We start from the raw sequence: 57,671 nt of genomic DNA, 5'->3' as shown, positions 1-57,671 counted from the left end.
TCTGCTACGGGTCCTTGTGAACGGATGATCTAGGAAGGGTATCGCAAGGTATGGTTCGTGCCGCGCTTAAAAATCCTTTCGCCGTTATCGCCATCAGCCTCATCGTCATCATTGTCGGCGTCGTGTCCTACCAGAAGATGGTCGTGGACATCTTCCCGGAGATCAACATGCCGGTCGTGGCTGTCGCCACGTTTTACAAAGGCATGGGGCCGTCGGAGGTGGAGGGCGCCATCACGTTGCGACTGGAGCAAGCCTTTCTTCAGGCCTCCTATATCGATCACATCGAGTCCCGTTCCTTGCCCGGTGTCAGTCTCATCAAGATCTATTTCCATTCCTCCTATGACGTGAACGCGGGGCTGGCCGAAATTACGAGCCTGACCTATGCGAATCTCCGTTTTCTGCCTCAAGGCATCTTTCCCCCGATTATCATCAAGTTCGGGGCGGCGAGTCTGCCCATCGCGCTGCAGACGACTGCCAGCGAAACGATGACGGAGAAGGAGGTGCGTGATCTCGCATACTTTAATATCCGGCCGCAGCTCGGCAATGTGCCGGGCGTCGCGTTCCCGACCACGTTCGGAGGAACGGTCCGCCAAGTCACGGTGTTTCTCGATCCTGAGCGCATGCTGGCTCGCAGCATTTCCACGCACGAGATTGTGAATGCGGTGAACATGCAGAGCGTCCTTCTCCCGGCCGGCGACGTCAAAATCGGCGACTTCGATTACAACGTGTATACGAACAGCATGATCAAGGTCGTAGATCAGATGAACGACATCCCGCTTAAGGTCGTGAACGGGGTGCCGGTATACCTGCGAGACGTCGGAAAAGCTGTCGACTCGACAATGATTCAGACCAACGTGGTGAGGATCAATGGTAATCGGGCCGTCTATCTTCCCATTCTGAAGCAGGCTGGAGCTAACACCATCGCGGTCGTCGATGGCATAAAGGACGCGCTCACGAAGCTGATCGGCATTCCCAAGGAACTGTCGGTCAAGTTGCTCTTCGATCAGTCACTCTATATCCGGCAGGCAATCCATACGCTGGAACATGAAGGTCTTCTGGGAGGGGGACTTGCCTGTCTGATGGTCCTGCTGTTTCTCGGCAGTCTGCGTTATACGCTGATCATCGCCATGGCGATTCCTTTGTCCGTCACATCAGCCTTCATCGGGCTGTACTTCACCGGTCATTCGGTCAACATCATGACACTGGGGGGACTTGCATTGGCGGTTGGCCGGCTCGTGGATGACGCGATTGTGGTCGTGGAAAACACCCACCGGCACATGGACATGGGCAAGTCGGCGAAGGACGCGGCCGGCGATGCCGTCACCGAAGTCGCACTTCCGATGCTGGTGATCACCATCACCGTGTTTCTCGTCTTTCTACCGATCGCCTTTTTCACCGGGATTATCAAATTCCTGTTTGTGCCGCTGGCCCTCACCGTCGCCTACGCGATGATGGCGTCCTATGTGGTGGCGCTCACCGTCGCTCCCGTCTCAATCGCCTGGCTCTTCCGGAAGGGAGGGCATGGTGTACCAGGGCATCCGGCACCGCCTCAAAGCGGGCTTGTCGCCTGGTGGAATCGGATCAATCTCTTCGATCCATTTGTCGAGCGGTACATTGTTGCGCTGCGCTGGTGTCTCGGCCACAAGGTTGTCGTGATCATTACGGTCACCGCTATCTTCGTCGGCTCTCTGTTTATGGCGCCACGGCTGGCAACAGAGTTTTTCCCAAAGGTGGACGCAGGTTCCTTTATCTTGAACGTCTCAGCACCGGAAGGCACGAGAATCGAGAAAACAGAGGCAATTGTTGCCAAAATCGAAGGCCTGGTTCGAGAGGCCATACCCGCCGCGGAACTGGATCAGGTCGTCTCGAATATCGGCCTGCCGCAGGGATGGATGGTGCTTTACACGCCGGTGAATGGTCCGCATCAGGCCTATGTGCTCGTGAGCTTGACGCGTGACCATGAGATGCATACCGATGACATTATCGGGAAGTTGCGCCAGACTCTTCATCGGGAATTTCCGGGGCTGAAGTTCTCCTTCCAGACCGGGGGGATCGTCAGCGATGTGATCAATTCCGGGCTGCCTGCACCAATCGATATTAAAGTAAGCGGTCCCAAGATGGGAGATCTTGCGGCGACGGCCAACAAGATCCGGGACCTTGTGGCAGAGATTCACGGGACTGCAGATGTCCAGGTTCGACAGGGGATGGACTATCCAGAGATTCATCTCGATATCAATCGAGACAAAGCCTCGTATGTCGGGTTGAATGAGTATCAGATCGTGACGGACTTGGTCACGGGGTTGTCTTCAAACGTCACATTGAACCCGGGCTATTGGATTGATCCCCGGACCAATAACGCCTATTTTGTTGTGACCCAATTCCCCGAGCAGATCCTGCTGGAGTTCGAAGATTTTCTGAACATGCCTCTTGTGGGAACGCACGTGGAGCAGCCGATGTCGGTCAGTACGGGAGGCAGCACGCTCAGGGGCAGTTCATTGGTGCTCGGGCAGACCCCCTTTCCTGAACGGCCCCGCTTACCCGGTGTGACAGCGACCGGGGGAAGCCCTGTCCTGCTGCGAGATCTGGTGGATGTCGTACGAAAAGTCGGCCCCGAGACCGTCGATCACTTCAACCTCCAACGGACGATGGACGTGCTCGTCAGTGTGCCAGGCAACGATCTAGGCCGCGTAGCGGGACAAATCGAACAGGCTGTCGGGAAACTCGACATCCCGAAGGATGTGGTGGTGAGTTTCAAAGGGGAAGTCGACAGCATGAGAGCTGCGATATCGGGTTTCGCAGGGACCCTGCCGCTGGCGATGGTGCTAATCTATTTGGTGATGGTCGGGCTGTTTCGGTCATGGCTCGACCCCTTTGTCGTCATGTTTGCGGTCCCGCTGGGGTTTATCGGTGTCATCTGGATGCTGCTGGTGACGCATACTTCGCTCAATGTGGAATCGTTGATCGGTACTCTGATGATGATCGGGATAGTCGTGTCCAACAGCGTGTTGCTGGTGGACTTCGCCAACAACAGGCTGCGCGAGGGCATGCCGATCGAGGAGGCCGTGGTGGAGGCGGGGCGACTCCGTATCAGGCCCATCATCATGACGTCGCTGGCCACCGTCATCGGACTGGCCCCGATGGCGCTTGGCATCGGGGAGGGGAGCGAGAGCAACATGCCGCTTGCCCGCGCCGTGATCGGAGGTCTGACGGTATCGACGACCATGACGCTGCTCTTTATTCCGGTTCTGCACGCACTTGCTCGTCGGCGATCAGCCACCAGCCCGGCTGAAACTGAAGGAGCGGTTCACTGAGCAGAGGAGTCGTGGGCCTGTCGCCTACGTTCGTTGAGGGAGTGTCCTGAGGGGATATGAGACATACATCACGCCTCAAAATCGTTCTGATGGTTGCAACAGGACTCTTCCTCCTTGCGGCGGTCTTGATGATCATCCAGGGCCAGCAACCGACGGTGTCAGCACCCGAGACAACCCAGGAGGCAGGCCAGGCGCCTGAAGGTGTTTCTCGGGTCCAAGTATTGAAAGTGCAGCGGCGCGACATTCGCCAGACCTTGACGCTTCCGGCGAACATTTCTCCCTGGTATCAAGCGACGCTGTACGGGAAGGTCTCCGGCTACGTGAAATGGATCGGAGTCGACAAAGGTGATGTCGTCCAGAAAGGCCAACTGCTGGCAGTGATGGATGCACCCGAGATCGAAGATCAATACAAACAGGCCGACGCTGATTACCAGATCAAGAAAGTGACGTATGAGCGGTACTTGAGCGTCTGGCAGGATAATCACGACATGATCGCCAAGCAGGATGTCGATGTGGCCAAAGCCGCGGCTGAATCCGCCAAGCATCAGCGAGACAGTCGCCGGACCTTGTTGGATTACACCAAGGTCTATGCGCCATTTTCAGGGGTGATTACGGCTCGGTTTGCCGATCCTGGCGCGCTCATCCAGGCCGCGACCGGGTCAGCGACTCAAGCGGCGCCGCTTTTTACGATCATGGATATGGACAGCGTCCGGATCTATGTGAATGCCCCGCAGGAAGCTGCACGGCTGGCCAGACCAGGACTTCCCGTGACGGTCACCGCACGTGAATGGTCTGAGGAATTAGCGGCTTCGATCACTCGGACCACCGAAGCCTTGGATCCCTCCACCAGAACATTGTTGGTCGAAATCGATGTGCCCAATAAAGACCATCGGCTCCAGCCCGGGATGTTCATCAACGTGTCGCTCCATCTGCAGCAGCATCCGAACGCGCTGGCCATTCCTCCCGCCGCGATCGCTCCGAGCAAAAACGGACAGGAAAAAGCGGTGTTTGTGGTCGATGCCGGCAAAGCCAAACGTGTCCCTATTAAAACGGGCATTGATGACGGTCTTTGGGTCGAGGTCGTGGACGGTTTGACCGGCGAGGAGGAAGTCGTCGTCGTTGGCAAGAGCGGGTTGACTGATGGCCAAGCGGTGCAATCGTCTGATTACAACCTTCCAAACGGAAAAGCAGCCAGGCAGAAAATGTAATGTGCCGACTCGGAAAGGGCGCGGTTCAGAAACTTTCCTGATGCGAGCAGTTATGCACACGTTACTCACGAGAATCATCGTCCTGGCACTCGTTGTGGGCAGTCCTCATCTTGGGGTCGCTCAGGCAGGAGCACAGTCGTCACAGGCGAAACCAACGGTCTCTCGTGCTGTGGAGAAACCTGCAAGCTCTCTGCTGACGCTCACTGAAGCCATCAGAACCGGCCTTGCCAACCACCCCTTGCTCGAGCGTTCGCGCTATAGCGCGCTCATTGCCAAGGCTCTGACCCGTCAAACTCAGGGCGAGCGATATCCCTGGCTGGAAGCTTCTATCGCGGGAAGCAGTGGTTCTTTACGAATTATTACCACTGACGGCAAAACGATTCATGATCGCGGCGGACATGGACTCGATCCTGGCGGCGCCCTTCCAAAGCATAACCAGAACATGCTGACCGGTGGGTTCCTGCTCAATCAATTGATCTCAGATTTCGGTTATACCGCTCACCGCATTCTTGCGACCGAAGCCAATGAAGCAGCCAGCGATAAAGAGATTTTGACGAATAAAGCCTTCGTCATCCTCAACGTCCAACGAGCCTACCTCAACACTTTGCTTCAGCAGAGTCTGGTGACGATCGCAACCGAGACGGTCAAGCAGCGGCAAGCCGTCCGTGATCAGGTGCAGGCGCTCTACAAACATCAACTCAAATCGAAAGTCGATTTGGACTTGGTGCTGGTGGAAGTCGCGAACGCCGAGCTCTCGCTGATTAAAGCGAAGAATGATCTCAAACAGTCGTTTGCAACGTTGAATAATGCGATGGGGAGCGATGGGCAGGACCAGTATGAACTGGAACCGATTCGTATTCAGGTGACTCCCAGCGAATCTGTCGAAACCTTGGTCACCACAGGGCTCAACGACCGGCCCGAGTTACTCGGCAATCGAGACCGTCTGGTTGCCAGCGAAGAGCTGCTCCGGGCAGTCAAGGCGTTGAATTATGGTTCCCTTACTGCGGTGGGCTCAGTTGGCATCACGCAATACGGCGATGTGCATGATGCCGGCATTCCTTCCGATGCTGTGGCCCCATTTTGGGGGTTTGGCATCACGATTAAGTTTCCTCTGTTCACAGGATTCCGGATTCAGAGTCAGATCAAGGAAGCCGGCCATCGCAAAGGAGAAACGGACGAAGAGCTCCAGGCCCTCGCCAACGAAATCATCTTGCAGATTGTCCGGGCCTATCTCACGCGAACTACAAATGCCGAACAAATCGCACTCGAGCAGGAGCGAGTGACCTTTTCGAAAGAAGCGTTGCTGCTGGCGCAGGAGCGCTACCGCCTCGGTTTGAGCCCGATCGTGGAGGTCGTGCGCGCGACGGCGGTGTTGTTCGAGTCGGAATCTCGCTTGGCGGAATCCCGGTATATCTACAAAATCAGTGAGTCAGTCGTCTCCTATGCCACAGGACAAGAGTATAAACGCTTTTAGCTGCTTGGCGTCTCTGCTGGTTTTTATTGCTTGCAGTGGGACAACCTCGCTTGCCGCAGAGACGAGATCCTCCAGCCCGCTCCCGGCGAATGGCGCCCCGCTGACTTGGGAGCGGGCCATACAGTTGGCAATCGAGAAACAACCGCTCATCAAAGTGGCGGAACATGAGGCCCTGGAATCCCAGGCCCTGGTCAAGCAGATCGAATCAGCCAATTATCCGCAGGTGACCGGCATTTACTCAAGTTCCGGAGGCAACACCAGGGTCCTGGCCAACCTCGGGATATCAGGCTCCCTGCCAAAACCTACCAACTATCTCACGACTCCGGGTATTCGCGTAGACCTGCTGATTACGGACTTCGGGCAGACGGCGCATCGCATTCTCTCTCAGAAATCGCTCGCAGCCTCCGCCGAACAAGCCGTGATGACGGCCAAAGCGCTCACCATCCTGAATGTGGAGCAGGCCTATCTCAACTGTCTGAAGCAGCAACGACTCGTGGACATCGCGCGCGAGGTGATGAACGAACGCGAACTCATCCGTCAGCAGACAGAGGCGTTTTACCGACGGGACTTGCGATCCAAGTTGGATCTGGATTTTGCATCAGTCGAAGCCAATCGGGCAGAGGTGGTGCTGATCAAGGCCCAAAATAATCTGGTGTTGGCATTTTCTGCACTGAATACCGCGATGGGCTTTCAGGGGCGGGGGGACTATCTGTTGGACCAGCCGGTCCGTCCGGCGACGCCAAATGTCAGTCCTGAAACATTGGTCCAGGAAGCGCTGAATCAGCGACCGGAATTACTCGGAAGCAAAGATCGGATCCAGGCGGCGGAGGAAGCGCTGCAGGCAGCCAGGGCCCTTCGCTTCGGGTCGGTGACCGGGATCGGCACCGCGGGCTATACCTGGTGGGGCCGAGAGGAGAACCCCGCCGGAAATGGAGTCGTCAATCCGGGCGCCCAACTGGGGTGGTATGGGCTCGGTGTGACCAGCGCCGTTCCCCTCTATACAGGAGGCCGTATCGAAGGCCAAATCGAGGAGGCCGATGCGCGGAGGGGCGAGACCCAAGCCGCCACGCGATCAATCGCGAACGATATCGTGCTGCAAGTCGCGCAAGCCTATCTCGGCCGGCTGACTGCCGAACAACAAATCAAGGTATCGGAGGAGAAGGTCGCGCATGCACGTGAAGCATTGACGCTCGCACGCGAGCGATACAAGGCCGGCCTGGGCTCTATTCTCGATGTGACCACCGCGACGACCGATCTGTTGAGCGCCGAGGTCGGCCTCGCTGAAGCGCTGTACGACTTTCGAGCCAGCGAAGCCGCCCTCGCCTATGCGACCGGAGCCGAATATGCACGGTACTGAATCTCCACGAGGACAGATCGTACGCCAGCTCACTGTAAGTGTCTTGTACGCCTCGATCGTTCTTCCCGTGTTCGGCGGACCCTGTTGGTCAGCTGACCGTGCGTCTGAGGGACCCCCGCCGCCGCTCGTGCGCCCGCCATCGCCGGATGTCCCTCAATCGAAAGGCGCGTTTCTCGGCTACGAGTCCGCGATCCGGATCGGCCTTGAACATCATCCGCTGCTACGCCGCTCAAAGGAGACGGCGCTTGCCGCGGAGGCGGTCACGGATCAGGCTGAGTCTCGCTACTATCCGGAGTTGAATGCCTATGCGATTCAGACAGGAGGAACCGTTCGTCCGCTCAGCGCGTTCAACGTGGGTGGCGCGCAGAACAAGCCCACCTCCTATGTGGAAAGCGCGGGATTCCGAGCGGACCAGTTGATTTACGATTTTGGTCAAACCGCGCACAAAGTGCTGGCGGAGCGGGCCGGCCAGGAGGCCGCGCAAAAGGATATCCAGACACACAAGGCGACGGTCATTCTGAAGGTTCAGCAAGCCTACATCCACTGCTTGCGCCAAAAGCGGTTTATCGAAATTGCAGAAGAAACCGTGCGGGAGCGGGGCGTCCTGCGTGATCAAATCGCGATTTTGTATAAGCGGAACTTGAAGTCCAAATTGGACCTCGATTTCATATCGGTCGAGCTCAAGAACGCCGAGATTCAGTTGTTGCAAGCCAAGAACGAACTCCGTGCCGCGTTCGCAGGACTGAATCACGCCATGGGCGTCCGCGGTTCGGAGGACTACACCTTGCAGGACCTTCCCGCCGCCGAAGCCTCATTGAGCACACTGGAGACATTGATCACCCAGGCGCTGGAGGACCGTCCGGAACTGCTCGGCACGGCTGATCGGATCAAACAGGCGGATGAACGGCTCAGCTCCGCCCAGGCGGTCAACCTTCCGACCATTGTCGCCCAAGGCATGTCCGGCGTCATCCACTTCAGTGATGCCCCGCTGAACCAATATGCCGGTGCACAGCCCGGGCAGACCAATCTCTGGTGGGGAGCGGGAGCCATAGTCTCCGTGCCCATATTTACCGGGTTTCTAATCGAAAACCGTGTTGCTGAAGCGCGGCAACAAAAATACAAGGCTGAACAAAGAAAGGTCGATCTGGCGAACAGAATTGCGCTGGAAGTGACGGATGCGTACCTAAGCCTGCAAACGGCCCGGCAACAGCTCATCGTGGAGGAGAAGGAAGTGGAGTCAGCGCGAAGCGCGCTGACCTTGGCCAAGGATCGATATCGGCTTGGGCTGGCGTCAATCATCGACGTTACGACAGCGACGACAGCGTTGTTGGTCGCGGAGGTGCGCCTTGCCGAGACGCGGTATGCGGTGCAAGCCGGTTCTACCGTCGTCGCCTATGCCACGGGTCAGGCGTACCAACGCTATTGATGTACCTATAATGGGCGGCTGTCTGGCAATAGGTCGACGAGTGGTTACTCCAGCGCAACGATGCGGGGACAATTTGAAGCCGACAGGGGAACGGTGGCGGGCTTTTTGTCTTACCAAGATGAGTTCCAAGCAAGTGTTCGCCGCCTGCCAAGTCGTTGGGGGGGATGAGATGGGCGCCAAGATTACGCGGCGGATCGCCCCGCAGCGAAAACCCGGTCTCCATCGACAGCGGAATTTTACAATGGTAATGACTCCGGAGACGCGCACCGGCGCCAGTTCGCTGACGTGTACCGAGCAATCCGAAGCAATAGATACGTCGGTTGTATAAACGGCATCGGCAGTGTATCGATCAAATGGGGCGGAGCATGTGGTTTCCGATCAACCGGCGTGCACTGAGGATCAAACCGTTCTGCCCTGAAGGGTATGCCTAACTGTTATGGCGAATGTACTGGAGAAAGACTGACGTGTCTCAGAAGCTGGTTGCACGGCGACCGAGCTTAGTTAAGCTGGACCTTGAAGTTTATATTCGATATTAATTGAATGCCGATCACTTTTCTGGCGGGTCAATTCAGCCTCTCCGGGAGAAATGGACCGGTCGAGGATTAAACGAGTCAAACCGGTATGAGTTGCACTGGCGGTGGCCCAAGCGCTGGGTCGAGCCGTTTATATTCCGATCGCACAGCCGAAACCGGAAATACGACCAAGCCCTCATTCCGATAACCTGCTAAATTCCATTCATAGACAGGCTCCTTGAGGATCCGCTTTTTTTGATCTAGAGTACTGTTCCGGGATGTGTCTGCAGAACAATTATTTCCAGGGGGAGGGCTTCTTTGGCATTCTCTTTACTTCCAAAGAGTAGAGAGAGGACTTCCTCTGACAAAAAGGGCAAATATTGAGATCAGAACCGACACGAAATCCATGAGTTTACATAATCAACCTTATCAGACGTTAATAGAATTTAGAACCTATGAGCTTTGAACTGCTTGGCCGCGTCCAAAAGGAATTTTCGATTACCAGCCACGCCCTCTATGAGACCGTTCTGGCAATCTCGGAGCGTGTGAATCGCAAGGTGCAAATCATGCGGCTTCACTGGCAGGCTACCACTCTTCTTGCCCGCATCGACGAAGTCACCAACACGTTGGGCCAGCAGATTGCGGCATCAGTTGCGCCTCGATCCCCTGACCCCGGGGTGGCGGACAGCGCCCTGACGGATCTCGACACGTCGGTCAGCCGGTCTCACCAGCGCGTGCAGGAGCTCAAACGCGAGCTGCTCGGTATCGATGCCGAGATCCGTCAGCTTAAACTGGAAACGATCCATGACGACTTGCTGCGCCTTCAGCAAGACTTGAGTATGCGATCCGCCGGCATCGAACGTGTCACCATCCTGCGTGGAGCCGCGGCGGTCGGCCGCAAAATCAGCGACGTGCCGCGTTCTTCGTCGATTCATGTCGCCACGGTGATGCGCGGACCGTTTCTGCTGGCTCCTGATAAAGATCTGGTATTCCGCACCGGGGATATCGTGGTCTTGCTCGGTGGGCAGACCGAACTCGATCCTCTGACCAACTGGTTTACCAGCCACCGCCGCACGAAGGCCATGGCGCCTCAATCCGCCTAGGCAGTAGTCGCCATGACTCTTCTTCCGGTACAATAAACCCATGGTGAATACGCTTAGGCTTCTCACAGCATTAGTCGTGTTGTGGAGTCTCCCCTTCTCCGTCTCGGCCGAAACCGGAAGCGGTGCCGCCCTGACAGACTCGCCGGGTATCCGCATGCTGGAAGAGATTCAGACGGTCATTACCGATTTGGCCGAACATGCCAAGCCGTCGGTCGTCAATCTGTTTCCGATTCCCGGAGGCGGACGGCCGCGTGACTCCGGAGCCGATCGTTCCCCCAATACTTCCGGCTCCGGTTCCGGGCTGATCGTGGACAGCGAGGGCTACATCGTCACGAACAACCATGTGGTGGGCGACGCGACGGAAGTCGAAGTGCGGTTGTCGGACAAGACCAAGCTGATCGCCCAGGTCATCGGCAAAGATCCGGATACGGATCTCGCAGTCCTCAAGGTGACCGCCGACCGGCCGCTGCCCAGCGCGCGTTTTGGCGATTCGAGTACGGTCCGCGTGGGCCAATGGGTGCTCGCCGTCGGGAATCCGTTCGGGCTCGATCGCACCGTCACACTTGGAGTCGTCAGCGGCATCGGCCGCGAGAACATCAATCTGTCGCGCTATGAAAACTTTATCCAAACCGACGCGTCGATCAATCCGGGTAACTCCGGCGGTCCCCTCTTCAATCTCCGCGGCGAAGTCATCGGGATTAATACGGCGATCATCAACTTCGCTCAAGGCATCGGCTTCGCCATTCCCTCGAACATGGCCAAGCAGGTGATTCAACAGCTCACTTCGCGCGGCAAAGTCGTCCGCGGGTGGCTCGGCGTCGGCATTCAGCCGCTGACGCCGGAACTGGCAAAGAAATTCGGCGTGAATGAAGGCGAAGGGGTGCTGGTCAATGAAGTATTCGAGAAGGATCCGGCCGCGGAAGCCGGCATCAAGCCGGGCGATATTATCCTGACCATCGATGGAAATGTCGTGGACTCTCCCAACAAGCTGTCGCGCTTAATCGGGGTCTTGCCACCAGGCGCCACCGCCAGGATTGAAGTCGTGCGCGACCTGAAACATCTGGTCCTCGCGGTCCCTTTAAGTGAACGGCGGGACAGCCCCGTCGTCGCCTCGCTTCCTCAGTCACGGACGGAGGTCAAGCTCGGGCTGGATCTGCAGGATTTGACCGCCGGCCTGGCCGAGAAATTCAAGCTCCGGGAAACACGCGGCGTGCTGATCACCAGGGTGGACGCCGGCAGCCTGGCCCATGCCGAAGGTCTCCGCGAGGGCGATCTGATCAAGGAAGTGAACCGGGCCGACGTGGCAAGCGTCGGCGAATTCACCTCGGCTATTTCAAAAGTCCGGCGCGGTGACACGGTGTTGCTCCGTGTTCTCCGGGAAAACCGCGCGTTCTACGTGGTCCTCAAATCCTCGGACTGATCGCTCGCGCTAATGGGCCGCGGCCAGCTGCTTCTCGGCCTTATGCGCCTCGATGATTTTCCCTGCTAACCCGCCGGGCACTTCCTCATACCCGGACAATTCCATGACGTAGCTGCCCCGCCCTCCGGTCATGGCGTTCAGGACCGACGCGTACGTGAGCAGTTCGGCCAGCGGCACCTGCGCCTTGATTTGCTCCGCATGATCGTCGGCGGTCACGGTCAGAATGCGTCCCCGCCGCGCGTTCAGATCTCCCATGACCGTCCCCACCGTATCCGCCGGGACGTCGATATCCAGGCGCATCATCGGCTCCAGTAAAACGGGATGCGCCGACTCCAGGGCTTTCTTGAACGCCATCGACCCGGCGATTTTGAAGGACAGCTCCGAAGAATCCACCGGGTGATGGGATCCGTCGTAGACGGCTACTTCGACGTCGACGACCGGAAACCCCGTCATACCGCCGGCCTGCATCGCCTCCACGACGCCCTTCTCCACGGCGGGAATGAAATTCCTCGGAATCGCCCCGCCAACGACCCGGTTCTCGAATCGGAATCCCTCGCCGCGGCCGAGCGGAGCCAGTTCGAGCCAGCAGTCTCCGTATTGACCATGCCCGCCGGTCTGCTTCTTATATTTCCCCTGGGCCTCGGCCTTGGTCCGGATCGATTCGCGATAGGGCACCTTCGGGGCATGGAGGATCACATCCACGCCAAATTTTCTGTGCAGCTTCTCCAACGCCAGATCAATGTGGAGTTGTCCCATTCCGCTCAACACCAGCTCTTTCGTTTCGGTGTTGCGGACGTATTCCAGCGTGGGATCTTCCTCGATGAGCTTATGAAGGCCGAGGCTGACCTTGTCGATTTCCGCGTGGGACTTGGGCTCGATTGCGAACGACAGCACGGGGCGGGGCAGATTCAAGCCGGGATAACAGATCGGATCCTGTTCCTGGCACAAGGTGTCGCCGGTCTGCGTATCCTTCAATTTTCCGATCGCAATGATGTCCCCTGCTTGTGCCGACGGAACGGCGGTATGGTGTTTCCCCAACACGGTATAAAAGTGACCCAGTTTTTCACGGACATGCCTGGTCGCATTGAGCGCCATGGCATCGGCCTGAATCGTGCCGGACAAGATCCGGCAGTAGGAAAGCCTTCCGACAAACGGATCGATCAGCGTCTTGAATACATGGGCCGAAAACGGCTCCGTGATCAGACCGCGACGCTCCACGGTCGTTCGGTTATCAGGATTCGTGCCTTTCAGGGGTGATGCCGAGAGCCGCTCTGCCGGCGAGGGGAGAAGGAATTGAATCGCCTGCAGCAACGGGCTGATGCCCACATGGTGAAGGGCGGAGCCTCCGAGTACCGGCATCACCTGTCGCGCCAGCACGGCTTGGCGCAAACCGGCGATCAATTCCTCTTTTCCCAGATCGGTTGAAGCCAGGTAGGACTCGAGCAACCGTTCATTCGTCTCCGCGACGGCTTCCAATAACTGCGTTCTTGCGTTGCTGGCCGCCGGGCGCAATGACTCCGGAATTGGTCTTCGCTCCACTTTCGGCGATGCAGGACCTGAGTAGATCGCGACTCCCTCCAGCAAGTCGATCACTCCGTCAATTTCAGGTCCCGCCTGTGTAGGCAGTACCAGGGGAACGGGGTTGCAGTTCAGTTGCGCGCGATACGTATTCACGGTGTCTAGAAAGGAAGCGCCCGGCCTATCCAACCCGTTGACAAACGCCAGACAGGGAAGTCCAAGCTCTGTGACGCGCGACCAGGCCCGTGCCAGTTCCGTCCGCACGCCCTCCTCGCCGTTCAGGACCAGGATGACGGCATCACTGGCTCGTAACGCGGCAAGGATGTCTCCCATGAGACTGAGTGCCCCGGGAGGATCAAGGAGGTTGATGCCGACGGGAGGGACTACGCAGTGCAACAGGCTGGTGCTCAGTGAACTCCGATGGCGCTGTTCTTCCGGTTCAAAATCGGATGTCGTGGTGCCGTGAGAAACTGATCCGAGAACGGGAATCGCGCCGGCGGCAAACAGAAGGGCTTCGCTGAGAGACGTTTTCCCTGCTCCGAGGTTTGAGACCAGCGCGACATTTCTGACGGACTCGATGCGAGTGTCTTCCATGGCTGCCTCCTCTCTTCGCGGTGAGTGACTTCAACAGGGTTCCTTTATTTCATGGGCATTCCTTTGCCGTCAGCTCCCGAGTCGCCACGGTGAGGCCTCGCGCCCTAGTCATGCGAGCCATCCCTCGTCGGCAAAACTGATATAGCGTCCATCGCCCACGATCATGTGATCCAGGACGCGAATTCCGAGGACTTCCCCCGCAGCGACCAGTCGCTCGGTCAGACGCCGATCCTCCGCGCTGGGCGTCGGATCCCCGCTTGGATGGTTGTGAAGAAAGATGACGCCGGCGGCGGATTCACGAATCGCCATGGCGAACACTTCTCGCGGATGGACAATGCTCAAGGTCAAACTCCCCTCGGATACGGTGGATTCCCTAATTACCGTATTCTTGGCGTCCAGCAGCACCACCTTGAACAGTTCATGCTTTAAATCCCGTAGCGTGGGATGGAAGTGGCGAAAGAGATCAGCGCTGGACGACAGCTTGGTCCCTGTCGACAAAGGGACGGCCATTGCCCGTTTGCCGAGTTCAAGCGCGGCCTTGAGTTGGGCCGCCTTGGCCGGCCCGATGCCGGGAATGGTGCACAACTCTTCTATTCCGCTCCGGGCCAGTGCGGCCAGGCTTCCCAGGTGGTGCAGGATTTCCATGGCCACCTGGACGGCCGAGGAGTCGCGGCGACCGGTTCGTAGGAGAATGGCCAATAGTTGGGCATCGGAAAGCACCTCCGAGCCCTTGCTCAGCAGACGCTCACGCGGCCGTTCGGTTTCAGGCCAGTGGGCAATGCCTTTCCCCCGCTCCCGCCCCGTCATAAATTCCCCTTCAATGACAAAAATATGACACTTCGAACGCTTTTGTCCAAGCCGGTTCGGCGCTTTTTATCCCCTGGAGACAAATACGTAACCGATAACCCATTGAAATGTCGAAAACTGACAATTTGGTGCAGCTCTTGCTTAATTCCGCCTGCAGCAATACACGCCGTCACCTGGGAGGAATTCATGGAATGTCCAAAGTGCAAAGGCCTGATGATGCTGGAGCGGTTCTCAGACTTCTTCCTCATTTTCTACGCCTGGAAATGCATCAACTGCGGCGCGATCATTGATCGCACGATCTCCAGCAATCGGAGAAAGAGCCTGGCCGCCCGGGATGCGCAGCCGGTTGCCGCGCGCTAAGGTCGATACGTGGAGTTGATCATGACCCGATCGTGATCCGGTCGCGCAAGCAGACCGCCGGTCCGGTCGGGTTCGGTGCAACCCCGGGTTTGGTGTAGCCCATGGCCTCTGTGTGCACGGGAATTATAGCGAGCCCCTGATTTCGGGTCAAAGTGCGCCCGCACGCTCCGTCCTGCTCTCTTCCATGACGATACGTCATGGCGCTTCGTCTCGACGCGACCTCGTTCGCCTCAAGCTTGCTTGACCCCTTCAAAAACGCTGTGTTAGAGTCACCCGCCTTGATGATGCAACACATCTGAGATCATGCGTGTTATTGCTGGAACCCACCGGGGACGACGCCTTCGGGGTCCGCAGGGAACTGCACTCCGTCCTACCTCTGACCGAGTTCGGGAAGCACTGTTCTCCATTCTTGGCAACCGGCTTCCTGACAGTCGAGTGTTGGATTTGTACGCAGGGACCGGGGCCATCGGTATCGAGGCGTTGAGCCGAGGCTCGGCACAGGTCACATTCGTCGAATCACGCGCCGCATCGTTGACGCTCTTGAAGCAGAATATCTCGGATTGCCAGATGGGCAGCCACGTGACCATACAAGCGCGAACCGTTCAGCAGTTTCTTTCTCGTCCCGAGCTTTGGACCGGGCCCTACGATATTGTGTTCGCCGATCCTCCCTATGATGCGACGTATGAGCTCGAGGGCATCTTCAAGAACGTCCCCCCGGCGTTGACCGCGCCGGATGCCTGGCTGGTCGTGGAGCATGCGTCAAAGATGGTGCTGCCGCAGCGACTCGGTCTCGGCTCGTTCATTCGACGCTATGCTTACGGGGACACGGCCTTATCCATCTTTACGTATCCCGCCGAGGAGCCGGCATGAAAATCGGCATTTATCCCGGCACCTTCGACCCGATTACGCACGGCCATACCGATATCATCACCCGGAGCCTCCGGGTGTTCGATAAAGTGGTAGTAGCCGTGGCTCCGAATCCGGCCAAACATCCGTTGTTCAATCTGGCCGAGCGGCTGGAAATGGTCAGGCTGGTGATGAAAGATTTGACGCAGGTCGAAGTCACCGCGTTCGAAGGCTTGCTGGTCGATTACGTCGAACGTTCAGGAGCCCATGCCATTATTCGCGGTCTGCGGGCCATCTCAGACTTCGAACATGAGTTTCAGATGGCCTTAATCAACCGGAAGCTGGCCAAGAAAGTCGAAACCGTCTTTCTGATGCCGAGTGAAGAATATTCGTACCTGTCCTCAACCATCATCAAGGATGTTGCGCAGCATGGGGGATCGCTGACCGAATTTCTCCATCCTGAAGTCGCCCGACGTCTCCAAGAGCGAATCCGGAGTCTGAAAACATGAAACTCGCTGCACGTGTGAGTCGCATTACTCCCTCCCCGACCCTGGCCATGACGGCTACCGCCAAAGCCATGGCGGCGCAAGGCATTGATGTCGTCGATTTTTCATCGGGGGAGCCTGATTTTGACACGCCGGAACCCGTCAAGGCCGCTGCCGAAGCCGCGATCCGGGCCGGTTTCACGAAATACACCCCGTCCTCCGGCATCGATGAGCTTCGCCAGGCCATTATCGACAAGCTGCAGACCGAACTCGGACTCCGGTACGAGAAGCCGCAAATCCTGGTGTCCTGCGGCGCCAAGCATTCGCTCTACAACCTGGCCGAAGCCCTCCTGGAAGCGGGCGATGAGATTATCATTCCGACCCCCTACTGGGTGTCGTATGCCGACCAGGCGCTGCTCAATGACGCCACGCCGGTCTTACTCCCGACCAGGGAAGACCAGGGCTATGCCATCAATCCGGACGAGCTTCAGCGGCTCGTGACCCCGCGCACCAAAGCGATTATCGTCAATAGTCCCTGCAATCCGACCGGCGCGACCTACGACAGACGCACCCTCGAAGGCATTGCCGAGATCGCGGTGAAGCACAAGATCTTGATCATCTCCGATGAGATCTACGAAAAAGTCCTCTATGACGGAGCCCGGCATTTGAGCATCGCCACCTTGAGTCCTGAAGTCGCGGCCCAAACCGTCATCATCAACGGGGTCTCCAAAGCCTACGCCATGACGGGCTGGCGGATTGGCTATGCGGCCGGCCCGAAAGATCTCCTGACGGCCATGGCCAACATTCAGAGTCAAAGTACCTCCAATCCCTGTTCTATTTCCCAGAAAGCCGCGGTTGCGGCCTTGCGAGTCGGCAACCCGTTTACGGTGAAGATGGTCGAGGAGTTCGACCGTAGACGGAAGGTAATGGTGGAGCGGCTGAATGGCATACCCGGCATCAGTTGCCGGTTGCCCGGAGGAGCGTTTTACGCGTTCCCGAACATTCGCGGCGTCCTCGGGCGGCGCGGACCAGGCGGCGTCCTCGATTCGCCGACCGCGCTGGCGAACCATCTGCTGAAGGACGCACATGTCGCCGTCGTTCCGGGAGAGCCATTTGGGAGCGCCGAGCATATCCGCCTGTCCTACGCCACCAGCATGGAGGCGATTATTAAAGGACTAGACCGGATTGCGACGGCGGTGGGGAAACTGACGCCCTGATCAGCGTCTTGACTCACATGAATTCGAGGTTATCAATTAAAGCACTGAACCATCATTGTTGGAGGATGTCCGGTGCCGATTTACGAATATCGCTGTGAAGATTGCTCGTATACGTTTGAGTTGAAACAGAGCATCAAGGATGAGGCTGTCGCCAGTTGTTCGAAGTGCGGCAAGTCCGTCAGCCGGATCATTTCGGCTCCCGCCATCATGTTCAAGGGAAGCGGCTGGTATATTACGGACTACTCCGACAAGATGAAGCCGCCCTCAGGAGAAGCCTCAAAACCCTCACCGACGTCCACGACGACGGCACAAACCGGGTCGTCAGGTGCGCCCTCCACTCCTTCGGCCCCGGCGACGACCGCCGCTCCCGCCTCCTCGTCATCAGGCAGCAGCACGTCCTCTCCGGCAGGCACGAATTCCTCTTCGTCCGGCTCGAGCTAGACCGTACCGGCTCTACATACGTTTGAGCGGCGCTTTTTTCTTCGCCGTCGACTTGGGCGCAGACTTGGCGGCCGGTTTCGCGGCAGCTTTTGCCGGAACCTTTGGCGCCGCGGCTTTCACCGCTTTGGCCCGAAGGACCCCCACCTCATGCTGCAGGCTGGAAATCATCCCGGTTTTTTCCCGGTTCATTCTGTCCAGCTCATCCACACGCGCCTGCAAGTCCTGCTTCGACCTTGCGAGATCATTCAGCTGACTCTGGAGTTGAGTTTTCTCCATATTGCTCGTCTGGACTTCAGAACGGAGCTGCTCGATTTCCGCTTGAAGCGCCGGTGGCCAGTAGTCACAGCCCGACAAAGCCAGTCCCGTGACCACGAGCAGGCTGAATAGCGCCGGGCGATAGAGTCGAATCATCATAGAACGCCTCCTTACCAACAGTATGTCGTCGATGTATAGCACATTTACCTCGTCCGAAGGCGAAATCCTCGCGCTTCGAGTATACGCTGAATCCTGATTCGATCGATCACGCCTTCCCGCAGAAGTTCCAGGCCATCACACACGCTGACAATCGAGGACGGCGCTCCGCCGGGAGTCGCGCCGGCATCAAGAATCAGGGTCACCTCGTTGCCGAGAGACCGGTTCACTTCGGCCGCCGTGCACAGCGCTGGTGCGCCGGAGCGATTGGCGCTGGTCCCGGTCAACGGGCCGACCTGCTGCAGGAGATCAGCCAATGGTTCGCAGGACGTCAGCCGGACTCCGATAGTCCCGGTTCCCGCCGTCACATTGTCAGGCAGTCGCGTGTCGGCCGGAAACACGATGGTGAGAGGGCCCGGCCAGAAGGCATCCATCAACGCCTGCGCGGCCGGGGGAACGCGGGCCACCAGTCCGTGGAGTTGTGCCGGCTCGCCGATCACAAGGAGAAACGGCTTGTCCTCCGGACGACCCTTGATCGCAATGAGTCGGTCGACGGCCGCCTGGTCGAAGGGGTTCACCCCGAGTCCGTAATACGTTTCCGTCGGAATAGCCACGATACCGCCCGCATGCATGACCTGCCTGACGGAGGCGTAGGATGCGCGGCGGTCTGTTCCCGGAAAAGGCTCGATAACAGCCATGAAGCCTGCGAAACGGGTGGATGCGCTAAGCCCGCGGTCCCACGGCTCGGTGCGCGATGTCCGTCCGGAAGTGGCAGCCTTCGAAGGAAAGAGTCTTCACCCGCCGATAGGCTTCCTGCTGCGCCTCGGCAATGCTCTTTCCATAGCCGGTGACACCCAATACCCGGCCGCCGGCCGTCACAATATCGTGTCCGTTGCGGACCGTGCCCGCGTGAAATACGGTGGCCGACGGCGTCCCTTCGGAAAGCCCGCGGATGACCTTCCCGTTCTCATAGGCGCCGGGGTAGCCGCCGGAGGTCATCACCACGCACACGGCGTAGTCGTCATGCCATTCGACGGTACATTGATCCAGCCGGTGTTCCACCACCGCTTCGATGACGTCGATCAAATCGGACTTCAAGAGGGGCAGCACCACCTGGGTTTCAGGATCACCCATACGGGCATTGAACTCCAAGACGTACGGCGTGCCCTTCACCACCATCAAACCGGCATAGAGGACGCCTTGAAAGGGACAGCCCATGCGCGACATCGCTACGACGATCGGCTGCAGCACCTCGCGGGTGACCTGCACCCGAAGGGCGGAGGTGCCTAAGGGCGCGGGACAGTAGGCCCCCATTCCGCCGGTGTTGAGTCCCGTGTCCCCGTCTCCCACCCGTTTATGGTCCTGAGCCGGGAGCATCGGCACGACGGTCTTGCCGTCCGTGAAGGCCATGATCGTCAATTCTTCCCCATCGAGAAATTGCTCGACAAGGACGCGCTCTCCGGCATGGCCGAACACCGACTTCTCCATGGAGTCGATAATCGCCTCTCTCGCCTGCTCGCGAGTGGTCGCGATAATCACGCCCTTGCCCTGAGCCAGCCCGTCGGCCTTGATCACGACCGGCAGCTCATGTTGATCGACGTAGGCCAACGCGGCGTCCATCTTCTCGAAGCTCTGGGAACGGGCCGTGGGGATCTTCGCGGTCGCCATGACGTCTTTGGAAAAAATCTTGCTCGCTTCCAGACGCGCGGCATTCTTCGTCGGCCCGAAAATCTTCAGCTTGGCCTTGCGAAACTCATCGGCGATGCCCAGCGCCAGCGGAGCTTCGGGCCCCACCACGGTCAAATCGATCTGCTCCTTGATCACGAACTCCTTGAGGGCGGCGATATCGTCGGCCTTGATCGGCAGGCATGCGGCAAGCGATTCCATTCCCGCGTTTCCAGGGGCGCAAAACAATTGGGGTTTGCGCGGGCTTTGCGCGAGTTTCCACACGATCGCATGCTCGCGCCCACCGCTGCCGACAACAAGAATCTTCACGGAAAAACCTTTCGTGATAAGTGACGGGTGATGTCTGATGCGTTGAAAGAGAGCGGAAACGGGCAGACCAGGATCAAAGTAACGGACGTACCTTGCTCGCCGGACTGATCACTCATCACACGTCACTGTTTGCCCGTATTCTCAATGCCTGAAGTGCCGCATCGCGGTCATAATCATCGCGAGCCCGTGCTCGTCCGCCGCCTTGATGATCTCCGCATCGCGGATCGACCCGCCCGGCTGAATGACCGCCGTAATGCCGGCCTGCGCCGCCGCATCCAACCCGTCGCGGAACGGGAAGAAGGCATCCGACGCCATGACGCATCCTTTCACCGGCATCTGCGCTTTCATCGCCGCAAGCTTGACCGAATCGACACGGCTCATCTGGCCCGCTCCGATCCCGACCGTCTGGCCCGGCTTCGCGTAAATGATCGCGTTCGATTTGACGTGCTTGCAGACCTTCCAGGCAAAGGCACAGGCCGCGTATTCCTCATCCGTCGGCTTCCGGGCCGTCGGGACTTGCAAGGCGCGAAGGTCCGTGAGCACGCCCAGATCGCGGTCCTGCACGATCAGACCGCCGACCAGTTTCTTCAGATCGTATCCGACCTGTTTCACCTTGGTGAGCGGGCCGACATCCAGGAGACGCAGGTCTTTCTTGCGCTTCAATTCGGCCAGCGCATCCTCGGCAAACCCCGGAGCGATGACGACTTCGACAAAGGTCGAGGTGATTTCCTTGGCGGCCGGCAAATCCACAATCCGGTTAAACGCGATCACGCCGCCGAACGCCGACACCGGATCGGTTTCGCGCGCTTTGACATAGGCCTCCACCGGCGTCGCGCCCAGCGCCACGCCGCAGGGATTGTTGTGCTTGATGATCGCGACCGCACATTCCTCGTACTCCTTCGCCAATTCAAGCGCCGAATTCGCGTCGAGGAAGTTGTTGTACGACATCGCCTTGCCATGCAGGATCTTCCCGCGCGACACCGACGGCTCATCGGAACTCAGCTCGCGATAGAAGGCGCCCTGCTGGTGCGGATTCTCGCCGTACCGCAGGGTCTCCGCCAGCTCGAATTGCATCGAGAGGAGCTTGGGAAACTTGACCTCTCCGCCCTGCACCTGCTTCTCCAGATAGGCGGCGATCAGACTGTCATAGCGGCCGGTGTGCTGAAACACTTTCATCGCCAATTCGCGCCGCAACGATGCCGGCACGTCGCCGCTCCTGAGCGCATCGAGGGCCCGGCCATAGTCCGCCGGATCGACGACCACCACGACATCTTCATGGTTCTTGGCGGCCGAGCGCAGCATGGAGGGGCCGCCGATATCGATGTTTTCGATGGCTTCTTCAAACGGACAATCCGGCTTGGCAATCGTGGCTTCGAACGGATAAAGATTCACGACGACCACATCGATCGGACCGATCCCGTGCTGCTGCATCTGCGCCACATGCGCGGGCACCGAGCGGCGGCCCAACAACCCGCCATGCACTTTCGGATGCAGCGTCTTCACCCGTCCATCGAGGATTTCCGGCGACCCGGTATAGGCCGCCACATCGGTCACCTTCACCCCGGCCTCGCGCAACGCCTTGGCTGTTCCACCGGTCGAAAGAATTTCCGCGCCCAGGGCTTCGAGACCCTTCGCCATCTCCACCACCCCGGTCTTATCTGAAACGCTGATCAGCGCCCGCTTGATGCTGGCCATGAGTCACTCCTTAGAGTCATACATAGTGAGTAGGTCACGTCTCGGAAGGCGGGGTGAAGAATAGCAAATGGCTCCAGATAAGTGCAAGAACAGGCAATCGCACGCTGGCATGATCCGGCTGACTTTTCAGGGCAGGTGGTTATGGCCGTGCCTGAATCTGCGGTTGATACAGATACTTCTGGAACCCCGCGAAGACCTTGCCGATCTCTTCGGGCTTTCCCAGGTCGGCCACGGCATCGGCGATGGCATTGTGGTACTTGAGCTTGAGCAATGGCGACAGCTTGTCTTGTGCTAGTTCCTCCACCCCGACTTTCACGTATTGCGCCAGCACGAAATCGAGAAAGGTCTGCTGCTTGCTATTGAAGTGACTCACGATGTCAGCCTTCGCCCTCACGGCTCGCTCTTGCCTGGTCAGAGTTGGGAGCGCATAGGCTACATGAGCGAGCACGTCGAACAGGTCGCTGTTCTCCGCATCGATAATGCGCTGCATCTCCGCCATCTGCTCAGCGCCGAACCCTTTTTCGGCAAGTCCTTGTAGTAGCTTGGTGCGTGTATCGGGACTGCTCCAGAGCGCGCGAAGTTCTGCTTCATCCTTGAAGAACTCCGGCAGTTTCCCAAAGAGCATTTCCAGGAACTGTTGCGCGGACATGGGGGTACCGTCCGGGTGCCAGAACGTCGTGACCATCATGTGTTGAATGGTGCGGGCTTTCCCATCGGCCAATTTCACCTTAATTCTCTTCTTCCTCACATACTCGTTAATCTCTTCACGCGTCCCATCGACAGGTGGAGGCGACGGTGGAACCGTCTTGCCCTCCGCTTTCGGCTCCGGCTCGATTGGCTCCCCATCCCACTCAGGATCGCTGAAGTGGTGGTGCGCCTTCACGAAATCATAGATCGTGAAATAGTCCTTGCCGTCATAGAGCCTGGTCCCCCGTCCGATGATCTGCTTGAACTCGATCATCGAATTGATCGGGCGCATCAGGACGATGTTGCGTATGTTTCGGGCATCCACACCGGTCGAAAGCTTCTGCGAGGTCGTGAGAATCGTCGGAATCGTTTTCTCGTTGTCTTGGAAATCGCGGAGGCGCTGCTCGCCCAGCTCGCCGTCGTTGGCCGTCACCCGCTGACAGTAGTTGGGGTCCGTGCTCGTCTTCAGCTGGTTGATGAGGTCGCGCACGGCCAGCGCGTGATCCTGAGTGGCACAGAACACCAGCGTCTTCTCGTTCAGGTTGATCTGGCCCATGAAGATGTCCACACGCTTCTTCTCGCGTTCTTTGATCTCGATGATCTTGTTGAAGTCGCTCTCCGTATAGCGTTTCTTCGCCTCAATCTCGCCTTCCACGAGCGTATCGTCCGGCGTATAGACGTACTCGTCGAGGGTCGTGGAGATCTGCTTGACCTTGAACGGCGTCAGGAAGCCGTCGTTGATACCGTCCTTAAGGGAGTAGATATAGACCGGCTCGCCAAAGTAGGCGTAGGTGTCCACGTTGTCTTTGCGCTTGGGCGTGGCGGTCAGGCCAAGCTGCACAGCGGGGGCGAAGTACTCAAGGATGCCACGCCAGTTGCTTTCATCGTTCGCACCGCCCCGATGGCACTCGTCGATGACGATGAAATCGAAAAAGTCCGGTGGGTATTCACCAAAGTAGGGCGAGGGCTTGCCGTCCTTTGGCGGCCCGCTCATAAAAGTCTGAAAGATGGTGAAGAACAGGCTGCCGTTCTCCGGCACCTTGCCCTTCTTGCGGATGTCGTCCGGCTCGATGCGCACTAGGGCATCTTCAGGAAATGCGGAGAAGGCGTTGTAGGCCTGATTAGCGAGAATGTTCCGGTCGGCCAGGAACAGGATGCGGGGACGCCGTGACGGCTCGCGGCTCAGGTTCCAGCGGCTGTGGAACAGCTTCCAGGCAATCTGAAACGCGATGAAGGTCTTGCCGGTGCCAGTCGCGAGCGTGAGGAGGATGCGCGGCTTGCCCTCCGCCATGGCCTGCATCACCCGCTCAACGGCAATGTCCTGATAGTAGCGGCTGGGATGAGACCCGCCCTTGTCCTCAAACGGGACCGCGGAAAAGCGGTCGCGCCAATCGTTCTGTTTGGTGAAGGTCAGGTTCCAGAGTTCGTCCGGGCTGGGATAGTCCGGCACCTCGCCTTCCCTGCCGGTCTCCATGTCGATGCGGTAGAGGCCCTGCCCGTTGGTAGCATAGGTGAAGCGGATGGCCAGCTTCTCCGCGTAGTTCTTGGCCTGCCCCACCCCTTCGGTCAGCTCCTCATCCCAGGCCTTGGCCTCAATCACGGCCAGCTTGCGGTTCCGATAGACCAGCACATAGTCGGCGATGAGCGGCTTGCTACGCCGCCCGAGGCCTTCGATCCGGCCCAGCGTGATGGGATACTCGCGCAGAATGCGGCTCCCATCGACCACACCCCAACCAGCCGCTTTCAGGGCGGGATCAATGTGCTCGGCTCTAGTTTCGGCTTCGTTCATAAACCTTCTAAAACGCTTTATGGGATCATGTCTCTGCTTGCGCTTCTTGGAGTTGCTTTAATGTCCGTCCAGAAGGGTCCTTCCAATCTGTACGGCCATTAGATGATCGGCCAAGCACAACCGCTGAGGCGAGTGAAGGAGAACTGAAGGTATAGTCTTGTGTGAACCTCAGTGCATTCCCGTCTGAAACCAGGACACCTCTCGATAACAAATCCGCACGTAACTTGATTACGCCAGGAAAGTGCTCTTTCAGCGATTGGACTTCATCATGGGCTGCATAAGAGCCTTGTCGAACAACAAATCCCTGCGGCGTATCATTGCCAGTAGCTGTAACGCCACGCCCTTGGCATGTCAGAATAAAGCCGTTAGCCTTGATTGGGGTTAAAGACGTTTGCTCAAAGGCTGTAATGCCAAGCACCGGAAGTATGCCAAGGATGTTATGAAGAAACACCTCCATGTCAGCGCGATCTGCCTCGGACAGGGTTGGCTCCGCTGGTTTGTTGCCGTTATCGAGAGGTATCCGATTCGCTCTCATCGCACGTTGAACCAACTGTGCCTCAAGGTACTGGACATGGGCTTTATTCAAATGCGCTGGAGCAACGAAGAATACTGCGCTGGTCCAAAAGTCTTTCCTCGCGTAGTGATCCTCAAGCCTCGGACGTACGGGGTCACCTTCGCCGATGTAGAGCATCTCTCCATCTCCATCCGTACGAGGTCCCAATAGGAGATACACCCCTGTCTGCTGGAACTCTGGACGGTTGCGAACTGTGGGGTAGAGTGCACGGGGAAAGACAACTGCCTTTCCAATCCAGTTTGATCGCTCGACCAGACGTAAACCGTCGGGGTCTCCGTCGGCGACGAAGATGCGCAAAGAAAATGGTACTGTGCTGTTCATAATCGCTTTCCTACAGTGCTCCGCTAAAAGCCTGATGCAGCAGCGACTTCTTCAACTCGTCCAGCGCGGCGAGCTTTTGCTGATAGATGGATTCGAGGCGTTGAGTTTCTTCTGAAAGGGAGTCAATCGTGGCCACAACTCTCTGTTGATGGCCGCGCGAAGGGACAGGAATCATCACCCTCTTTAGTTCGTCTGAGTCTATCTTGAGTGTTCCGTGAGCCGCGCTACTCAAGACGTTGTCGCTTGAATTGATTCTGTCTCGTAGCGCGAAAAGGAGATACCGAGGGATCAGGTCTGGCTCAGGATGGATTGCTCTAATGTCTTGATTGAATGCACAGGGAACCATTAGCTCGGCGATTTGAGCACCATGTACCAGGCCCATACCGCGTACAAGAATTAGGAGCGCTCCTGCTGGCGCCATGCGTGTTGAGGACTCGTCAACTGCGGATCGCGAAATGTGTAACAGCGAATCGGACAGTTGGGTTGATTTCATATCACGTCCAGAAACCCAAGGTATCTTACCGCTCCAATAGCTGCGCTTACTTTTTGACGGGGTACCACCACTGCTAAAAGTGCATACTTGGTCTAGTCGTTTCTCTCCCCACCCCTTGCCGCGCTGGGTGAAGACGGATTGGAGGTGGCTTTCGAAAAGGGCGCGGGCGTTGTGGAGGTTCTTTTCGGCGTTGGCTGTGGCGGTGGCGATGCCCTCAAACGCTTCGTCGAGGATGCCGACGATCCGTTGCTGCTCGGGAAGCGGGGGGGTAGGAATTATCAACTCCCTCAAGTCTTTGTAATAGATCGCCGCAACATTGGTTGTGCCGCTTTTAAGCTCGTTTAGTTTTTCAGCAACCTCCTTGGATGAAAAAGCGTATAAAACAAATTTAGATTCAATACCATCCTTGAATCTGATTCGCATGATGTTGTTGTTGAATAGCACGATGTCATCAGAAACTGATTCATACAGACAGCTTTTGCCAACCAACTCGACACTATTCCTTGTATTGAAAAGAAAATCGCCATCCTTGAGTGCTAATTTACGAACCTCTTCATCGGTGGCATCAACGGAGGTGAAATTTGAGAAATCAAACCGGTTGTCGCGCGTGATGTTGTTCATCTTTACGTAAGGCCATGCTCTGTCTTTGCCTTGTTCTCGACTGCTTTTTGTTAAGCCAATCACGTTGGATTCGACAAGATCATCAAGCCGCTTATCCACCCACCCGTTCTTCATAGCAACGCTCTGATGTTGCCCAGCACTTCCGCACTCTCGGCGTCCAGCGCGGCGATTTCGTCCATGATCTCTTGCGGGCTGCGATGCGTCACCACCTCGCCACCGTTCGGGTTCTTCACGGAGAGGTCGAAGGTCGTCTGGTCGATGTTCTTCGCTTCCACGCTCCAACTCTTCGGCGAGTCGGCGAAGGCCTTTTGGAACTTCACGAACTCTTTAAGATCGTCATCGTTCAGCGGATTAGTCTTGCCGAGGTTACGGCCCGGGTCGAGCTGGTAGAACCAGACCTTTCTCGTCGGCGCACCCTTCTCGAAGAACAGCACCACAGTCTTCACGCCTGCGCCCTGGAAGGTGCCGCCGGGACAGTCGAGTACGGTGTGCAGATTGCAACTTTCCAGCAGCAGCCTTCTCAGGCTCACGGAGGCGTTGTCGGTATTGGAGAGAAACGTATTCTTGATGACCACACCACCGCGCGCGCCCGCCTTGAGCATCTTGATAAAGTGCTGGAGAAAGAGAAACGCCGTCTCGCCGGTGCGGATAGGGAAGTTCTGCTGCACTTCCTTCCGCTCCTTGCCGCCGAATGGTGGATTGGCCAACACCACATCGTAACGGTCCTTCTCCTGAATGTCGGCCAGGTTTTCGGTCAGCGTATTGGTGTGGATGATGTTCGGTGCCTCGATACCGTGCAGGATCATGTTCATGATCGCCATGACGTAGGCGAGCGACTTCTTTTCCTTCCCGTAGAAGGTGCGGGTCTGGAGTGTGGTGAGGTCTTTCGTCGTGAGATTACCCTTGGACTTCAAGTAGTCGAATGCCTCGCACAAGAACCCTGCTGAGCCGCAGGCCCCATCGTAGATCTTCTCGCCGAGCTTCGGCTTGACCACCTGCACCATGGCGCGAATGAGCGGGCGGGGGGGTGTAATACTCGCCGCCGTTGCGCCCGGCGTTGCCCATGTTCTTGATCTTGGCTTCGTAGAGGTGCGACAGCTCGTGCTTCTCGGTCTGGGAGCGGAAGCGCAGTTCGTCGATGTGGTCAATGATCTCGCGCAGGTTGTAGCCGCTCTGGATCTTGTTCTTAATCTCGCCGAAGATCTCCCCGATCTTGTACTCGATGGTGTTCGGCCCGCTGGCCTTCTGCTTGAAGCTGTGCAGGTAGGGAAAGAGCTTCAGGTTGACGAAATCGCGCAGATCGTCGCCGGTCAGGGCCTTATTGTGGTCGAGCTTGCCGTCTTTCCCCTTGGGCGCGGCCCAGCTCTCCCAACGGTAGTCTTTGTCGAGAATGAAACTGTATTTCTTGCCCTCCAGCTTGGCTTCGTCGGCCTTATCCTGCTCTAGTCCATCGAGATACTTGAGGAACAACAGCCACGAAGTCTGCTCGGTATAGTCCAGCTCGGTGGTGCACCCGGCCTCTTTTCTGAGTACGTCGTCGATGTTCTTGAACGCCTGCTCAAACATGCGGACCGCCTCCAGGTCGTGTCATCGTGCGAGGGCAATTAGCGAGAGAAGATATCTGGTTAACATGAGGAAATCACCAGGGTTTCCGCTGGCACATCCTTCGTTGCCGGGAAGAACCAGCCAGCTGATAATTCGCTCACGACAGTCCCCTGCTCTGAAAGCCTGCACCTACGCAAAGAGTTCCCGATCGCGAATCTTTCTCGCATCCGTATAGTCTTCGTCCCACCAGGGTTTTTCCCCCGGCTTGCGCGGAGGCCTCGCCAATGCCAGCTTCTTCCTGGCCTTCTCCGCCTCCTGCTGGGCCACTCTGAAATGATAGTGGTCGAAGATGCGGAGGGCCTCGATCATATAGGACACGGCGATTCGTCGGTCGCGGATCAGGAGCAGGTTTTCTCCGTTCTTGGTATCGGCTGTTGAGGAAAAGTTGTAGGAACCAAGATACACGCGAGCGGTCGGCTTGTCGAAATCGATCACCACGAATTTGTGGTGCATGCGGACGCCACCGCCGCCTGTGGGCTCCGCCTTAAACGGCTCAGGAACGTGCTCCGTCAGCTCGGCAGGCCTCACCGGCGCGACGTTGCCGTCGGGTTTCTGCAACGCGAGGCCGCCGACTTTCCGGTCGGAAATCCCGTAGACGAACACCTCCTTCTTATTGGTGACTTTCTTGATGGCCTCCAAGATGGGTCCCGGTGTCTGGTAGAGGAAGGCCAGCGAATAAAACAGGCTCGATGAGGTCTTCTCCCCGATGTCTTTGGCGATCGCGGCCAACAGCGCATTGTTGGAGGCGTGCGGGGAAAATCCTATCCTGGCGTTGATGCCGCTCAATCCGAGACCGGTCAATTTTGCGGAGGCTGTCTTGCCGAACGTGGCGGGGCTTCCAGAGGCCCAATAGTTGTCGAACGCCTCAAGGAAGGTCTTGACGGGTTTCTTGCCCCGCAGGACCAGGGCATTGTTCGATTGCACGTAGAACCCGCGCCAGGAGAAATTCGTCGAGCCGCAGACGACCGCCTGTACGATCGGGCCGTCGATCACGATGGTCTTGTTGTGTTGAAGTTGGCCCATGTGTTGCCGCTTGACGTTCGCGGCGCCGGCAGAAGCCTTCAACCGCGTCTCCGCCTGTGTCTCGGCCGATTGCGGGTCCCCGTGATCGCCCTCGTCATCAATAATGATTGTGAGCCGGGAACCCAGCGCCACTAAGCGCGAAAGCACTTCCGGCTCATTGAGATCATAGGCGACGACGCGAACCTGGGATTTTTTGTCGGCAACCGCTTGATCGAGCACCTCAAGAATGGCACTCCGTGCCTCGAAGCCCATCCAGGCCAGCGCGTCCTTGGTCAGGGGATGGGTCGGAGTGAATGTCAGCCCTTTGTCGGCGCTGGACGGCAACAGCTTGGAGATGGATCCTTTGGATTCGTAGCGGTCCACGAAAGCCTGAGATGAGACAAAGCCGCGTGTGAACGTGACGTTGAGCTGTCCCGGGTATGTTTCACGCCGGAGTTCGATCGCGGCCTTCTGGGACTCACCGTAGCTCAACTCGTTCTGGTCGTTCATGAAGACGGGCGTCACTTTATAGAGGAACTCGCCGGGAAGCTCCGCGTTACGCGGGAAATGCACCCACCGAAACTTTTGGATCGGCGACAGTCGTGTCGACAATTGCCTGGGATCGACGTTGCCGGCGGCATCGGGAAAACTCAGGCGGTTTTTCAGGGAAAAGAACTTACTGCCGGCGGGCTCCTTGTACTCGATGGCAAAGCCGACGAAATCCGCCGGCGGCGTGCCCTTCTTCCAATTCATCGCGAGAAGGGTCATGCCGTCACCGCGATACAGCGTGAGCGTGAAGAGCGCGGCGGCGTTCCCGCCGCTGACCTGAAATTCACCGGCCATGGCAACCTCCTCAGGATGTGAGCGCCTGGTACCGAGTCTACCTTCCCAGAGCGGCAGCCAGGCGATCGAGTGGCGCGGATTCTCCGCTGATCGGCGAAGTCCGTCAAGCCCGTACGGAGGGCGGTTCTCCTCGCGTTGACTTCCCCTTCCCCGCCCTCCTAGAATCCGACCATGGCTTCGTCCTTCGTCCATCTCCATCTGCACACCCAATTCAGCCTGCTCGACGGCGCGAATCAGATCGAACCGCTCGTGCAACAGGTGAAATCGTTCAATCAACCGGCCGTGGCCATGACCGACCACGGCAACATGTTCGGCGCGATTGAGTTTTATCGAAAGGCCAAAGACGCCGGGGTAAAGCCGATCATCGGCTGTGAAGCCTATATGGCGTTGGGCAGCCGCCATGCGAAGAAGGACAGCGGACTGGCCCATAACGATTACTATCACCTGATTCTCCTGGCTCGAAATCTGACGGGGTATCAGAATCTGGTCAAGATCGTCAGTAAAGGATATCTTGAAGGGTTCTATTATAAGCCTCGGATAGATAAGGAACTTCTCAAGGAGCACCACGAAGGGATCATTGCCCTATCAGGCTGTTTGAGCGGCGAGATTCCCTACCTGATCGGCCAGAAGGATATGGATGGCGCGATGGCGGTCGCGGGGGAGTTCCGGGAAATCTTCGGCAAAGACCACTTCTATCTCGAAGTGCAAGCCAACGGGCTCGACCATCAGCGGATCGCCAATGCCGGACTGATCGAGATCCACAAGAAGCTCGGGATCCCGATGGCCGGCACGAACGACTGCCACTATCTCAAGAAGGAAGATTCCCGCCCGCACGAACTGATGCTCTGCCTCCAGACCGGCAAGACGATCAGCGATCCGAACCGGATGAAGTTCGACACCGATCAGCTCTATGTGAAATCGACCGAGGAAATCGCCCCGGCCTTCGCCGAATTTCCCGGCGCCGTGAGCAATACCTGCAAGATCGCCGACGACTGCGACCTTCAGCTTGCACTGAACAAAACCTATCTGCCCCAATACAAGGTGCCGGAGGGCTATACCCGTGAATCGTATGTCGAGGAACTGGCGATTGCGGGTTTGAAGGCGCGCCTCAAAGAGCGCCCCAGCCAGATTCCCTCCGCTTCCTATGAGCTGCGTTTGCGCGAAGAGCTGACGGTGATCTGCTCCATGGGATTTGCCGGGTACTTTCTGATTGTGTGGGACATCATCCGGTTTGCCCGTTCGCGCGGGATTCCTGTTGGACCGGGCCGCGGCTCGGCCGCCGGGAGCCTGGTGGCCTATGCGTTGCGCATCACCGACCTCGATCCGCTGGTCTATACCCTGCTTTTCGAGCGGTTCCTGAACCCCGAGCGCGTGTCGCTTCCCGATATCGACATGGACTTCTGCATGGATCGCCGTGGCGAGGTGATCAACTATGTGGTCGAGAAGTATGGGACCGACCACGTAGCGCAGATCATCACGTTCGGAACGCTCGGCGCCAAGGCCGCGATCCGCGATGTCGGCCGGGTCTTGGAGATCCCCTACGCCGAAGCCGACAAAGTCGCCAAGCTGATCCCCAATCAGCTGAACATGACTTTGCAGCAGGCCCTTGAGCAGGAACCGAAGCTTCGCGAACTCGTCGAGACCGACACCAGAATCGCCGAACTCATGAAAGTCGCGCAATCGCTGGAAGGCCTGGCGCGCCACGCCTCGACACATGCCGCCGGCGTCGTCATTTCAGAAGGCCCCCTCACCGATCACGTCCCTCTCTACAAGGGGGCCAACGACGAAATTGTGACCCAATACTCGATGGGGGACGTGGAGAAAATCGGCCTGGTGAAGTTCGACTTCCTGGGCCTCAAAACCCTCACGATGATCCGCCGCGCCGAAGCGCTCATCAACGAGGGCCATCCGAACGATCCGCCGCTGGCCGTCGATCATGTCCCCTTCGACGACCCCAAGACCTTTGCGCTGCTTGCGTCCGGCAAGACGACCGGATTGTTCCAGTTAGAAAGCTCGGGGATGCGCGATCTGCTCACCGGCCTGAAGCCGGACCGGTTCGAAGATATCATCGCCATCATTGCGCTCTACCGGCCTGGTCCCATGGACCTGATTCCCGACTTCATCAAACGCAAGCAGGGCAAGATCCCGATCACCTACGAGACGCCGGAGCTCGAGCCGATCCTGAAGGACACCTATGGTGTCATCGTCTATCAGGAACAGGTCATGGCCATCGCCAACAAGGTGGCGGGCTTCTCACTGGGACAAGCCGACATTCTCCGCCGGGCCATGGGCAAAAAGAAGCCGGAGGAGATGGAGAAGCTGCGCGTCAAGTTCCTGGAAGGCGCCAAGACCAAGGGGATCGCGGAAAAGAAGGCCGACAAGCTCTACGAGCTGATCCAGAAGTTTGCCGGCTACGGGTTCAACAAGTCGCACGCCGCGGCCTATGCCGTGGTCTGTTATCATACCGGCTACTTGAAGGCCCACTACCCGACCGAGTTCATGGCCGCCCTCATGACGACCGACATGGGCAACCAGGACAAGATCGTCGGCTACTTCACCGAATGCCGCGACCTCGGCATCAAGGTTCTCGGTCCCGATATCAACGCGAGCAAGAAGAATTTCGCCGTGGTCGACGGCGTGATCCGTTTCGGCCTGGCGGCCATCAAGAATGTCGGAGAAGGTGCCGTCGAATCGATCATCGCCATTCGCAATGAGACCGGACCCTTCCCGTCGTTCTTCGACTTCTGCCGGCGCGTGGACCTGCACAAAGTCAATAAGCGCACGCTCGAAGGACTCATCAAGGCGGGTGCCTTCGATTCGACCGGCGCCAAGCGATCGCAGCTCATGGCCGTCCTCGACCAGGCCGTCGAAGACGGCGCCGCCGCCCAGCGGGAACGGGACCTGGGGCAGACCAGCATTTTCGGCGAAGAGATCCATGGCCAGGACGCCGCCGCGATGGCGACGCCTCCGCTGCCCAACATCGCCGAATGGGATCAGTCTCAGCGCTTGAAGTACGAGCGTGAACTGACCGGCTTCTACATCACGGCCCATCCGCTCACGCGCTATGAAGCCACGATCAAGGCCCTGTCCACCGCCACAACGACTACCTTGGGGGACGTGGCGGACGGGAAAGAGGTCAAACTCTGCGGCATCATCGCATCGGTCAAGAGCATGGTCACGAAGAAGGGCGACCGGATGGCCTACCTCACCCTTGAGGACTTGCATGGGACCGCGGAAGTCATCGCCTTTCCGGATCTGTTCAAAACCGCCGGCGACCTGATTGCCCCGGAACGGGTGGTGCGGCTCACAGGCACCGTCGACCGGGGGGACAAGGGCACCAAGCTGCGCGGGATCAAGATCGAGCCGCTGGCCGACGTGCAGACGCAGTCGATCAAGCGGGTCCACATCCGGCTCACCGACCGGCCTGATGTGAGCGACCAGTTGCCGCGACTCCGCGACATCTTCAAGCGTTACCCAGGGGGCACCGCCATCTCCCTGACATTCCGGATGAACGGCACACTCGAAGCCGACACCCAGCCGCTCCCGAATCTGAGCGTGACCCCCAGCGAATACTTTGTGGCGGATGTTGAAGAAGTGCTAGGCAAAGGGGCCCTCTCTTTGCTATCTTAGTATACGTAATTGGGGGTAGGACTGTCGCTCCCCCTACCCATTGATCAACCGGATACGACCACGACCATGCGCGATTACCTTGAATTTGAAAAGCCGATCCGCGAGATTGAAGAAAAGATTGAAAAGCTGGCGGCAACCAATTCCGGTAAGTCCTCGACCCAAGAAGAAATCCGCAAGCTCCGCGGAAAGCTGGCCCAGGCCGAGCACGAACTCTACAGCACCCTGAGCCCCTGGCAGCGCACACAGCTCGCCCGCCACCCACAGCGGCCAAGCACACTCGACTATATTAATGAACTCTGCCGCGGATTCCTGGAATTCCATGGCGACCGTTCCTTTGGAGACGACCGGGCCATCGTGGGCGGGTTCGCCCGGTTCAACGACCGGACGGTCATGATCATCGGGCATCAAAAGGGCAAGACCCTGAAAGAGCGGATGCAGCGGAACTTCGGCATGCCGAATCCGGAAGGCTACCGGAAGGCCCTGCGACTGATGAAGATGGCCGAGAAGTTCGGCCGGCCGATCATTACCTTTATCGATACCCCCGGGGCCTATCCCGGCATCGGCGCGGAAGAGCGCGGACAGGCTGAAGCGATCGCCCATAACCTCATCGTCATGTCCCGGCTGACCGTGCCGATTATCTCCGTCGTGATCGGAGAAGGCGGAAGCGGCGGCGCCCTCGCCCTGGGCGTGTCGGACCGCGTGATGATGCTGGAGCATTCCGTCTACTCCGTCATCTCGCCGGAAGGCTGTGCCGCCATCCTCTGGGACAATCCCGCCAAAGTCCCGGATGCCGCCTTATCCCTCAAGATCACGGCGCAAGACCTCCTGGAACTCGGGGTCATCGACGAGATTATTCCCGAACCACTCGGCGGAGCCCATCGCGATCCCAAAGCCATCACGGATCGCGTCGCCAAAGCCCTTACCAACCAACTGTTCCAGCTCACCGACCTCTCGACCGATCAATTGTTGACCCAGCGCGACCAGAAGTACCGGAAAATGGGCGCCGTGAACGGGTTAGTTGCACTCACCTAGTCAGACCGCTCTCAGACCGCCAGCCCTTCGTCTAGCACTTCAAACAATGGTTCCTGACACCTTTTTCTTCCCTTAGTAACTGAAAAGTGACGTGAACAAACTCGATCGACAGCGGAAAATGAAAACTCGCCAAGCTGCCGTGCGAAGAGTTAGCAATGGAACAGTTCGCTGCAAAAAAAGTACAATAGGACCAATTTTATATATCGTGCCCTTATCGCTAGCCATATAGATTCAGAACACAGGATACCTTGGAAGAAACCAAAAGGGGGGCAGCTTCTGGTCCCAAACCAGTTCCCAAACCTTCGATTCTGGATGGCTGTGACTGCCTGGGCGCATTTTCTGGAGAGAAGCGTTGGGTATCAAAAGATGGTTCACGCATCTATACTTGGGACAAACTGCACGGCGAGATCGAAGTCTTTAATAGGAGGGGGCACCATCTAGGTGCCATAGATCCCATCCACGGAAACTTGATTAAGCCGGCAGTAAAAGGGAGAACGATCAATGTCTAGCTTCATCGATAAGTGCATTCTCGGAGAAGCTCTACTAGAAGATATCGATGACTTTGTCGAAAGGTGGCACGCTGGGGATAGCGTGCTCCCTCTATACAAATTCCTGGGAATGACAAGATCAGAATACTCATTATGGGTAGCAGACCCGGATGTCTTGCCCTTTATAGTCACAGCTCACAAGACTGATCAGGACATTGGAGCATTGCTTGTGGGGGCGCAAGAACTTCCTATGGCGGCGAGAGCTGATGGGCCCGAAAAGGCAAAAAAGCTCCTAGCATGGTTAAAGCAAGAGGGGCTATGGCCATAGCGGAGGAACCCGCAGCTAACTTTGCTCGTCGGGTTATTGAAAAGTATCGCCTAACACCTCCCATTGATGTCAAGCAACTAGTCAGAAAATATGGGAGTCTGAGATACGCTGACATACCATTCGAAGGAGCAGATGGTATATCGGTGAACCTAAAAGTTTCAGGCAAGAAACCCATAGTGATAGTCAATTCGTCAAATCCACCATTGAGAAAAAGATTTACCTTAGCGCACGAGCTTGGCCACATTGTTATCCCTTGGCATACAGGCACGATCATCGACCATGTTGACCCGAATCGCCACGAATCGTCCACCGAGTATTGGGAAATAGAGTCAGAGGCTAATGGATTTGCTGCCGAACTCCTAATGCCCCAAGAATGGGTTAATAAGATACTTTCGGCGGAAAAAGATCTCGCAAAGGCACACTCCGCAATCTCAGACAAATGCGAAACATCGGCTCATGCAGCAGCCCTAAGGCTTTCCAAAATACTTCCCCCAAATATTGTATTCGCATCTGAAAAGCGTGGAAAGGTAGAATTTTCCGGAAGGACACTAGGAACCCTAGCATCAACCCTACCAGTCGACGAAGATTTTCCATCGGCTGCATATACTTATTGCCAACACTATTATCACCAAAAGTCTGGTGATCGCATATTTCATTGGTGGAAACTCCCAACCGGAGTTTCATTGTCGGTCAAGGACAAACGTCCTTGGCGTACCATTCTGCATGGCATACTGGAAGATATTGATGTACCAGCACGGGAGCAAGAAAGGATGACCTTGTCTATTAATGGCGTTTTTGGTGCCACAAACGGCAGGGTTAAAAACACAAAGGACTACTGTGTTGATACTGTAATCGCGGCCTGCATGCAGCGCTTCAAAGACCGGCAGGAGTTTTTAGACTTTTCCAATCACCCCGACTTTGAAGCCTTTATTGCAAAGAGAGCTGCTGACCTCTTTGAAAAATAGGAATAGAACTGCAGGAACTAATTCACCGTGCATCCCTCGCAATCTAATTCCTGCCGCACAGCCGGGGGAAAGAAAAGGTGTCAGTGTGCATTCAAGATCCTAGCGCAACAGTTGTCACCACAAATGGGGTCAGGCATGACTATGGACTCGTATTGCCAATCGACTTTCACTCAAGCGCGCTCGCTCCTACTCTTCCCTATCCCCTTCCATCGCCTCATGTTGGGCCTCATGAGACTCAGGCCATCTCGCTCGGCGCCTGTAATCCCACCGCGATGAACCGCTGTTGAATGGCCGCTAACATCATGGCGCGCATGTCTGCCCGGCAGACATCCAGCTCTTCGTCCTGAAGATAGCGATCAACCGTGCGGGGTAACTTCTTCCACCAGGCCCGCGCCGACACCCTGGCTTGCTCCGCCCCCACCGCGTTGCCCGCGAGGATTTTCCGAAGCTCCCGCTCAAAAAAGCCGACATGCGTTTCCTCGTCCTCCACAATCGACGCCATGTCTGGACGAAGGCCGATCAGCAATTTGGCAAACTCCAATCCGAGCGCTTCATATCCAAAGAGCAGCACGGCCAAAGCCGGCCATTGTTGCGGGACCGTCGGCAGCACCTCTCGTCCGCGCGACTGATGGCCCAGCATCGTTTCAAACTGTTTCAGATGATCCAGTTCGTCCGCTTCGTGCTGCTTCAGGAAGGTCTGCACATTCTGCGGCACATCACGGAGCTGCGCCGCCCGCACGGCCCAGAGTGCCATGGCTTCGGCTCGTAAAAATCGTTCGAGAATCGCCTGTTCACAACTTTTAGGCAGCAGCATGCGCCCACACTACCATGCTGCCGTCAACGAATTGAAGGTGAGGGGCGTCAGAATCTCATTCCGCCTTGCAGGATCATGGGACTCTGAATAGGATGATCCAAGACATGACAGGAGGAGGTATGGCTGTGATGAAGCAATCTGTTGTGGCGCTGCTCCCCGCCCTGACCATTCTCGCCGGCTGCGCGGGCATGGGCGGCCCGCCGGAAGATATCATGACACGTGTCCCGGTCGTTGAAATCGGCAAGCCGGAACCGGCGGATAAGAATTATGTCCTGCATGTGCCCGCCGGAAAAACGATCCCGATCCACGTCTCCGTGAAAGGGCCTTTGGTTCTGCATCCTGGCGAAACGAATCTACAGATCCAACTGACCCAGGGACTCTACATCTATAAGGATTGGTCGAGCCTCGACGGCATGAACTGGACCCATCAGGCCTTCGCCGGCCGGGTCTCACTGGGACTTGCCCCTAAGGGAGGGATTGTCGATATCTATGTCGATAGGCCGAACTAGCAGTGTAGTAACAAACTATTTCAGTACCACGAGACCATGAGGCGTGACTGCTCACAGGCTCATTTTGAGGTCTTCGCAGGCTGTTCAAAATGGCCGTCGGTTTTCACCCGCCCAACCCCGGCGCGCCAAGACGCGCCGTTCCACAGGCAAGGCCGCAGCTCAGGGCCTCCGCTCGTTTCACTTTTCACACCTTACACTTCACAGTTTCTGAGAACGCAGCTGGCGGACTTTTTCAACAGCCTGCTAGCGCGACTTCAGCCATTCCACCGCACCGGCTCCAGCGACGCGGCCGCTCGCGAAACAGGCCGTCAAGAGATAGCCGCCGGTCGGGGCTTCCCAATCCAGCATCTCTCCGGCACAGAACACACCCGGCACATCGCGCAGCATCAGGCGCGCATCCAGCACTTCAAACGCGACTCCTCCGGCCGTGCTGATCGCCTCGTCGAGCGGCCGCGGGGCGATGAGTTTCAACGGCAACGATTTGATCGCCGCGGCAAGCTTGGCGGGATCGGCAAAGTCTTCCTTCGACACCACTTCGCGCAGCAATCCCGCCTTCACGCCGGAAATCCCGACCCGCCGGTCCAGATGCGTCGCCATCGTCCGCTTGCCGCGCGGGCGCGACAGTTCGTTCGTCAAACGGGACAGGTCACGATCGGGCGCCAGATCAAGGCGCAGCAACGCCGTCCCCTTGGCCAGGATCTCGTCCCGCAGGAGCGCCGACATCGCGTAGATCACGCCGCCTTCGATACCGGTCTTCGTCACGACGAATTCACCCTGCTGCCAGCACTCCCCGCCGGTCGGGGTTTGAATCTTCAAGGCCACTGATTTGACCGGATGCCCCGCGAATTTATTGCGGAAATGCTCGCTCCAGGCCACGTCGAATCCGCAATTGGCCGGGCGCAACGTCGTGACGACCACGCCCCTTTCCCGGAGCAGCGGGACCCAGGAGGCATTGGAACCCAAAGAAGGCCAGCTACCTCCACCGAGCGCAAGAATCACCGCGTCGGCTTGAACTGATGCGGTTCCCTGCGGCGTCGAAAAGGTGAGTTGCCCATCTTCCGTCCAGCCTGACCAGCGGTGCCGAGTGTGAAACACGACGCCAGCCTGGCGCAAACGGCGCAACCAGGACCGCAGCAGCGGAGCCGCTTTCATATCTTTCGGGAACACACGACCGGAGGTGCCGACAAACGTCTCAATGCCAAACCCTCCCACCCAGGCACGCAGCGCCTCCGGGCCGAACGAGGCCAGCAGCGGAGCGATCTTTGCGCGCCTGGCGCCATACCGGGCGAGAAACGGTTCGAGCGGTTCCGAATGGGTGAGATTCAGCCCGCCCTTGCCCGCCAGCAGAAACTTCCGGCCCACGGAGGGCATCGCATCGTACAGATCGACGCGCACCCCAGCCGCACTCGCCACCTCCGCGGCCATCAGCCCAGCTGGCCCGCCTCCGATAATCGCAATGGTCTTCACCAGGTCATTCCCCCTTCAAACCGAGCAACCGCGAAGTGTCCGTTGACCAGGCGATTGGTTACAAGCAACCAGGCACGCACATCTCAGAACTGCGGGGATTGTAGCAAAGTCAGGAGGAGGAAAGAGACAACGATTGCCGCAATCGACAGCTGAACGGAAAACATTCCAGCAAAGCTAGAAGCAGAGAAAGCCCTTTTGATCGGCGATTACTCAGCGCCCCGCCGGGGAGTCACGCAGGGTGGTCCTTGATGCGAACGCGTCTTGTACTGGCCATATATTGCCTAACGCTGGCGGTCAGCGGGTCGGCTCCGGTGACAGGCCAATACGCCCCGCACAACCAGACCGCATTGAACGCGCACATGAGTCTCTAACAACCTAAACCCCTGGGCCGCCTCCGCTGGACCGCCTTGTTAGCTGGTCTTCCGCACGCATCACGCCAGCAGACTTGGCGCATCCTACGGACGTTTCAGCCAAACACGCCCGACGAGACGAGCGATTATCCTTTGCCACAACGGAACCGGCGGGCCGATTCGTAGCTCAACAGGACCGTATGTTATGCCCCCGGGCCAGCTACCGTAACCGCAAAGCATACCAGTTGTAGGAGTGGTTTTCGGATCTGCCGGGAGACAAAGCAAGATCGTGCCATATTCAACGACGCTTCGGTCAATGCTGTAGTAGTTCAACACAAGCCAGTTATTGTCTTCAAATCCTCCTCTGAAACGGTAGTAATAGTTCCTCATCTTCGGTGAGCCCGGGTCAACCGGGGCGACCAGTTGAATCTCGCCGCCATGTTCCTTTAGGCCAACCCAATAGCGAATTGTCAAATCGCGAGCGGGGTTTGAGGTCGGCGAGATCTCCTTCCAAGTACCTGTCCACTCATGGAGAGCGAGGAGCTTCCGCCGATCCCCTCTCACCGCATGATAGTGTCTCGTGTTCCACCACGTGATCGCGACTTTCATCACGATGCCACCAACGGCCGCCGCAGCCGAAAGTGCTTTCTCCAAACCGATGACCTCCAAGTGTGAATTGATGTCCGGCATTACGGTCCCTCCGCAGGGTTGCTCCAATCCAGCTAACAATGTTTAGACGGATCCGCATAAGAACCGGATCGGACGGTTCCTGTCCTTATAACACGCCGCTGCCGGTCGCAAACAATACGCCATATTCCACATTCGTTCAATGAGTTGCGACTACAAGATTATGTAGCACGGGGTCTTATACGGATCCGTATAACCAGAATAAATTGGACACATCCAATTCCTATATGCCGTTAAGTCATCACTGGCCAAGCTGTTTATGGTGGGTTTCTTCATTCGAAACTACGGGGCCGCGTACTACTGCCCGATCGTTTCGATCAGCGCCAGTTCGTCCGGCGTCAGCGTGAATCGCTCGCACTGGAGATCTTCCGTCATGTGCTGGGGATTGGTCGTGCCGGTGAGGGGCTGCATGCCGATCTGTCGCGAGAAGCGAAAGACTATCTGGGCCAGGCTGGTCTGATACTTGGCTGCCATGGCGCGGATGGCCGGTTCGATGAAGACTTCCCGATTTGCTGTGAGCAGCGAAAAGCCTTGGTAGATGATGCCGTGCGTCTTGCAGATGTCGCGCACGTCACGGTCCCAGCCAAAGGCGGCATAGCAGCGGTTTTGCACGACCATCGGCTTATGCCGGGCCTTGGCGCAGAGCAAGGACAACTGTTCGGCGGAGACATTGCTGATGCCGATTATCTTCGTGTTGCCGGACTCGTAGAGCGCTTCGATGGCCGCCCAGACTTCCCAATCCGCCTGGCCCAATCCGCGCCTCGAATAGGGCCCGTGCAGCACATAGGAATCGAGATAGTCCGTATGCAGATGGGCCAACGAACTCTGGAAGGATTGATTCACCTGCGTGGTGAGGTCGGCCTTGGCGTCGTACGGGGTCCGGTGATCCTGTCCGTCCACCGGAGTAAACTTGGTCTGAAGAAACAGCGCGTCCCGAGCGAATCCCTGCTTCGCCAGCTCAAGCAGCGCATCGCCGACCAGCGCTTCCTGATAATGGATCAATTGATTGGCCGTATCGATCGCCCGAAAGCCCGCCTGCACGGCTTGCAGGACCAGGCCGGTCGTGGCCTCTTTCTTCCACGCGGTGCCGTACATGAATGCCGGAATTCTGATGCCGTTGTAGACTGTCATCGCCATCGCTTCGACTCCAATCGCACCGATCCAATGAGCACACCTGAAGGAGTGCTTCCTGAGGAAAGCTCCCGTTTGCCTGTGCGGAATACCTGTCAGTATACTGAAGCCCCACACAATCCGAAAGCACGGTTTTCCGGCTCACCGAAGCAGAACCCGCTCGACTGACGATCGGGAAGGGTGGAAATCAGTGGCCGGAGAATGTCATCATCGGCCGGTCCTTCAACGAGTCTTCGTGGCGTAGGTCCCCTGTACCAGAGCAAAAAGGAGCGCTCATGTTGAAACCCCTGCTCGAAGTCCCTGCTGACGATCATGCGCACACCTATCATCAGCTGGGCTACCTGGCGGCCTATGATGCCGTACTGAACAGTGAGTATGCGTTCCTCGTGTACAAAGAGATCGATCGAGATTCCAACGCCTGGCGCATGAAAATCAAATCGACCCACACAGAAGGGGCCACCTTCGAACCGGCGGCGGTGGAGACGAAAGCCCGGGAAGCCGGCGCAAAAGGCAAACCCTATGTCAGATGGGGCTTTTACTGTGAGCCGACGATGTCGGACCCGCGCCAGATCGAATATCGGCTGCATCAGGAGCAGGGGAAGCCGACGGCGATTGAGTTATTCGTGCGGCTGCGCACCTATGAACACCAGGCCGATACCCCGCAGTCGCTTCGTTTTCCCTGGCCGACCGGGAAGCAGGCCGCCTCGTGATGGGGCGCCGGCAATTAACAGCGCGTTTGCCACGGCCGCACCCAGGCGCTACACTCTGCCGGCCATGAATCCCGATACCCCTCATCACAACGCCGAGTTGGCATTGAGCCGGCGCTATCTCAACGACAATCCCTGGGTGCTTCAGGCCGTCACGGGATTCTTGTCGGCCTACTTCATGGAGCATCCGGGATTCCGCGTCCAGCGCCACTTTGATGAACCAGCCTCGGGCATGCACGTCTGGAGCTGCGAGGTTCCCGCCGGACTTAAAGTCCCCCGCCTCCTCAAACGCCTCCAGGCCGATATTCCCCCCTGCAGGATTCTGCAGCCGGACGATCCGGCATCGTCGTCGCCCCGGTACGTGATCGACGCCCCAGGGGATTAGTCATGCGGTCAGACAGTATGGTGTGAGATTAACAAAACGCAGGGAAAACCCGGAAGGCAAGACAGACCTTGTCCGCCGGGTGCAGGACCTGATCGATGTGTGAATGGCCTCATGAGCCTCGCGGTCTGAGCCACTCCAACAGCCGTTCACACGTCGCTTCGAGCGGTCGATCGGCCATGACGGCAATCCCGGCCAGAGCCAGCAGACTCATCACCAAACTCGCTTCTTCAAAGTCCGTCATACGTCCCTCCAGCTGCTCACACCCTATCGCAGCGGCAGCGCAAAGCGTAGTCCTCGAAAGAGGGACACAGGTGTCCTTAGGACCGTTTCCTTGCCACCTGGCAAGGAAATGCTTCCCACAACTCTTGGCAAGGTAATCCTTCCCACAGGATCATGGCCAGCGATAACTCAACTGGGGAGCAGCCCGTTCGTTATTAAAGGGACTACAGGCATAACTTTGCCGATTCGGCAGGCTTATGCCTCGAATTCGATTCCGCAACTTTATGCCTCTAAGATCACCGCAGATTTTATTGCACTGAATTCTCGTACAGGATAGGTGGGTGGAGCGCTTGACCTTAATAACGAGGACAATTCTTGCCGACTGGGACTCTAACCCAGGACCCTCGCATTAAAAGAGCTAATGCGCCTTTTAGGATGGGCAGATATCCAGAGCGACAGATTGCGACAAACCGATTGAATATCAGGCAACTATAGAGGGGAACACTGCCATGAGTTGCTACCTAGATACATTCCTGATCGACACCAAAACCGTGACCGAACCGTAACCATAACCAGTTTTAAATCAGAATCAGTTCACCACCTTGGACATGACCAGCCGGGAGTTTTTGTACCACCTCATGTGTTAGTCCTCAGCTCGTATGGCCGGCCACCCCATTCTTGCCTTCTTAGCTTCTAACTCCAACGCTCCTAACCTTTCATCTTTGGAGTATTTCCGGTGACGTGCCCGGGCAAATTTGATCCAGGCTGAATGTTAGACCAGGTTGGCCACTCGCTGAATGGCCGAGAGCACCCATTTGCCATCGTGATGTTTCACAAACGTCCAGGCTTCAGCAAACTCACCCGATAGCCGGTCACCGGCTTCTCCCGCATCACCCAGTTCACTCGATGGCATGGCAAGAGGTCGGACATAATCCCGTGCCGTCCATTGCATGAGCACGGTCGCGTAGAACCGAGCCTCCTCCGCCCATGATTCGCATACCTCCGTGCGCATCACAACCACGTCCTCCACTCGACTCTCAACTCCCCTGCTGACGTTCTTGGCGAGTTTATCGCTGAAATACTGGTACATTTCGGGGGTCGTAAGCCGGCGAAGCCTTTGCGCATCTTGTCGGTCCCACGCCGCCTGAATCTCGATCAGGAGTCGGCGGAATTCCGCTTCGTCGGCGGCCGTCAGTTTGAGATCGGAAGATGACACCGGACTGAGTACACCAATTGAAGGAGGAACCCAGGCTGGCAACCCGGCCCTTGCATTGCTTGGCCCAGAAAAAGCCGGACTGAGATGTGGATTGCGCCTCTTGTACAGGTAATACGCGCCTAACCAGACCGAAGCCATCATGAAGAGCAGCACGCCAGTCGACGGGCCCGAGGAAGTTGAAACGGCGCCATTTTCTTCTTTTACAGAATTCCCTGATCCGTCGTCATTCACAGCCGCAGGCACGCTCGTCGCGCCAAGGAGCATATGGCCGATCCAAGACCCGACTACCCCCGCCGCAAGGCCAGAGAGGACAGGATTCCGCTGGAAGAAGGAGGGCTGTGCGACCGGTGGCGCAGCGGAAGTCGGAGGGACGGCGGGCCCAGGGGCACGCGGTGTCCCGGCAGCAAACCCAGGTGAGGCGGTGGAACGCTCGATGGGCTTAAAACCGTTTGGCTCGAAAGTCCGACTGCCGCGACTCCCAACGCTGTTGGATGACAGGCTGCCGCTCTCTGAAGAGCTTCGCCCCCCGCGATAGCCGCTTCCGGCTTTCGCCACGCTCAACACCGGGGTTCCAAGGAGTGATACCGCAATACTAAGCACGATCAATCCTATCCTCCTGTCCTTCATATATGTATTCTCCTTGGTATCTCCATCTGGCAGCCAACGCCTAGTTTCAGAGCATGTGCACAATGGCGACCACGACCATCAGTGCCATCCATGCCATCACGCAAAACAGATAGACGTTCAGTATCAAGGGAACCTCTTGGGCACCATACAGTTCTCTATGAAAGCTATGGCTGCGGGCGTGAAACCACTCATCGGCCGCGAAGCCGACATGGCCCCCGGGAGCCGATTACGCAAACACCCCTCTCTCGCCCACGACGACTAGTATCACCTCATTTTCTTGGCCGAGAACGAGCGCGGATCTCGCACTCTCATCAAGTTGATCAGTCCAAGCTACCTAGACGGGTTCTATTACAACCCGCGAATGAACAAGGACTTACTTCGACAGCATCACGAAGGGGCGTTGGCTTCCGCACCAGCGACCATGCGAGTCTTCTCGACAAACTGCTCAGAGGACTCGTCGAGGACACGGGCCTGACGCCCGCGGTCCTTGTGGATATAAATGAGCTGGCCGCCCATCTGCCCTCGGTGCGCCGGCAGGAGTTTCATCTCGTATTTGACCGGCAGCTTGTGGTCGGCCAATTGAAGCTCCGGGTTGTACACGCTATTGAATTTCCACAGCATCCTGATGAAGTTGGTTTGCCCCCGCAGGAGATGCCCGGCTGCAATTGTGGCCGTCCTCTTGAGCGCGTTCCATCCGAGATGTTTCATGTTCAGGACTTGCTGGGTTTTCACCAGTTCCTCATAGAACTCGCGAAGTGACAGCTTCGTGGGTAGGATGGCATGCTGGATATCGAACAGCCGGTAATCCCGCGTCTGAACCCTCCACCCGTCCGTGTGCCAGCTTTCAGTCCCCGGATAGGGCGTATTCACGCTGATGTTGACGATCTCGGGTATGTCCATGCACCACTGCCGAATGACCTCGAAGCGCTTCCTGTCCCAGTCTGGATCGGCGATGAGGTTGATGGCCACGGTGATCCCAAGTGACCGCGCAAACTCTAAGGCTTCGAAGTTCTTTCCCAGCGACACGCGCTTGGGGTGCATCCTGAGCCCTTCCTCGTCAATGGCCTCCACCCCAATAAACATATATTCCAGGCCGAGATGCCTCCACAGTTTGAACACCTCTTTGTTGCGGAGCAGGACGTCGCCGCGTGTTTCGAGATAGTACTGTTTCTTGACCCCTTTCTTGGCAATGGCGTCGCCGATGTCAAAACCATGCTTGGCCTGAATGAACGCGACATCGACCACGATAAAGACGCCCGGTTCCCTGATCCTGGCCAAGTCCTCGATCACTTTGTCGGGGCTCACCGGCCGATAGCTACGCCCGTAGAACGTCCAGGCACTGCAGAAGGAGCAGTCCCAGGGGCAACCGCTTGTGAACTCAATCGAGGCACAGGGATCGAGCACGCCGATGAAATATCTGTGCCGATGCCGAAGAAGGTCGCGGGCCGGCAGCCGGTCGTCCAGACTTTCGACGAACTTGGGCGATGGGCCTTCGCCGTACAGGGTGACGACGCCGGGCACTTTATTCACGGCCTTGCGATCGTGTGCGATGGCCTCCAGAAGAACCGGCAACGCTCCTTCTCCTTCGCCCCTCAGGATACAGTCGATAGCCCCATTCCCATGCTCCAACAACTCCTCCGCAATAAACGATGCGCTGTGTCCTCCGACAAGAATACAACTCTTAGGAGATCGCTCCCTGGTCTGCTTGGCGAGATCAACAATTTCAGGCACATTGGCCAAATAATTACAGGAGAAAACCAGGACGTCGGGCTTCCAACTCTCAACAACCTTGAAGTAGTCCTTGTGGTGTTCTACTTGCAGATCAATCAGGTACACTTCGTGACCTGCCTGGCGAGCAGATTCAGCCACCAACTCCAGCCCCAGCGGCTCTAACCGCAAGTAGATCTTGTATACATCAAGGGACTTGGATGTACGGCCAGGAACTTCATCGATCGAGTACCTCCTTGAGCAAGGTCGTCGCGCATGACTGTGCAGGCATTCGACGTGTGATGTCGGGCAAAGTTCGTCCGCCTTGATGAACAGAGGACACAAACTTATGTATAGTGGCCGGCGTTATCTGGGGTCATCGCGACAATCCGGAGAACACGTAGGTGCCTTCATATGATGTGGGCACTTCGCTGTATCGGCCTCCCTGCTGGTGCGCTCCCATACAACTTAATCCTGGACCTGAGAAGGTCAGCATCGTGACGATGGAACCAACCCGCAAACGAATGGGACGAATTGGCCCCACTTCTGTGGGCAGACTTTCTTGATTCATAAGTGACGCTTTCCCAGTCTACCTACACGGGTGCGATCAGTGCAGGCACGTTGTCGACGTGCCCTGTCCCACTCATTGGAGCAGCAAGTCACATACCACTCCACCCGATGAGTCCGCACGAGAGCAAACTCCACGCAGTGACAAGGGATTAGGGTGTTTCAGTGGTGCGCCACGTGCGTGGTGAATTATTGGACCGCACTTCGCCGCAATTGGAATCGCGATTGGTCGCGGTTTCTCGTGAAGACTTGAGATTTGTCGCGATGGCTGAGGAATCAGATGAGCTGCGCTGATCGAAAGAAGCGAGAGCTGTGGGCCGTGACAGCCCCAGCTTCTGCATGCGACTACGCAGCGTGCTGGAGCTGATCCCCAATCGACTTGGTGCTCCCAATGGACCGTAAATCCGCCACCCGGCTGTTTCAAGAACCTGGCGAAGGTGAAAACGCTCTGATTCGTCCAGCCCTGTGGGTTGTTCCGTGACTGCCGCGGACCTTGGACCGGGAGTCACCACGCGTTCGGCAATTTCGAGGATATGGGTCGGAGCGAGAATGGCCGCTCAATGACGTTTTGGAGTTCGCGGAAATTCCCAGGCCAGTCATACTGCGCCAACCGTGTCAAAGCCGGGTCATGAAACATCAGGTTTCCTCGTTGGAGCTTCGCCCGGCAACGCTGGAGAAAGTGTTGTGCCAAGAGTGGGATATCTTCGCGGCGATCTCTCAAGGGAGGAAGCGTGATTGGAAAGGCATTCAGTCTATAGTACAAATCAGATCGGAAACGTCTCTGCAGGACGGCTTGGGCGAAATCCATATTGGTTGCAGCGATGAAACGCACATCCACGGAGACCGACCGCCCCCCAACCCGAACACACCGTTTTCGAGACTCGACACACTTGAAACCTCGCCGAACCTTTCGACGCAAGCAAGCGACCAGACTACGACAGAACGCGGCCGATCTTCTCGCAACTGCCCATGCCTACCGCTTCACATCGGGCCGGTCAGGCTCCCATCCGTTTAGCGCGACACGCCAGTGGTGACGATACTGAATGGTCCATTCAGCAGAGGCGTACCGACATAGGGCCCTACAGCCGTCGGTTCATCCCTTCCTCTTCGGATCAATGTGTTTCGTCCACTCATCCATCGTCGTGACGGGATGAATGCTCCCGGTTTGGGTAGGAGCCAACGGCTCGAAAAACTCCAGCAGGGATTGATAGTCTTTAGCCTGGACCGTGATGTAGTAGGTATGTTCCGTGACAGCCACATAGGCACTCAGAATCTTGATGCCTTCCTTCGCGGCGAGATCCCGTTTGGCCCAGAATTCATTGAGCATAGTGGCGCCCTCTTTACTTCTTCCTGGACAATTCTCAGGTGTGTGAGTCCAATGGGCTACAAACAACATCCCCTCACCGTCCATCATGACCTCCGTCTGTTTGGATGAAGTATTTCTCTTTCCCTCGACACATCTGACACATAATTGCTGTCCACATTTTATATGAGACAGAATACTGATGGTTTCAGGGCTTCAATTGCGTAAAAACGGCACCCAGGAGTTCTTGGACGCTGAACGGTTTCGTCAGCGTAACGTTGACTCCTAGATGCTTCGCCACGTCGAGATAGTTCCACTCTCCTCCGTATCCCGACATCGCGATGATCTTGCGCGCGGGATGCGTTTTCCAAATGAGTGGGATGAGTTCCAGCCCATCCATCTCTGGCATATAGAGATCCACCAGAATCACATCCACCGCGTGATCCTGCAGGAGGCGCAAGCCTGCTTTCCCACTGTCGGCGCTCAGCACCTGATAACCTGCGCCTTCGAGAGCGGACCGGGAGAACGTCCGCACTTGCGCTTCGTCGTCAATGAGCAGGACAGTGGCCATCGGACTTGCTTATCCTTCCCCGGCCTGTTTTTTTCACTTGAAGAGAGACCATCGGTCGCGCATGCAGCGGAACCTGGAACGGGCTGCGACTGGCTAAACCGCGAGCTGAGAGATCTGCTCCATGGAGCCTTATATGCCATGACTGGATCGAGTACGGTCAGAGCTATCTGACCTGAGTAATCCCCCGTACCTTGTGGGCCTGATGCACGAGAAGGCGTAATGCCTTTTTCACCCCAAAGCGGCGCTTGTCTTATGTATGAAGGACCGCCTTCCCCCTCGGCTTAATGAAACGGCGACGATCACTCCCACTCTCATTTGATGCGTTCATCGTCGCCTCGCTGAGGGCCCCCTTCGAGCGGGGTGCTCCCTGCACAAGAACCGAATCATGAAATGGTGGGAGTTCGGCCATTGACTGTTAGCCCCCGATCTTGATACCGATTTGTCAAAGACGTTCGGGCATATCCTACTCACAAGTTGGCCTCGGAGATGGAAGAGCGAATCGCCATTGGGCTCAAATGCACAACGCCCCGTCGCGGCTTCCCACAGTCACCGCTGATTCCCGCCGAGAAAAACCTCTAAGCCTGAAGGGAAGCCCGATAGAGCGGGCTTCCCCTCGTGATCCCACCCGGACAAGATGAGGCCGCTAGTTTTTAGAATCAGCGAGCGGTGTCGCCTGAGCAGGAAGTTCCACGCTCGCCTGGCGAATGCCGGGCTGGACGCCCATCAGCGGTTTCAGCCGCTGGTCCCCTGGAGGCAGCACCCGGAGATATCCCCACTGTCCCGACTGGGAATAGGGCAGTCTCTGGTTGCTCCAGATATAATCTCCCTGCATGCGGAACGGGCCACCGGCGCTTGGAATAAAGGCATCAATCGTTTCCGATCCTGCAAATTCCACCACACTGATCATGTCCGCCCCTCGCATGAACGGCTCAATCGGCCATTCATGTCGTTCAACGCTGAACATGCCGTTCTGCTCGTTGCTCGCGCCGAACACATGGATACGAACGGGATCTCCTGCATGGGCCTCGATAATCGGGGTCGCCGGATCCTCCGGCTTGTCGGCGACGCACGGCTGGAACATCTTGCCAAGGGTGCAGCCGTTTCCCTCTCGGAACTTGTACGGCTCCGCCCGGTAGTTCACCGCGGTGAGCCCGGCGGTACTCTGCACATAGGGCATGAAACTCGTCCCGATGATGTTGTCTTCGTCCTGGAAGAACAAGGCCACATCACGATAATTCACCCGGTGTTCATATCCCGCTATCGTTCGATCCACAATGACGTCGGCCACCCAACTGTTCTTGTTGGAAAGGTCCGCGCCGGTCTTTGGATCCCGGTACTGCGCACCCTTGGGGCCGATCACCAGCGCCCCGTAGAGCCCGCTGCGGGGATGGGTCATTACATTGCCCCAATCCCACACCAATGAGGCGGTCTCACCCAGGAACGGATCCGCATAGAAGGTATAGGTCCGGCTTTCTCCCGGCGCGACCGTCTGATCGCCAGGATTGTTGCCGACATTCGCCCCCAACGAATCCTTGGGGTCGAACGCCAACCCGATGGCCGAGAAGGAGGCTCTCCCTTCTTTCATCCTGTTCGTCAGCTTCACCTTCAGGCAGTCCCCCACATTGGCCCGCAAAGTGAGCGGCATCGGCTGGGGGCCTGCGGCCACCGTCGAGACCTCTTCCTCCAGCACGTAAATCTTCGCGTTCGGATTGACCATCTGAATGGTCCGTTCAAAGTCGACTTCGATGACATCAGGCGCGTTGGGATGCAACTTCATCGAGGGATGATCCATCGCCACGACGTTGAAGCTCTTCACCGGAGCCTCTGACGGGCACACTGCCAGCGGCTTCGGAATTTCATTTCTCCGGCTATAGCCGGCCGGCAGTTTCTGCAGCTCCGGGACCTCCTTGTCCAAGACTCGCATGATGCTCCAAGCGCCCTCGGAGAGCTTGGAGGAGCGGCCGTTGAAATGGATATAGTCGCCCGGTTGGAGCCGCGGGCCACCCGCTTGCGGCACCACCAGATCGTACCGTTCGGCGATGCCGATATGAATGGAGTTCTTCCGGTTGGCATCCCCCGCATAGCGTTCGGTGAGGTACGTGTGACCGGAGAGTGTCCAGACCATCGTCTCATTCGCCATGGTCTGCAGCAGCCGGAACACCACCGTGTCTCCCAGATAGGCGCGCACCATCGGCGTATAGGGATCGCCGTGGACCGCGCTGCTGAAGAGCTTCGAGGGGTCAGGATTGGCAGCCAAGCGTCCCGAGATCGGCTCGGCCTTGAAGTTCAGGCCGCCACCCGTTGTATGGGTCCCTCCGTTGAGGAAGGCCATCGGCGTCATCGGAATATGCTCGGGCATCGGGAAGGAAATCGTCTTGCCCGCCTCCAACGCCACTTCGATCGGCTGTCCGGGAGGATTGCCCTCCGTCACGATGTTCACGGTATGCGGCACGGTGTCATTTAATTGCACCAGCAACTCCCGGAAGCTTCCGTTTACCCCATACCCGACCGGTTCGGCCGTCCGGATGTCGGCGAGCGGCCCGCTCCTGATCTGTTTGCCGGTCTTCGGGTCATGGTAGGTCGAGCCGACGGGCTCAATGATAATGGTGCCGAAACCTCCATGCGGCCACGTGACCCGACCTAGCGCATGGTCATGCCAGAAGACCGTCCCAACGTCGGAATCCACCCAGAACCGTTGCCGAACGAACTCCACCGTCACGATATCCTTGACCGGGTGGCCGTGTTTCAGCGGTCTGTAGAGGGTGATGTGATTGCCCGTGATGGATTTCACGCGGCCGATCTCATTGCCTTCGACGTTATCCGCCCCGATCAGGATTTCCACATTGGGCTGGTATTGCGCGGCGTTCTTGACCGTAATGACCCGGTCGCCTTTCTTGGCCGGCTTGGTGAAGACGGTATTCATCGGCAACGGCAGACCGTGGTTCACCTTTTTCTCCAGCATCGTGAACGGACGCACCGACTGCTCGTACGAAAAGCCCGTAATGACGCCGTCCGAGGACTGATTGTCGAACTGCAGGAAATGCCAGTGCGTATTGACCTTGGACGCATGGAAGTTAATGTGGTCGTCGTCCTCCCATTCGCTGGTCAGCATCCAGTCAATACAGTCATAAATATTGGCGCGCACGACCAGCGGATATTTGATGTCGCTGTTTCGGACTTGGGCCTCCTCCTCGTGCAGCACGTAAATCAGCCCGCTTTCGTCCACGATAGCCGGCGTATCGCCTTGTTGGTCAGCCAGCTTCATCGACGTCTGGATGAAGTGGACGTTGTACTTTTTCGATCCGGCGTTTTCAGGACACATGCTCCAGCGGCCGTTTTCGCCGGGCTTCGCCGGGTAGGAACTGGGCAACCCATCGTCGTCGAGATGGATCATGTCCAACCACGGGGACGGGTTATGGTTCTGAGAAAACGGCACACGCCGCCCGAAGTGCGGTTTCAAATGGGGCCATGCGATCTTGCCCGTGGCCGCCTCAAAGACAATGGGCAGCCGCTGGCCAGGGTTCCTAGACTGGTACCGTGGATTCAGGACGGTGTTCTCCCGTTCCGTCATCGCACGAGTGCCCTGCCAGACCCAATCCAGGACGCTCGCATCATACGAGAGGGTTTGCCCCTTTTCATCGTCCTTATGACCAGGCTTGCCGTGGGGCGGCAACTGCATTTCCACCCAATCCTTGATCGTGACAACGGCCGGGTCGGCTTTCCAATCGGTCTTGCCTTTCTCGATGATCCGGAACTGCTTGCCGAACCAATCGACCGTCTTGCCGATCAACTCATCGGATGTCACTCCAGGCTTCAGGCGACCAGTCCGATCCGGCAGCTCTCGGAGATCCGGCATCACATCGTTGTGATGCTCAGCTTGCTGAAGGGTGTTGTACACTCGCCAGTAGCCCCACATGCCCGCGATATAGTGATGCGCCACATGACAGTGGAACAAGAAATCACCGGCTAGTTGCTGGCAGAGGCCTGAACCGCATTCCGTTTCGAGATCCATAGTTTCCGACGGCCCGATGACCTCGACGTCTACCCGATCGGACTTCGTCCGAATGACCGGATATTTGACCGGTCCGTTCTTGGCGGTGTGCCAGAGCGGCATCTCGTCGATGGCGCGAGGACTGCGAGGCCAGCGAATGGATCCGCCGTGGGGATGGTGGGAGTGGAACACTTCGGACCCGCCATGGACCAGTCGGAATTTCGCGGGGTCGCCGAGATAGCTGCGCGGCACGGTCGTCGCGGGATCGCCGAACGTATAGGCGCTGTAAGCCATGGACTCGTCTTCGAATCCGAAATACTCGTGTTGGGCTTGCATGTTGTCGACACCGAAGGGCTCGCTTCGATAATTGATGGCCCGGGCCACCGGCCGATAGACGTCGGTCAGGGGATCGCGCTGCGGCAGGAAGTCGCCTTTCTTGTTGAGCGGGCGGAACGCCTCATCGCCGACCTCATGATAGATGATGACAAACTCTCGAAAATCCGGACCCGTGCCGTTCTTGATGATCGCCTGCCACCCGCTCTTCATGGCAGTCGGGTTCCCGCTTCCCAGCGGGTCGAGGTATTCGGATCCCTTTGGTTCAATCACGAACGTGCCGAAGAGGCCCATGACCGTCAATTCACGATCGTTGCTGTAAGAGTGGAACTGTCGTCCGCCTTCCTGCTGGGTCGGCGGGATGTACCACTCCAGATCCACGGTCTTTCCTTTGGCCGCGATGCTGTCCGGATTCGTCGTGGTCGCAGGCTGACCCGTGGACGCGATGACCATGCTGGAGCCGTGGATGTTGAGGCTGACCTCCTCGCCACCCTCCAATTGATTGCGAAGCGCGATCTTCACGCAATCACCCTGGTTGCCCCGGATGACCAGCGGCTGGATCCATTGACTCTGCAAGCCGTTCTTCACCGCACCTGGATCATAACCGTCCTTGTCACGGGACTCGCGGTTCTTCGTTTCCTCTTCGCGCACCTTGTCGAGGTTCTCGGTGAGCACGTACATGTAGCCGGGATAGAAGTCGAGCCACATGTTGAGCGAGATTTCGACATTGATCGCGGAGATATCGTACTGCCGGACCGGTGCAGCTGCGGGACACCGCCCACCCAGGGTCGAGACCGGCTCCACGCCGGAATTCGACATGAGCAGCACGTCCTGATCGCCCGCACCATACTGGTGCATCATATTCAGGTTGTTATAAAACCCGCCGGTGCGCTGCACGGACGCATCCTGCTGCATCTGCTGCATGACGCGGTGATGCTGGAGCTCCACCATTGAGGAGCGCTCCGGACGGCCCTCCAACACATCCTCGACGATCGTTTGTCCCTTGAGCCGCTCGGCCCAGGCCATCTCTGGTGGGTTCTCCGCGGCACCAAGATGCGCCGCATGTTGGGCTACCGCCTCATCCCCGGCCAAGGCGAGACCCACGCTGCACACGACATTTGCAAGTACCCGATGATATTGAACCAGCCTCCGCATCATAATGTCCTCTCCATTTCCTCTTTTGATCTAGCCATGCCGTTGTCGCCGAGGGTGTCAGCAACCCGACGTGCCTGCCTGCGCCCTGTTCACCGCGTCTCCGTCCGAGCTACCGCTGGTTTCTCCGGGTAATGCCGGCGCCGGAGTCGAGCCTAAATCGACGATGACATTTCTGCCGCTGCGCCGGACAATCCCCGACCATACCCGCCTTGTTGACCCATCCATACTCTCAGCCTCCTCCACCACTGTGTCGACGAGTCTGTCTTCAGACGCTCATGTCTCAATCCATAAAGTCTGGCAAAGGCCAACTGCGTTGGAGGGAATGGTGAGGAGGCCAGTCCATCGGTTCCCGTTCCCCTGCCAGACAAGTCATCGTCATCACACACAACACACAGGCCGTCCTGTGTTTCCTCACGGACCGGCGGCGCTCTCGGTCAGCGACTGCATGCAGCCGGAATTACCGCCGTCCAGCAGAACCCCGCTGCGGCGACCATCGCCAAGGACCACCCGAGGCGAAATATTCCCGCTTCGTCGCACGTCCTCCGCTCTTGCTCCGCGCCGTGCTCTTGCTGCCGCATGTCTTCCCTCCTCGCGACGGCCTCGTGTACGCTGGCTCGCGCTTCGGTTGTGCGAAATAGACCAGCAACTCGCGTGCCGTGATACCACGCCATGCCGAGCACAGGAAGGCATGCGAAAAAAAGGCAAATCGGTGGCTTGTAGGAATCGGTGAGGGAAGAACGTCAAACCTGGGCGCGATTGTTCGCGGTTCGCCGCGAGATATCGCGGGCGCGTAAGTAGATCCTGGTGTGAATGTCAGCTAATGGGAAGCTTGGCTGGCCGGCTGACTCCAAGCTTTTTCATACGACTGCGAAGAGTGCTCGGGTTCATGCGGAGTTGAGCGGCGGCGCCCTGCGGTCCATAGATGCGCCAGTGCGTGGATTCCAAGACACGGACAATATGTCGGCGCTCCATGTCCGTCAGGTTTGGGGACACTTCATCATGTGATGTCGAGGTCACCAGAAATTGCGGCTCGATCTCGACGACGGTGGAACGGGCCAGGATGACGGCCCGTTCGATGACGTTCTGCAGCTCGCGCACGTTTCCCGGCCAGGCATAGGTCGTCAATCGGCTCATGGCTTCGGTACTCAGTTCCAGGGCCGATCGCTTCAGTTTCACCTGGTACGCTTCGAGGAAATGGCATGCCAACAACTGGATATCTTCCCGCCGTTCCCTGAGTGGCGGAACCAGAATGGGGAATACATGAATACGGTAATAGAGATCCGATCGGAACCGCCCATCGCTCACCGCGGCGACGAGATCGCTGTTGGTCGCGGCAATGACCCGCACGTCCACCGGCAGGGGGCGCGTGCCACCGATCCGATCCACCAACCTGTCCTCCAGCACCCGCAACAGTTTGGCCTGCGCTTCCAGCGGCATTTCGCCGATCTCGTCCAAAAACAGCGTGCCGCCATTGGCGAGTTCAAAACGCCCGGGGCGCCGCTGATCAGCTCCGGTGAAAGCACCGCGCTCGTGACCGAACAGCTCGCTCTCCACCAACCCCATAGGGAGTGCCGCACAGTTCACGCGGATGAACGGTTTGTCTCGACGGGGACTGAGGTCGTGAATGGCCCGGGCCATCAATTCCTTCCCGGTACCCGTTTCTCCCGTGATCAGCACCGTTGTTGACGTCGGACCCACCGCTTCTGCCTGCGCCAACGTTTTGCGAAAGGAGGCGCTGAGCCCCACCATCGCCCCGAAGTTATGGGTCAGCTTCAATTCTTCGACCAGATACTCGTTCTCGCGCGCCAGTTGGTGACGCATACGATCGATTTGCTCGTAGGCCTTGACGTGATCGATAGCATAGGCAATTTGCGTCGCGACCAGCTGGAGAAATTCCAAATGCGCTGGGTCTGGTGCACCCCGTTCTACACTGCCGATGTTCAAGGTGCCAATGCAGCGCTCGCCTATCGAAAGTGGCAGATTGATCATCCGCCCCAGCCCTTCCTGGGCATAATAATGGTCCTCCAGAAACGTGCGTTCCAGGGTGAGATCCGGTCGGATATGGATTGCCCGGTGATCGTAAACCCAACCGACGGCACTGCCTGCCTTCGGAATGACCGCATCGCGCTGTAACACACGGTTCGGCATGCTGGTTTCAACCGCGTAGAAACGAAAGGACTCGGATTCCGGATGATAGAGCGTAATTCCGGCCCGCTCCCAGGGCAATACCTTACGAATCTGTTCGGTTATCGCGCGCCATAGACTGTCGCTATCGGGCTGAGAGTTCAGCACATTTGTGACGGCCAATAAGGCGCGAAAGCTGTCCTGGATGCACCGCATCGGAAATCCCCCGGGCAGGGACACACCCGGCTGATGTATCGATCGCAGCGCCGGTGATGATAAATCTGTAGCCTGGGTAGGTCCGAGAGCAGCGCAAGCTTGTTTCCTGGAGGAGCATGTATCACCCATTGCTTACCTTATAGCTCAGGCAAAGGTTAATCGGCTTGATGAACAGCGGCAGTCATTTTGGACAAATACTTGCGCGTGGCGCAAAGATCGCTTCGGATAAGCATGTTGCCAAGCGATTCATGCTCATTCCGATGACGAGCGTGCCGAGAGTCGTTACTGCGAGGATGAGATGGGTCCACACCCGCACGTCCTCACGATCTTGCATTGTCTTTCTGTCGCGTTGGGCCATTCTGTACTCCACCTCTTGAAACGCCACGACAATGATGTTCTCCAACTCTAGTCCTTCTCCCGTTCGGATGTAGCTCAGGACATCTTCTTCACGTCCAAGTACAAGATCCATTGAGAGTCGCCGTTTTGTCTCAAGGAGTTCTTTCACCTGACCGGTGAGCATCTCAACATGTGCATGAAGATCCGGCCACGGACCTGTCATGGTGCCCAGACGGTCTACAAGACTGGGGATGTCAGATTCGGCAGCAACCATGGGTTTTACAAATCTGCCTTCTTTCGTCAAGACATAGCCTCGAAAGCCGTTATCCACATCAGTTACGAGACGTTCGAGGCGAAGCAGGTCCTGTTTGATATGAACATAGCGGTCTCGATCATCCTGTGCGGTCTGCCATCGACTCATACCCCCTGCTTGGATTCCGAGTACCACACACAGCAAAACCACTACGAGGAAGCTCAGGACCATTTTGCGCTTCATAGGATTGGTCATTGTTTGGCTGTGACTTTCTTCGAGCTCATGGAAGGGGGATCCCCTCCCATGAGTTCGAAAGATCTTACAGCCAGGTCACGCGCTCGGCCGGCCGAATGTAGATCGGCTCTTCGACCTGAATACGCGCCACTTCCTTGCCCGACTTGTTGAAGCCCAGGACGGTATCGTTGTACATCTCGAACCGCTTCCC

42 protein-coding genes and 3 pseudogenes are annotated in these 57,671 nt (G+C 57.5%); 20 read left to right on the top strand and 25 right to left on the bottom strand.

Translation table 11 applies throughout. The features are described from left to right. Window positions 1-50 precede the first annotated feature (50 nt). From ACO9S2_RS14840 to ACO9S2_RS14810, 7 genes are all read left to right on the top strand, one after another. Complete coding sequence (locus ACO9S2_RS14840; protein ID WP_423723159.1) at window positions 51-3,311, top strand: efflux RND transporter permease subunit; 3,261 nt, start codon at window positions 51-53, stop codon at window positions 3,309-3,311. 56 nt (window positions 3,312-3,367) lie between these two features. Continuing rightward, a complete protein-coding gene (locus ACO9S2_RS14835; RefSeq protein WP_423723158.1) occupies window positions 3,368-4,519 on the top strand; it encodes an efflux RND transporter periplasmic adaptor subunit in 1,152 nt (383 codons plus the stop codon). Continuing rightward, window positions 4,452-5,993 (top strand): TolC family protein, encoded by a 1,542-nt coding sequence (locus tag ACO9S2_RS14830; RefSeq protein ID WP_423723157.1) that lies wholly within the window; start codon window positions 4,452-4,454, stop codon window positions 5,991-5,993. The genes ACO9S2_RS14835 and ACO9S2_RS14830 overlap by 68 nt, the downstream gene beginning before the upstream one ends. Then, window positions 5,962-7,350, top strand: coding sequence for a TolC family protein (locus ACO9S2_RS14825; RefSeq protein WP_423723156.1), 1,389 nt, complete (start codon window positions 5,962-5,964; stop codon window positions 7,348-7,350). The genes ACO9S2_RS14830 and ACO9S2_RS14825 overlap by 32 nt, the downstream gene beginning before the upstream one ends. Further along, window positions 7,337-8,776, top strand: a complete 1,440-nt coding sequence (locus tag ACO9S2_RS14820) for a TolC family protein (RefSeq protein WP_423723155.1) — start codon at window positions 7,337-7,339, stop codon at window positions 8,774-8,776. The genes ACO9S2_RS14825 and ACO9S2_RS14820 overlap by 14 nt, the downstream gene beginning before the upstream one ends. Before the next feature lie 967 nt (window positions 8,777-9,743). Further along, on the top strand, window positions 9,744-10,391 hold the full coding sequence (locus ACO9S2_RS14815) for a TrkA C-terminal domain-containing protein (RefSeq protein ID WP_423723154.1): 648 nt from the start codon (window positions 9,744-9,746) through the stop codon (window positions 10,389-10,391). Window positions 10,392-10,431: 40 nt separating this feature from the next. Beyond that, window positions 10,432-11,811, top strand: coding sequence for a Do family serine endopeptidase (locus ACO9S2_RS14810; RefSeq protein ID WP_423723153.1), 1,380 nt, complete (start codon window positions 10,432-10,434; stop codon window positions 11,809-11,811). A gap of 9 nt (window positions 11,812-11,820) precedes the next feature. Here ACO9S2_RS14810 and fusA read toward each other — a convergent pair whose 3' ends face one another. Both fusA and radC read right to left on the bottom strand, forming a co-directional pair. Beyond that, on the bottom strand, window positions 11,821-13,923 hold the full coding sequence (fusA, locus tag ACO9S2_RS14805; RefSeq protein ID WP_423723152.1) for an elongation factor G: 2,103 nt from the start codon (window positions 13,921-13,923) through the stop codon (window positions 11,821-11,823). Between the two features lie 108 nt (window positions 13,924-14,031). Beyond that, window positions 14,032-14,730 (bottom strand): RadC family protein, encoded by a 699-nt coding sequence (radC, locus tag ACO9S2_RS14800; RefSeq protein ID WP_423723151.1) that lies wholly within the window; start codon window positions 14,728-14,730, stop codon window positions 14,032-14,034. Window positions 14,731-14,916: 186 nt separating this feature from the next. Between radC and ACO9S2_RS14795 the strand changes: the two genes are divergently transcribed. From ACO9S2_RS14795 to ACO9S2_RS14775, 5 genes and pseudogenes are all read left to right on the top strand, one after another. Continuing rightward, window positions 14,917-15,090, top strand: coding sequence for a hypothetical protein (locus tag ACO9S2_RS14795; protein WP_423723150.1), 174 nt, complete (start codon window positions 14,917-14,919; stop codon window positions 15,088-15,090). Between the two features lie 303 nt (window positions 15,091-15,393). Then, window positions 15,394-15,960: a 16S rRNA (guanine(966)-N(2))-methyltransferase RsmD gene (rsmD, locus tag ACO9S2_RS14790; protein ID WP_423723149.1), complete on the top strand. Its 567-nt coding sequence runs from the start codon at window positions 15,394-15,396 to the stop codon at window positions 15,958-15,960. Beyond that, the gene (coaD, locus tag ACO9S2_RS14785; RefSeq protein ID WP_423723148.1) at window positions 15,957-16,445 is read left to right on the top strand and encodes a pantetheine-phosphate adenylyltransferase; all 489 of its coding nucleotides are present in this window, start codon (window positions 15,957-15,959) and stop codon (window positions 16,443-16,445) included. The genes rsmD and coaD overlap by 4 nt, the downstream gene beginning before the upstream one ends. Then, window positions 16,442-17,638: a pyridoxal phosphate-dependent aminotransferase gene (locus ACO9S2_RS14780; protein WP_423723147.1), complete on the top strand. Its 1,197-nt coding sequence runs from the start codon at window positions 16,442-16,444 to the stop codon at window positions 17,636-17,638. The genes coaD and ACO9S2_RS14780 overlap by 4 nt, the downstream gene beginning before the upstream one ends. Before the next feature lie 72 nt (window positions 17,639-17,710). Next, window positions 17,711-17,851 (top strand): annotated as a pseudogene (locus tag ACO9S2_RS14775) (FmdB family zinc ribbon protein); the annotation flags it as partial. Window positions 17,852-17,877: 26 nt separating this feature from the next. Here the strand turns inward: ACO9S2_RS14775 and ACO9S2_RS14770 are convergent. From ACO9S2_RS14770 to ACO9S2_RS14725, 10 genes and pseudogenes are all read right to left on the bottom strand, one after another. Next, window positions 17,878-18,051 (bottom strand): hypothetical protein, encoded by a 174-nt coding sequence (locus ACO9S2_RS14770; protein ID WP_423723388.1) that lies wholly within the window; start codon window positions 18,049-18,051, stop codon window positions 17,878-17,880. 40 nt (window positions 18,052-18,091) lie between these two features. Continuing rightward, window positions 18,092-18,493 carry a hypothetical protein gene (locus ACO9S2_RS14765; RefSeq protein ID WP_423723146.1) on the bottom strand — a complete coding sequence of 134 codons (402 nt, stop codon included), beginning with the start codon at window positions 18,491-18,493 and terminating at the stop codon, window positions 18,092-18,094. 44 nt (window positions 18,494-18,537) lie between these two features. Then, window positions 18,538-19,188 carry an L-threonylcarbamoyladenylate synthase gene (locus ACO9S2_RS14760; RefSeq protein ID WP_423723145.1) on the bottom strand — a complete coding sequence of 217 codons (651 nt, stop codon included), beginning with the start codon at window positions 19,186-19,188 and terminating at the stop codon, window positions 18,538-18,540. Window positions 19,189-19,213: 25 nt separating this feature from the next. Further along, window positions 19,214-20,485, bottom strand: a complete 1,272-nt coding sequence (purD, locus tag ACO9S2_RS14755; RefSeq protein WP_423723144.1) for a phosphoribosylamine--glycine ligase — start codon at window positions 20,483-20,485, stop codon at window positions 19,214-19,216. A gap of 141 nt (window positions 20,486-20,626) precedes the next feature. After that, on the bottom strand, window positions 20,627-22,180 hold the full coding sequence (purH, locus tag ACO9S2_RS14750; RefSeq protein ID WP_423723143.1) for a bifunctional phosphoribosylaminoimidazolecarboxamide formyltransferase/IMP cyclohydrolase: 1,554 nt from the start codon (window positions 22,178-22,180) through the stop codon (window positions 20,627-20,629). A gap of 139 nt (window positions 22,181-22,319) precedes the next feature. Beyond that, entirely contained in the window at window positions 22,320-24,656 is a 2,337-nt protein-coding gene (hsdR, locus tag ACO9S2_RS14745; protein ID WP_423723142.1) for an EcoAI/FtnUII family type I restriction enzme subunit R, read from the bottom strand. A gap of 25 nt (window positions 24,657-24,681) precedes the next feature. Further along, window positions 24,682-25,551 carry a GIY-YIG nuclease family protein gene (locus ACO9S2_RS14740; RefSeq protein WP_423723141.1) on the bottom strand — a complete coding sequence of 290 codons (870 nt, stop codon included), beginning with the start codon at window positions 25,549-25,551 and terminating at the stop codon, window positions 24,682-24,684. Between the two features lie 10 nt (window positions 25,552-25,561). Further along, the gene (locus tag ACO9S2_RS14735; RefSeq protein ID WP_423723140.1) at window positions 25,562-26,779 is read right to left on the bottom strand and encodes a restriction endonuclease subunit S; all 1,218 of its coding nucleotides are present in this window, start codon (window positions 26,777-26,779) and stop codon (window positions 25,562-25,564) included. Continuing rightward, window positions 26,776-28,231: pseudogene (locus tag ACO9S2_RS14730) on the bottom strand (N-6 DNA methylase). Before ACO9S2_RS14730 ends, ACO9S2_RS14735 begins: the two are co-directional and overlap by 4 nt. A 168-nt stretch (window positions 28,232-28,399) precedes the next feature. Further along, a complete protein-coding gene (locus ACO9S2_RS14725; protein ID WP_423723139.1) occupies window positions 28,400-30,115 on the bottom strand; it encodes a phospholipase D-like domain-containing protein in 1,716 nt (571 codons plus the stop codon). A gap of 171 nt (window positions 30,116-30,286) precedes the next feature. Between ACO9S2_RS14725 and ACO9S2_RS14720 the strand changes: the two genes are divergently transcribed. The 4 genes from ACO9S2_RS14720 (at window position 30,287) to ACO9S2_RS14705 (ending at window position 36,558) form a co-directional block, all read left to right on the top strand. Further along, window positions 30,287-33,745 (top strand): DNA polymerase III subunit alpha, encoded by a 3,459-nt coding sequence (locus ACO9S2_RS14720; RefSeq protein ID WP_423723138.1) that lies wholly within the window; start codon window positions 30,287-30,289, stop codon window positions 33,743-33,745. Window positions 33,746-33,811: 66 nt separating this feature from the next. Beyond that, window positions 33,812-34,777: an acetyl-CoA carboxylase carboxyltransferase subunit alpha gene (locus ACO9S2_RS14715; RefSeq protein WP_423723137.1), complete on the top strand. Its 966-nt coding sequence runs from the start codon at window positions 33,812-33,814 to the stop codon at window positions 34,775-34,777. Window positions 34,778-35,025: 248 nt separating this feature from the next. Beyond that, the gene (locus ACO9S2_RS14710) at window positions 35,026-35,286 is read left to right on the top strand and encodes a colicin E3/pyocin S6 family cytotoxin (RefSeq protein WP_423723136.1); all 261 of its coding nucleotides are present in this window, start codon (window positions 35,026-35,028) and stop codon (window positions 35,284-35,286) included. A 276-nt stretch (window positions 35,287-35,562) separates the two neighbouring features. Further along, a complete protein-coding gene (locus ACO9S2_RS14705) occupies window positions 35,563-36,558 on the top strand; it encodes an ImmA/IrrE family metallo-endopeptidase (RefSeq protein ID WP_423723135.1) in 996 nt (331 codons plus the stop codon). A gap of 235 nt (window positions 36,559-36,793) precedes the next feature. Here ACO9S2_RS14705 and ACO9S2_RS14700 read toward each other — a convergent pair whose 3' ends face one another. Beyond that, window positions 36,794-37,312: a hypothetical protein gene (locus ACO9S2_RS14700; protein WP_423723134.1), complete on the bottom strand. Its 519-nt coding sequence runs from the start codon at window positions 37,310-37,312 to the stop codon at window positions 36,794-36,796. Between the two features lie 179 nt (window positions 37,313-37,491). On the opposite strand from ACO9S2_RS14700, the gene ACO9S2_RS14695 reads away from it, so the two are divergent. Continuing rightward, window positions 37,492-37,881, top strand: coding sequence for a hypothetical protein (locus tag ACO9S2_RS14695; RefSeq protein WP_423723133.1), 390 nt, complete (start codon window positions 37,492-37,494; stop codon window positions 37,879-37,881). A 243-nt stretch (window positions 37,882-38,124) separates the two neighbouring features. Here the strand turns inward: ACO9S2_RS14695 and ACO9S2_RS14690 are convergent, their stop codons facing one another. The 3 genes from ACO9S2_RS14690 to ACO9S2_RS14680 all read right to left on the bottom strand — a co-directional run bounded on the left by ACO9S2_RS14690 (window position 38,125) and on the right by ACO9S2_RS14680 (window position 41,522). Continuing rightward, complete coding sequence (locus ACO9S2_RS14690; RefSeq protein WP_423723132.1) at window positions 38,125-39,348, bottom strand: TIGR03862 family flavoprotein; 1,224 nt, start codon at window positions 39,346-39,348, stop codon at window positions 38,125-38,127. Window positions 39,349-39,803: 455 nt separating this feature from the next. Further along, window positions 39,804-40,388, bottom strand: a complete 585-nt coding sequence (locus tag ACO9S2_RS14685) for a hypothetical protein (RefSeq protein WP_423723131.1) — start codon at window positions 40,386-40,388, stop codon at window positions 39,804-39,806. Between the two features lie 294 nt (window positions 40,389-40,682). Continuing rightward, the gene (locus tag ACO9S2_RS14680) at window positions 40,683-41,522 is read right to left on the bottom strand and encodes an aldo/keto reductase family protein (protein WP_423723130.1); all 840 of its coding nucleotides are present in this window, start codon (window positions 41,520-41,522) and stop codon (window positions 40,683-40,685) included. 269 nt (window positions 41,523-41,791) lie between these two features. Here ACO9S2_RS14680 and ACO9S2_RS14675 point away from each other — a divergent pair, with 269 nt between their 5' ends. Then, window positions 41,792-42,226, top strand: coding sequence for a hypothetical protein (locus ACO9S2_RS14675; RefSeq protein ID WP_423723129.1), 435 nt, complete (start codon window positions 41,792-41,794; stop codon window positions 42,224-42,226). 64 nt (window positions 42,227-42,290) lie between these two features. Then, on the top strand, window positions 42,291-42,608 hold the full coding sequence (locus tag ACO9S2_RS14670; RefSeq protein ID WP_423723128.1) for a hypothetical protein: 318 nt from the start codon (window positions 42,291-42,293) through the stop codon (window positions 42,606-42,608). A 109-nt stretch (window positions 42,609-42,717) separates the two neighbouring features. Here ACO9S2_RS14670 and ACO9S2_RS14665 read toward each other — a convergent pair whose 3' ends face one another. Together ACO9S2_RS14665 and ACO9S2_RS14660 are read right to left on the bottom strand one after the other, a co-directional pair. Continuing rightward, window positions 42,718-42,849: a hypothetical protein gene (locus tag ACO9S2_RS14665; RefSeq protein WP_423723127.1), complete on the bottom strand. Its 132-nt coding sequence runs from the start codon at window positions 42,847-42,849 to the stop codon at window positions 42,718-42,720. A 750-nt stretch (window positions 42,850-43,599) separates the two neighbouring features. After that, on the bottom strand, window positions 43,600-44,307 hold the full coding sequence (locus ACO9S2_RS14660; RefSeq protein WP_423723126.1) for a Tim44 domain-containing protein: 708 nt from the start codon (window positions 44,305-44,307) through the stop codon (window positions 43,600-43,602). A 640-nt stretch (window positions 44,308-44,947) separates the two neighbouring features. On the opposite strand from ACO9S2_RS14660, the gene ACO9S2_RS14655 reads away from it, so the two are divergent. After that, window positions 44,948-45,145 (top strand): PHP domain-containing protein, encoded by a 198-nt coding sequence (locus tag ACO9S2_RS14655; RefSeq protein WP_423723125.1) that lies wholly within the window; start codon window positions 44,948-44,950, stop codon window positions 45,143-45,145. On the opposite strand, the pseudogene hpnR reads toward ACO9S2_RS14655, so the two are convergent. The 7 genes and pseudogenes from hpnR to ACO9S2_RS14620 form a co-directional block, all read right to left on the bottom strand. Continuing rightward, window positions 45,058-46,619 (bottom strand): annotated as a pseudogene (gene hpnR, locus ACO9S2_RS14650) (hopanoid C-3 methylase HpnR). The gene ACO9S2_RS14655 and the pseudogene hpnR overlap by 88 nt on opposite strands. 830 nt (window positions 46,620-47,449) lie before the next feature. Beyond that, window positions 47,450-47,863, bottom strand: coding sequence for a sigma 54-interacting transcriptional regulator (locus ACO9S2_RS14645; RefSeq protein WP_423723124.1), 414 nt, complete (start codon window positions 47,861-47,863; stop codon window positions 47,450-47,452). A gap of 174 nt (window positions 47,864-48,037) precedes the next feature. Next, window positions 48,038-48,340, bottom strand: coding sequence for a DUF3303 domain-containing protein (locus ACO9S2_RS14640; protein ID WP_423723380.1), 303 nt, complete (start codon window positions 48,338-48,340; stop codon window positions 48,038-48,040). Between the two features lie 115 nt (window positions 48,341-48,455). After that, entirely contained in the window at window positions 48,456-48,818 is a 363-nt protein-coding gene (locus ACO9S2_RS14635; protein ID WP_423723123.1) for a response regulator, read from the bottom strand. A gap of 643 nt (window positions 48,819-49,461) precedes the next feature. Then, complete coding sequence (locus ACO9S2_RS14630; RefSeq protein WP_423723122.1) at window positions 49,462-54,300, bottom strand: multicopper oxidase domain-containing protein; 4,839 nt, start codon at window positions 54,298-54,300, stop codon at window positions 49,462-49,464. A gap of 810 nt (window positions 54,301-55,110) precedes the next feature. Next, entirely contained in the window at window positions 55,111-56,637 is a 1,527-nt protein-coding gene (locus ACO9S2_RS14625; protein WP_423723121.1) for a sigma 54-interacting transcriptional regulator, read from the bottom strand. Window positions 56,638-56,818: 181 nt separating this feature from the next. Further along, on the bottom strand, window positions 56,819-57,394 hold the full coding sequence (locus tag ACO9S2_RS14620; protein ID WP_423723120.1) for a CHASE3 domain-containing protein: 576 nt from the start codon (window positions 57,392-57,394) through the stop codon (window positions 56,819-56,821). Between the last annotated feature and the right edge of the window lie 277 nt (window positions 57,395-57,671).

Source organism: Nitrospira sp. NS4 (assembly GCF_049546785.1).
In the GTDB taxonomy this organism is placed as follows: Bacteria; Nitrospirota; Nitrospiria; order Nitrospirales; family Nitrospiraceae; genus Nitrospira_D.
Note: the sequence above shows the minus strand (reverse complement) of the source record. Positions and strands in the feature narration are given on the sequence as shown.

What these genes read in the sequence shown, in the direction of transcription:
- ACO9S2_RS14840 (WP_423723159.1), top strand. Translation starts at nt 51, where the DNA reads ATGGTTCGTGCCGCGCTTAAAAATCCTTTCGCCGTTATCGCCATCAGC.
- ACO9S2_RS14835 (WP_423723158.1), top strand. Translation starts at nt 3,368, where the DNA reads ATGAGACATACATCACGCCTCAAAATCGTTCTGATGGTTGCAACAGGA.
- ACO9S2_RS14830 (WP_423723157.1), top strand. Translation starts at nt 4,452, where the DNA reads ATGGCCAAGCGGTGCAATCGTCTGATTACAACCTTCCAAACGGAAAAG.
- ACO9S2_RS14825 (WP_423723156.1), top strand. Translation starts at nt 5,962, where the DNA reads ATGCCACAGGACAAGAGTATAAACGCTTTTAGCTGCTTGGCGTCTCTG.
- ACO9S2_RS14820 (WP_423723155.1), top strand. Translation starts at nt 7,337, where the DNA reads ATGCACGGTACTGAATCTCCACGAGGACAGATCGTACGCCAGCTCACT.
- ACO9S2_RS14815 (WP_423723154.1), top strand. Translation starts at nt 9,744, where the DNA reads ATGAGCTTTGAACTGCTTGGCCGCGTCCAAAAGGAATTTTCGATTACC.
- ACO9S2_RS14810 (WP_423723153.1), top strand. Translation starts at nt 10,432, where the DNA reads ATGGTGAATACGCTTAGGCTTCTCACAGCATTAGTCGTGTTGTGGAGT.
- fusA (WP_423723152.1), bottom strand. Translation starts at nt 13,923, where the DNA reads ATGGAAGACACTCGCATCGAGTCCGTCAGAAATGTCGCGCTGGTCTCA.
- radC (WP_423723151.1), bottom strand. Translation starts at nt 14,730, where the DNA reads ATGACGGGGCGGGAGCGGGGGAAAGGCATTGCCCACTGGCCTGAAACC.
- ACO9S2_RS14795 (WP_423723150.1), top strand. Translation starts at nt 14,917, where the DNA reads ATGGAATGTCCAAAGTGCAAAGGCCTGATGATGCTGGAGCGGTTCTCA.
- rsmD (WP_423723149.1), top strand. Translation starts at nt 15,394, where the DNA reads ATGCGTGTTATTGCTGGAACCCACCGGGGACGACGCCTTCGGGGTCCG.
- coaD (WP_423723148.1), top strand. Translation starts at nt 15,957, where the DNA reads ATGAAAATCGGCATTTATCCCGGCACCTTCGACCCGATTACGCACGGC.
- ACO9S2_RS14780 (WP_423723147.1), top strand. Translation starts at nt 16,442, where the DNA reads ATGAAACTCGCTGCACGTGTGAGTCGCATTACTCCCTCCCCGACCCTG.
- ACO9S2_RS14765 (WP_423723146.1), bottom strand. Translation starts at nt 18,493, where the DNA reads ATGATGATTCGACTCTATCGCCCGGCGCTATTCAGCCTGCTCGTGGTC.
- ACO9S2_RS14760 (WP_423723145.1), bottom strand. Translation starts at nt 19,188, where the DNA reads ATGGCTGTTATCGAGCCTTTTCCGGGAACAGACCGCCGCGCATCCTAC.
- purH (WP_423723143.1), bottom strand. Translation starts at nt 22,180, where the DNA reads ATGGCCAGCATCAAGCGGGCGCTGATCAGCGTTTCAGATAAGACCGGG.
- hsdR (WP_423723142.1), bottom strand. Translation starts at nt 24,656, where the DNA reads ATGAACGAAGCCGAAACTAGAGCCGAGCACATTGATCCCGCCCTGAAA.
- ACO9S2_RS14740 (WP_423723141.1), bottom strand. Translation starts at nt 25,551, where the DNA reads ATGAACAGCACAGTACCATTTTCTTTGCGCATCTTCGTCGCCGACGGA.
- ACO9S2_RS14735 (WP_423723140.1), bottom strand. Translation starts at nt 26,779, where the DNA reads ATGAAGAACGGGTGGGTGGATAAGCGGCTTGATGATCTTGTCGAATCC.
- ACO9S2_RS14725 (WP_423723139.1), bottom strand. Translation starts at nt 30,115, where the DNA reads ATGGCCGGTGAATTTCAGGTCAGCGGCGGGAACGCCGCCGCGCTCTTC.
- ACO9S2_RS14720 (WP_423723138.1), top strand. Translation starts at nt 30,287, where the DNA reads ATGGCTTCGTCCTTCGTCCATCTCCATCTGCACACCCAATTCAGCCTG.
- ACO9S2_RS14715 (WP_423723137.1), top strand. Translation starts at nt 33,812, where the DNA reads ATGCGCGATTACCTTGAATTTGAAAAGCCGATCCGCGAGATTGAAGAA.
- ACO9S2_RS14705 (WP_423723135.1), top strand. Translation starts at nt 35,563, where the DNA reads ATGGTTAAAGCAAGAGGGGCTATGGCCATAGCGGAGGAACCCGCAGCT.
- ACO9S2_RS14700 (WP_423723134.1), bottom strand. Translation starts at nt 37,312, where the DNA reads ATGGCACTCTGGGCCGTGCGGGCGGCGCAGCTCCGTGATGTGCCGCAG.
- ACO9S2_RS14695 (WP_423723133.1), top strand. Translation starts at nt 37,492, where the DNA reads ATGGCTGTGATGAAGCAATCTGTTGTGGCGCTGCTCCCCGCCCTGACC.
- ACO9S2_RS14685 (WP_423723131.1), bottom strand. Translation starts at nt 40,388, where the DNA reads ATGCCGGACATCAATTCACACTTGGAGGTCATCGGTTTGGAGAAAGCA.
- ACO9S2_RS14680 (WP_423723130.1), bottom strand. Translation starts at nt 41,522, where the DNA reads ATGGCGATGACAGTCTACAACGGCATCAGAATTCCGGCATTCATGTAC.
- ACO9S2_RS14675 (WP_423723129.1), top strand. Translation starts at nt 41,792, where the DNA reads ATGTTGAAACCCCTGCTCGAAGTCCCTGCTGACGATCATGCGCACACC.
- ACO9S2_RS14670 (WP_423723128.1), top strand. Translation starts at nt 42,291, where the DNA reads ATGAATCCCGATACCCCTCATCACAACGCCGAGTTGGCATTGAGCCGG.
- ACO9S2_RS14665 (WP_423723127.1), bottom strand. Translation starts at nt 42,849, where the DNA reads ATGACGGACTTTGAAGAAGCGAGTTTGGTGATGAGTCTGCTGGCTCTG.
- ACO9S2_RS14660 (WP_423723126.1), bottom strand. Translation starts at nt 44,307, where the DNA reads ATGCTCCTTGGCGCGACGAGCGTGCCTGCGGCTGTGAATGACGACGGA.
- ACO9S2_RS14640 (WP_423723380.1), bottom strand. Translation starts at nt 48,340, where the DNA reads ATGTTGTTTGTAGCCCATTGGACTCACACACCTGAGAATTGTCCAGGA.
- ACO9S2_RS14635 (WP_423723123.1), bottom strand. Translation starts at nt 48,818, where the DNA reads ATGGCCACTGTCCTGCTCATTGACGACGAAGCGCAAGTGCGGACGTTC.
- ACO9S2_RS14630 (WP_423723122.1), bottom strand. Translation starts at nt 54,300, where the DNA reads ATGATGCGGAGGCTGGTTCAATATCATCGGGTACTTGCAAATGTCGTG.
- ACO9S2_RS14625 (WP_423723121.1), bottom strand. Translation starts at nt 56,637, where the DNA reads ATGCGGTGCATCCAGGACAGCTTTCGCGCCTTATTGGCCGTCACAAAT.
- ACO9S2_RS14620 (WP_423723120.1), bottom strand. Translation starts at nt 57,394, where the DNA reads ATGAGTCGATGGCAGACCGCACAGGATGATCGAGACCGCTATGTTCAT.